This window comes from Corynebacterium kalinowskii (assembly GCF_009734385.1).
Classification (GTDB): Bacteria; Actinomycetota; Actinomycetes; order Mycobacteriales; family Mycobacteriaceae; genus Corynebacterium; species Corynebacterium kalinowskii.
In genome coordinates this window covers 1,610,030-1,666,088 of the sequence record NZ_CP046452.1, presented here as the reverse complement: position 1 = coordinate 1,666,088, position 56,059 = coordinate 1,610,030, and the positions used below count along the sequence as shown (strand labels likewise).

General features: G+C 58.3%; 60 protein-coding genes (2 of these 60 cut by a window edge). 31 read left to right on the top strand and 29 right to left on the bottom strand.

Annotated elements, in window-relative coordinates:
- Positions 1-444, bottom strand: the start of a protein-coding gene (gene coaA / locus CKALI_RS07895) for a type I pantothenate kinase (RefSeq protein ID WP_156192783.1). Its footprint begins 492 nt before the window's first position; only the first 444 of its 936 coding nucleotides appear in the window; its start codon is at positions 442-444; its stop codon lies beyond the left edge, outside the window.
- Between the two features lie 183 nt (positions 445-627).
- Between coaA and glyA the strand changes: the two genes are divergently transcribed.
- Positions 628-1,902 carry a serine hydroxymethyltransferase gene (glyA, locus tag CKALI_RS07890; RefSeq protein WP_197079798.1) on the top strand — a complete coding sequence of 425 codons (1,275 nt, stop codon included), beginning with the start codon at positions 628-630 and terminating at the stop codon, positions 1,900-1,902.
- Positions 1,903-1,997: 95 nt separating this feature from the next.
- On the opposite strand, the gene CKALI_RS07885 is transcribed toward glyA, so the two are convergent.
- Positions 1,998-2,339, bottom strand: a complete 342-nt coding sequence (locus tag CKALI_RS07885) for a DUF5997 family protein (RefSeq protein ID WP_197079797.1) — start codon at positions 2,337-2,339, stop codon at positions 1,998-2,000.
- A gap of 60 nt (positions 2,340-2,399) precedes the next feature.
- Here CKALI_RS07885 and CKALI_RS07880 point away from each other — a divergent pair, with 60 nt between their 5' ends.
- From CKALI_RS07880 to CKALI_RS07860, 5 genes are all read left to right on the top strand, one after another.
- Entirely contained in the window at positions 2,400-3,059 is a 660-nt protein-coding gene (locus CKALI_RS07880; protein WP_156192781.1) for a LysR family transcriptional regulator substrate-binding protein, read from the top strand.
- A gap of 216 nt (positions 3,060-3,275) precedes the next feature.
- Positions 3,276-4,643: a PhoH family protein gene (locus CKALI_RS07875; RefSeq protein ID WP_156192780.1), complete on the top strand. Its 1,368-nt coding sequence runs from the start codon at positions 3,276-3,278 to the stop codon at positions 4,641-4,643.
- A gap of 189 nt (positions 4,644-4,832) precedes the next feature.
- Positions 4,833-6,431, top strand: a complete 1,599-nt coding sequence (locus CKALI_RS07870; RefSeq protein WP_156192779.1) for an efflux RND transporter periplasmic adaptor subunit — start codon at positions 4,833-4,835, stop codon at positions 6,429-6,431.
- A 1-nt stretch (position 6,432) separates the two neighbouring features.
- Positions 6,433-7,122 carry an ABC transporter ATP-binding protein gene (locus CKALI_RS07865; protein WP_156192778.1) on the top strand — a complete coding sequence of 230 codons (690 nt, stop codon included), beginning with the start codon at positions 6,433-6,435 and terminating at the stop codon, positions 7,120-7,122.
- Positions 7,119-8,429, top strand: a complete 1,311-nt coding sequence (locus tag CKALI_RS07860) for an ABC transporter permease (RefSeq protein WP_156192777.1) — start codon at positions 7,119-7,121, stop codon at positions 8,427-8,429. Before CKALI_RS07865 ends, CKALI_RS07860 begins: the two co-directional genes overlap by 4 nt.
- 63 nt (positions 8,430-8,492) lie before the next feature.
- Here CKALI_RS07860 and CKALI_RS07855 read toward each other — a convergent pair whose 3' ends face one another.
- From CKALI_RS07855 to CKALI_RS07825, 7 genes are all read right to left on the bottom strand, one after another.
- Positions 8,493-10,049, bottom strand: a complete 1,557-nt coding sequence (locus CKALI_RS07855; RefSeq protein ID WP_156192776.1) for a DHA2 family efflux MFS transporter permease subunit — start codon at positions 10,047-10,049, stop codon at positions 8,493-8,495.
- Positions 10,046-11,542: an MDR family MFS transporter gene (locus tag CKALI_RS07850; RefSeq protein WP_156193712.1), complete on the bottom strand. Its 1,497-nt coding sequence runs from the start codon at positions 11,540-11,542 to the stop codon at positions 10,046-10,048. Before CKALI_RS07850 ends, CKALI_RS07855 begins: the two co-directional genes overlap by 4 nt.
- 29 nt (positions 11,543-11,571) lie before the next feature.
- Positions 11,572-12,216: a TetR/AcrR family transcriptional regulator gene (locus CKALI_RS07845; protein ID WP_156192775.1), complete on the bottom strand. Its 645-nt coding sequence runs from the start codon at positions 12,214-12,216 to the stop codon at positions 11,572-11,574.
- Positions 12,217-12,307: 91 nt separating this feature from the next.
- On the bottom strand, positions 12,308-13,189 hold the full coding sequence (locus tag CKALI_RS07840) for a 5-oxoprolinase subunit C family protein (protein WP_231580438.1): 882 nt from the start codon (positions 13,187-13,189) through the stop codon (positions 12,308-12,310).
- Entirely contained in the window at positions 13,189-13,830 is a 642-nt protein-coding gene (locus tag CKALI_RS07835) for a 5-oxoprolinase subunit B family protein (protein ID WP_156192773.1), read from the bottom strand. Before CKALI_RS07835 ends, CKALI_RS07840 begins: the two co-directional genes overlap by 1 nt.
- Positions 13,820-14,575: a LamB/YcsF family protein gene (locus CKALI_RS07830; protein WP_156192772.1), complete on the bottom strand. Its 756-nt coding sequence runs from the start codon at positions 14,573-14,575 to the stop codon at positions 13,820-13,822. Before CKALI_RS07830 ends, CKALI_RS07835 begins: the two co-directional genes overlap by 11 nt.
- 5 nt (positions 14,576-14,580) lie before the next feature.
- Positions 14,581-15,807: an NRAMP family divalent metal transporter gene (locus CKALI_RS07825; protein ID WP_197079663.1), complete on the bottom strand. Its 1,227-nt coding sequence runs from the start codon at positions 15,805-15,807 to the stop codon at positions 14,581-14,583.
- A 133-nt stretch (positions 15,808-15,940) separates the two neighbouring features.
- On the opposite strand from CKALI_RS07825, the gene CKALI_RS07820 reads away from it, so the two are divergent.
- On the top strand, positions 15,941-16,612 hold the full coding sequence (locus CKALI_RS07820; RefSeq protein WP_156192771.1) for a GntR family transcriptional regulator: 672 nt from the start codon (positions 15,941-15,943) through the stop codon (positions 16,610-16,612).
- A 69-nt stretch (positions 16,613-16,681) separates the two neighbouring features.
- On the opposite strand, the gene CKALI_RS07815 is transcribed toward CKALI_RS07820, so the two are convergent.
- Positions 16,682-18,088: a class II fumarate hydratase gene (locus CKALI_RS07815; protein ID WP_156192770.1), complete on the bottom strand. Its 1,407-nt coding sequence runs from the start codon at positions 18,086-18,088 to the stop codon at positions 16,682-16,684.
- A 97-nt stretch (positions 18,089-18,185) separates the two neighbouring features.
- On the bottom strand, positions 18,186-19,181 hold the full coding sequence (gene glpX, locus CKALI_RS07810) for a class II fructose-bisphosphatase (protein WP_156192769.1): 996 nt from the start codon (positions 19,179-19,181) through the stop codon (positions 18,186-18,188).
- Between the two features lie 221 nt (positions 19,182-19,402).
- On the opposite strand from glpX, the gene CKALI_RS07805 reads away from it, so the two are divergent.
- Complete coding sequence (locus CKALI_RS07805; protein WP_156192768.1) at positions 19,403-19,978, top strand: DUF4245 domain-containing protein; 576 nt, start codon at positions 19,403-19,405, stop codon at positions 19,976-19,978.
- Here the strand turns inward: CKALI_RS07805 and CKALI_RS07800 are convergent.
- Positions 19,975-20,223, bottom strand: a complete 249-nt coding sequence (locus CKALI_RS07800; RefSeq protein ID WP_156192767.1) for an exodeoxyribonuclease VII small subunit — start codon at positions 20,221-20,223, stop codon at positions 19,975-19,977. The genes CKALI_RS07805 and CKALI_RS07800 overlap by 4 nt on opposite strands.
- A gap of 14 nt (positions 20,224-20,237) precedes the next feature.
- Positions 20,238-21,476, bottom strand: a complete 1,239-nt coding sequence (gene xseA, locus CKALI_RS07795) for an exodeoxyribonuclease VII large subunit (protein WP_156192766.1) — start codon at positions 21,474-21,476, stop codon at positions 20,238-20,240.
- Positions 21,477-21,559: 83 nt separating this feature from the next.
- On the opposite strand from xseA, the gene CKALI_RS07790 reads away from it, so the two are divergent.
- Positions 21,560-22,522 carry a 4-hydroxy-3-methylbut-2-enyl diphosphate reductase gene (locus CKALI_RS07790; RefSeq protein WP_156192765.1) on the top strand — a complete coding sequence of 321 codons (963 nt, stop codon included), beginning with the start codon at positions 21,560-21,562 and terminating at the stop codon, positions 22,520-22,522.
- Here CKALI_RS07790 and CKALI_RS07785 read toward each other — a convergent pair.
- From CKALI_RS07785 to CKALI_RS07775, 3 genes are all read right to left on the bottom strand, one after another.
- Entirely contained in the window at positions 22,519-23,322 is an 804-nt protein-coding gene (locus CKALI_RS07785; protein ID WP_156192763.1) for a DUF6542 domain-containing protein, read from the bottom strand. The genes CKALI_RS07790 and CKALI_RS07785 overlap by 4 nt on opposite strands.
- A gap of 69 nt (positions 23,323-23,391) precedes the next feature.
- On the bottom strand, positions 23,392-24,510 hold the full coding sequence (locus CKALI_RS07780) for a DNA recombination protein RmuC (protein ID WP_156192761.1): 1,119 nt from the start codon (positions 24,508-24,510) through the stop codon (positions 23,392-23,394).
- 34 nt (positions 24,511-24,544) lie between these two features.
- Positions 24,545-25,942, bottom strand: a complete 1,398-nt coding sequence (locus CKALI_RS07775; RefSeq protein WP_156192759.1) for an AI-2E family transporter — start codon at positions 25,940-25,942, stop codon at positions 24,545-24,547.
- A gap of 104 nt (positions 25,943-26,046) precedes the next feature.
- On the opposite strand from CKALI_RS07775, the gene ychF reads away from it, so the two are divergent.
- Positions 26,047-27,132, top strand: a complete 1,086-nt coding sequence (gene ychF, locus CKALI_RS07770) for a redox-regulated ATPase YchF (protein WP_156192757.1) — start codon at positions 26,047-26,049, stop codon at positions 27,130-27,132.
- Here ychF and CKALI_RS07765 read toward each other — a convergent pair.
- From CKALI_RS07765 to CKALI_RS07755, 3 genes are all read right to left on the bottom strand, one after another.
- Positions 27,129-27,542 (bottom strand): hypothetical protein, encoded by a 414-nt coding sequence (locus tag CKALI_RS07765; protein ID WP_156192755.1) that lies wholly within the window; start codon positions 27,540-27,542, stop codon positions 27,129-27,131. The genes ychF and CKALI_RS07765 overlap by 4 nt on opposite strands.
- Before the next feature lie 196 nt (positions 27,543-27,738).
- Positions 27,739-28,299, bottom strand: coding sequence for a hypothetical protein (locus tag CKALI_RS07760; protein ID WP_156192753.1), 561 nt, complete (start codon positions 28,297-28,299; stop codon positions 27,739-27,741).
- Between the two features lie 114 nt (positions 28,300-28,413).
- A complete protein-coding gene (locus CKALI_RS07755; RefSeq protein WP_156192752.1) occupies positions 28,414-28,767 on the bottom strand; it encodes a hypothetical protein in 354 nt (117 codons plus the stop codon).
- Positions 28,768-28,866: 99 nt separating this feature from the next.
- Between CKALI_RS07755 and CKALI_RS07750 the strand changes: the two genes are divergently transcribed.
- Entirely contained in the window at positions 28,867-29,283 is a 417-nt protein-coding gene (locus tag CKALI_RS07750) for a hypothetical protein (protein ID WP_156192750.1), read from the top strand.
- Here CKALI_RS07750 and CKALI_RS07745 read toward each other — a convergent pair.
- Positions 29,280-29,420: a hypothetical protein gene (locus CKALI_RS07745; RefSeq protein ID WP_156192748.1), complete on the bottom strand. Its 141-nt coding sequence runs from the start codon at positions 29,418-29,420 to the stop codon at positions 29,280-29,282. The two genes, CKALI_RS07750 and CKALI_RS07745, sit on opposite strands and share 4 nt — an antisense overlap.
- On the opposite strand from CKALI_RS07745, the gene CKALI_RS07740 reads away from it, so the two are divergent.
- A complete protein-coding gene (locus tag CKALI_RS07740) occupies positions 29,412-30,101 on the top strand; it encodes a DUF1963 domain-containing protein (RefSeq protein ID WP_156192746.1) in 690 nt (229 codons plus the stop codon). The genes CKALI_RS07745 and CKALI_RS07740 overlap by 9 nt on opposite strands.
- Positions 30,102-30,170: 69 nt before the next feature.
- Positions 30,171-30,959 carry a zinc transporter ZupT gene (zupT, locus tag CKALI_RS07735; RefSeq protein ID WP_407643767.1) on the top strand — a complete coding sequence of 263 codons (789 nt, stop codon included), beginning with the start codon at positions 30,171-30,173 and terminating at the stop codon, positions 30,957-30,959.
- 24 nt (positions 30,960-30,983) lie between these two features.
- On the opposite strand, the gene CKALI_RS07730 is transcribed toward zupT, so the two are convergent.
- Both CKALI_RS07730 and CKALI_RS07725 read right to left on the bottom strand, forming a co-directional pair.
- The gene (locus CKALI_RS07730; RefSeq protein ID WP_156192744.1) at positions 30,984-31,898 is read right to left on the bottom strand and encodes a DUF808 domain-containing protein; all 915 of its coding nucleotides are present in this window, start codon (positions 31,896-31,898) and stop codon (positions 30,984-30,986) included.
- A 43-nt stretch (positions 31,899-31,941) separates the two neighbouring features.
- Entirely contained in the window at positions 31,942-32,841 is a 900-nt protein-coding gene (locus CKALI_RS07725) for a patatin-like phospholipase family protein (protein ID WP_156192743.1), read from the bottom strand.
- A 71-nt stretch (positions 32,842-32,912) separates the two neighbouring features.
- On the opposite strand from CKALI_RS07725, the gene CKALI_RS07720 reads away from it, so the two are divergent.
- The 9 genes from CKALI_RS07720 to CKALI_RS07680 all read left to right on the top strand — a co-directional run bounded on the left by CKALI_RS07720 (position 32,913) and on the right by CKALI_RS07680 (position 42,346).
- The gene (locus CKALI_RS07720; protein ID WP_156192742.1) at positions 32,913-33,308 is read left to right on the top strand and encodes a DUF2218 domain-containing protein; all 396 of its coding nucleotides are present in this window, start codon (positions 32,913-32,915) and stop codon (positions 33,306-33,308) included.
- A gap of 110 nt (positions 33,309-33,418) precedes the next feature.
- On the top strand, positions 33,419-34,003 hold the full coding sequence (locus tag CKALI_RS07715) for an ECF transporter S component (RefSeq protein WP_156192741.1): 585 nt from the start codon (positions 33,419-33,421) through the stop codon (positions 34,001-34,003).
- Complete coding sequence (locus tag CKALI_RS07710) at positions 34,004-35,485, top strand: ABC transporter ATP-binding protein (RefSeq protein WP_156192740.1); 1,482 nt, start codon at positions 34,004-34,006, stop codon at positions 35,483-35,485.
- A complete protein-coding gene (locus tag CKALI_RS07705; protein WP_156192739.1) occupies positions 35,482-36,237 on the top strand; it encodes an energy-coupling factor transporter transmembrane component T family protein in 756 nt (251 codons plus the stop codon). Before CKALI_RS07710 ends, CKALI_RS07705 begins: the two co-directional genes overlap by 4 nt.
- A complete protein-coding gene (locus tag CKALI_RS07700; RefSeq protein WP_156192738.1) occupies positions 36,234-36,728 on the top strand; it encodes a nucleoside/nucleotide kinase family protein in 495 nt (164 codons plus the stop codon). The genes CKALI_RS07705 and CKALI_RS07700 overlap by 4 nt, the downstream gene beginning before the upstream one ends.
- A 345-nt stretch (positions 36,729-37,073) precedes the next feature.
- Positions 37,074-38,654, top strand: coding sequence for a peptide ABC transporter substrate-binding protein (locus CKALI_RS07695; protein WP_156192737.1), 1,581 nt, complete (start codon positions 37,074-37,076; stop codon positions 38,652-38,654).
- A gap of 121 nt (positions 38,655-38,775) precedes the next feature.
- Complete coding sequence (locus CKALI_RS07690) at positions 38,776-39,702, top strand: ABC transporter permease (protein WP_156192736.1); 927 nt, start codon at positions 38,776-38,778, stop codon at positions 39,700-39,702.
- Positions 39,695-40,657 carry an ABC transporter permease gene (locus tag CKALI_RS07685; RefSeq protein ID WP_156192735.1) on the top strand — a complete coding sequence of 321 codons (963 nt, stop codon included), beginning with the start codon at positions 39,695-39,697 and terminating at the stop codon, positions 40,655-40,657. Before CKALI_RS07690 ends, CKALI_RS07685 begins: the two co-directional genes overlap by 8 nt.
- A gap of 12 nt (positions 40,658-40,669) precedes the next feature.
- Positions 40,670-42,346 carry a dipeptide ABC transporter ATP-binding protein gene (locus CKALI_RS07680; RefSeq protein WP_156192734.1) on the top strand — a complete coding sequence of 559 codons (1,677 nt, stop codon included), beginning with the start codon at positions 40,670-40,672 and terminating at the stop codon, positions 42,344-42,346.
- A 288-nt stretch (positions 42,347-42,634) separates the two neighbouring features.
- Here the strand turns inward: CKALI_RS07680 and arsC are convergent, their stop codons facing one another.
- Genes arsC through CKALI_RS07665 form a run of 3 tightly spaced genes read right to left on the bottom strand, consistent with a single transcriptional unit; the run spans position 42,635 to position 44,205 of the window.
- Positions 42,635-42,979: an arsenate reductase (glutaredoxin) gene (arsC, locus tag CKALI_RS07675; RefSeq protein WP_156192733.1), complete on the bottom strand. Its 345-nt coding sequence runs from the start codon at positions 42,977-42,979 to the stop codon at positions 42,635-42,637.
- A gap of 11 nt (positions 42,980-42,990) precedes the next feature.
- The gene (locus tag CKALI_RS07670; RefSeq protein ID WP_156192732.1) at positions 42,991-43,524 is read right to left on the bottom strand and encodes a DUF402 domain-containing protein; all 534 of its coding nucleotides are present in this window, start codon (positions 43,522-43,524) and stop codon (positions 42,991-42,993) included.
- A gap of 15 nt (positions 43,525-43,539) precedes the next feature.
- Positions 43,540-44,205, bottom strand: a complete 666-nt coding sequence (locus CKALI_RS07665) for an Rv1157c family protein (protein WP_231580437.1) — start codon at positions 44,203-44,205, stop codon at positions 43,540-43,542.
- A 291-nt stretch (positions 44,206-44,496) separates the two neighbouring features.
- Here CKALI_RS07665 and typA point away from each other — a divergent pair, with 291 nt between their 5' ends.
- From typA to CKALI_RS07620, 9 genes are all read left to right on the top strand, one after another.
- Positions 44,497-46,407, top strand: coding sequence for a translational GTPase TypA (gene typA, locus CKALI_RS07660; protein WP_156192731.1), 1,911 nt, complete (start codon positions 44,497-44,499; stop codon positions 46,405-46,407).
- Between the two features lie 63 nt (positions 46,408-46,470).
- Positions 46,471-47,622 (top strand): MFS transporter, encoded by a 1,152-nt coding sequence (locus CKALI_RS07655; RefSeq protein ID WP_231580436.1) that lies wholly within the window; start codon positions 46,471-46,473, stop codon positions 47,620-47,622.
- Between the two features lie 39 nt (positions 47,623-47,661).
- Entirely contained in the window at positions 47,662-49,251 is a 1,590-nt protein-coding gene (locus CKALI_RS07650; protein WP_156192730.1) for an ABC transporter family substrate-binding protein, read from the top strand.
- Between the two features lie 3 nt (positions 49,252-49,254).
- Positions 49,255-50,148 carry an N-acetyl-1-D-myo-inositol-2-amino-2-deoxy-alpha-D-glucopyranoside deacetylase gene (gene mshB / locus CKALI_RS07645; protein WP_407643766.1) on the top strand — a complete coding sequence of 298 codons (894 nt, stop codon included), beginning with the start codon at positions 49,255-49,257 and terminating at the stop codon, positions 50,146-50,148.
- On the top strand, positions 50,142-50,552 hold the full coding sequence (locus tag CKALI_RS07640; RefSeq protein WP_156192728.1) for a hypothetical protein: 411 nt from the start codon (positions 50,142-50,144) through the stop codon (positions 50,550-50,552). Before mshB ends, CKALI_RS07640 begins: the two co-directional genes overlap by 7 nt.
- A 46-nt stretch (positions 50,553-50,598) precedes the next feature.
- Positions 50,599-50,916, top strand: a complete 318-nt coding sequence (gene fdxA / locus CKALI_RS07635; protein ID WP_156192727.1) for a ferredoxin — start codon at positions 50,599-50,601, stop codon at positions 50,914-50,916.
- Positions 50,917-50,924: 8 nt separating this feature from the next.
- Complete coding sequence (dapC, locus tag CKALI_RS07630; RefSeq protein ID WP_156192726.1) at positions 50,925-52,040, top strand: succinyldiaminopimelate transaminase; 1,116 nt, start codon at positions 50,925-50,927, stop codon at positions 52,038-52,040.
- Positions 52,033-52,893 carry a pseudouridine synthase gene (locus CKALI_RS07625; RefSeq protein ID WP_231580435.1) on the top strand — a complete coding sequence of 287 codons (861 nt, stop codon included), beginning with the start codon at positions 52,033-52,035 and terminating at the stop codon, positions 52,891-52,893. The genes dapC and CKALI_RS07625 overlap by 8 nt, the downstream gene beginning before the upstream one ends.
- 64 nt (positions 52,894-52,957) lie before the next feature.
- The gene (locus CKALI_RS07620) at positions 52,958-53,488 is read left to right on the top strand and encodes a GtrA family protein (protein ID WP_156192725.1); all 531 of its coding nucleotides are present in this window, start codon (positions 52,958-52,960) and stop codon (positions 53,486-53,488) included.
- Here CKALI_RS07620 and CKALI_RS07615 read toward each other — a convergent pair.
- From CKALI_RS07615 to CKALI_RS07600, 4 genes are all read right to left on the bottom strand, one after another.
- Positions 53,485-53,970 carry a hypothetical protein gene (locus tag CKALI_RS07615; RefSeq protein ID WP_156192724.1) on the bottom strand — a complete coding sequence of 162 codons (486 nt, stop codon included), beginning with the start codon at positions 53,968-53,970 and terminating at the stop codon, positions 53,485-53,487. The genes CKALI_RS07620 and CKALI_RS07615 overlap by 4 nt on opposite strands.
- 4 nt (positions 53,971-53,974) lie before the next feature.
- Positions 53,975-54,193: a helix-turn-helix transcriptional regulator gene (locus CKALI_RS07610; protein ID WP_156192723.1), complete on the bottom strand. Its 219-nt coding sequence runs from the start codon at positions 54,191-54,193 to the stop codon at positions 53,975-53,977.
- 142 nt (positions 54,194-54,335) lie between these two features.
- Entirely contained in the window at positions 54,336-55,718 is a 1,383-nt protein-coding gene (locus CKALI_RS07605; protein ID WP_156192722.1) for an amino acid permease, read from the bottom strand.
- 112 nt (positions 55,719-55,830) lie between these two features.
- A protein-coding gene (locus CKALI_RS07600) for an amino acid permease (protein WP_156192721.1) crosses the window boundary here: on the bottom strand, positions 55,831-56,059 show its end. It continues 1,133 nt past the right edge of the window; 229 of the gene's 1,362 nt are visible here — the last part of the coding sequence; the start codon falls outside the window, past its right edge — the gene reads right to left on this strand; the stop codon is at positions 55,831-55,833.

Sequence of the window (56,059 nt, the reverse complement as noted above, 5' to 3'; positions counted from 1 at the left end):
GAAGCCTTTCCGGTTCATAATGCGGCGGCGATTGAGCTCTTGGCTTGGGAACAGGAAACCGTCGGTGGTTACTAGGTCCACCCGTGGGCTGGATTCCCAGCGTTGGAGGAGTACCTGGAGCAGGCGGGCGGTTGTTGATTTGCCCACGGCCACGGATCCGGCGATGCCGATGATGAACGGGACGTTCTCCGCTGGGGACTTAAGGAAGGTTTCGGTGGCCGCCATCAGGCCTTTGCGGGCTTTGACCTGCAGGTAGATCAGGCGGGAGAGAGGGAGATAAACTTCCTCAACCTCTTTCAGGTCAACACTTTCGCCCAGACCGCGGAGCTTGACCACTTCCTCGGCTGTGAGGACCTGGGGCATGTTGTTGCGCAAGTTGCGCCACTCGGTTCGGTCAAACTCGAGATAGGGGCTAACTTCCAACGTTGCCTGTGACCTAGACATACATTCCATTGTGCACCTTGAGCGGGCGCGTTGTGAAATCGAACACGCTCAAAGTACTGAGTGGGGGAGAGAGCATTTTCGGGTGTGGGGAATGTGACGTAAACTTGGGGCCGAAACCCGAAACTTACCCCCAGCGTGGAAAGGCTCATTGGCGCCGCTATGACCTCTGTTTCTGACAATGTGATGTCCCAGCCTCTTGACCAACTCGATCCCGAGGTCGCTGCAGCGATCTCGGCTGAGCTTGGCCGTCAGCGTGGCACCCTCGAGATGATCGCCTCCGAGAACTTTGTTCCTCGCGCAGTGCTGCAGGCTCAGGGCTCGGTGCTGACCAATAAGTACGCCGAGGGCTACCCTGGTCGCCGTTACTACGGTGGCTGCGAGCACGTGGACATCATTGAGGACCTGGCGCGTAACCGCGCCAAGGAAGTATTTGGCGCTGAGTTTGCCAATGTCCAGCCACACGCTGGTGCCCAGGCGAACGCTGCTGTGCTGATGTCGCTGGCCAACCCTGGTGAGAAGATCATGGGTCTGTCCCTGGCTCACGGCGGTCACCTCACCCACGGCATGAAGCTGAACTTCTCCGGCAAGCTCTACGAAGTTGCTGCATACGGTGTTGAAGACGACACGATGCGCATTGATATGGATCGCGTTCGCGAAATGGCGCTGGCAGAAAAGCCTCAGGTCATCATCGCCGGTTGGTCTGCCTACCCACGCCACCTCGACTTCGCTGCGTTCCGCTCAATTGCCGATGAAGTTGGCGCGAAGCTGTGGGTCGACATGGCTCACTTCGCAGGCCTCGTTGCTGCTGGCCTGCACCCATCCCCAGTGCCACACGCGGACGTCGTGTCCACCACCGTGCACAAGACTCTCGGCGGCCCACGTTCTGGCATGATCCTGGCCAAGGAGGAGTTCGGTAAGAAGATCAACTCGTCCGTATTCCCTGGTCAGCAGGGTGGCCCGCTCATGCATGCCATCGCAGCCAAGGCCATTGCTATGAAGATCGCCGGCTCCGAGCTGTTCAAGGAGCGCCAGCAGCGCACCCTGGAAGGCGCTTCCATCCTGGCCGAGCGCCTGATGGCCGCGGACTGCAAGGCAGCAGGCGTTGACGTTCTCACCGGCGGCACCGACGTTCACCTGGTCCTCGCCGACCTACGCAATTCTCAAATGGACGGACAGCAGGCGGAAGACCTCCTGCACGAGGTCGGAATCACCGTCAACCGCAATGCGGTTCCTAACGACCCACGCCCACCAATGGTCACCTCCGGCCTGCGCATCGGCACTCCTGCCCTCGCAACTCGCGGTTTTGATACTGCTGCGTTCACTGAAGTTGCAGACATCATCGGCACAGCACTCGCTGCGGGCTCGTCCGCTGACGTCGCAGCGTTGCGCGCACGCGTGGAGAAGCTCGCCGAGCAGTACCCACTGTACGAAGGTCTTGAGGACTGGAAGCTGGTCTAAGCCTCTAGGCTAGAAAAACCACCCTTGCTCGTCACCGGAAACAGCGATTCTGGTGCCAAGCAAGGGTGGTTTTGTTTATCCGAGGACGAAAAAGGCTAAGCGTCTTCCGGTTCAGCTTGGCCCTCTTTGCGCTGGTCAGCTAGGGCAGTACGAGCGAGGCGAAGCCACTCAGGCTGATCGGCTAGCAAAGCTTTGATATCCGCAGTGGTCAGCGGCTTGTCCATGTCATTCTTTTTCAGCGCCGTGATGGTGATGCCGAGCTTGCGGGCCACCTCAGGGCGCGGATGCGGGCCATTCCGGCGCAGCTCTTGCAGCCACTCAGGGGGATTGTCCTGAAGTTCCACGAATTCCGCGTGAGTCAGCGCGTTGTTTTGAAAAGACTCCGGAGTTGCAGGCAAGTAGATATTCAGCTTTTTGGCTGCGGTAGCGGGCTTCATTGCGGTGGCGGAAGGTTCGCGGTTCATGTCGTTCACACTGTTCACGCTATCATCTAGCCCATGAGCAATGCACAGCCGCTGTCGATCGCCTTCATCAAGGGCACCGCGCCGAGCAAGTGGTTTGAGCGTTTCAATGAGCGCACTGACTACCCGAATCTGGTCGCGATGGAGTCTGATGACGCTTTTGGGGCGCTTCTCGACGGCCGCGCCACCGCAGCTCTCATCCGCCTGCCGGAGCTTCGGCTGACTGCGGATTTCCACAAAGTGGACCTGTATGAGGAGCTGCCGGGCATTACGGTTCCCAAAGACAGCGAGTTAACCCTCTTGGAGAAGATTTCCCGGCGCGATATCGAAGGCGAAATCATCAATTACGAGCCTGGTGAATCCGTGGATATTCAGGCGGTACGTGACGCTGTACAAGTAGTGGCAGCGAACGTAGGTGTGGTGATCGCGCCGCGCCCTTTGCTCAGAAGCATCAGCTCTAAGCAGACGGAGCATCGGCCGTTCGTGGGGGGAACTCCAACGCAGATTTCGCTGGTGTGGCATAAGGACCACGATGGCGACATGATTCAGGATTTCGTCGGCATCACTAAGGGGCGCACGGCAAATACCTCTCGCCAGGCACAACCGGTGAAAAAGAAGGCCAAGGAGAAAGCGAAGGAACGCGCTCAACGCCGCAATACTGGCTTGAAGAAAGCGACCAAGCGGGGACGTCGTTAAGCATGTGGCTCGAGTGGTGAACGTTTACCGAGCATTCATCTCACAACCATGTAACTTAAACCTTCGGACGTTAGCCTGAGGGGGACCGGTCAGTGGGGAAGCTGACTGGCCACCACCTTCCGGTAGCTGGTACCGGCGTTCCGGCAGGGGTGCCAAAAGTACGCATGTCACAGCCCGATCGGGTACCCGGCGGGAGGTGAAGGGAGCCCTCAAGCTATGCGGGAAAATGTCGCACTTACGACCATCGATCCAGCTCGCGATGGACACCAGCCCACCCCAACACGGACGTATGTAATTGATACGTCCGTTTTGCTTTCTGACCCATGGGCATTGCGAAAGTTCGCCGAACACCACGTGGTGCTGCCACTGGTCGTCGTGAGCGAATTGGAAGGCAAGCGTTTTCATCCAGAACTAGGGTGGTTTGCGCGTGAAGCGCTGCGCTACCTGGAAGACCTCCGTCAGACCTACGGCCGCCTGGACAAGCCAGTGCCCGTCAACACCGACGGTGGCACGGTGCAGATCGAGCTTAATCATTCGGACATGACCATCTTGCCGGTCGCCTTCCAGGACTCGCTCAGTGATCACCGAATTCTGGCCTGCGCACTGAACTTCCAGAAGGAAGGCCGCGAGTGCGTGCTGGTGACCAAGGACATTCCACTGCGTGTGAAGGCTGGCTCAGTTGGCCTGCCTGCAGATGAGTACCACGCACAGGATGTAGTTCTTACTGGCTACACCGGCATGGAGCAGGTGGATATCGATTCCACGACGATCGATGAGCTGTACCGCGAGGGCGAAGCAGACCTTGCTGGAGAATTGACCCGCCGTGGCACGGCAATAGAAGATCTCCCGATCCACTGTGGCCTCACCTTGACCTCGCCGTCCAAGTCGGCGCTCGCTCGCGTGCGTGGCGACGGCGTAGTAACCCTCATTCGCGGTGACCGTCAGGCATTCGGGGTCCAGGGTCGCTCTGCTGAGCAGCGCATTGCCCTGGACCTGCTCCTTGACTCCGAGGTAGGCATCGTGTCCGTGGGTGGACGTGCAGGCACCGGTAAGTCTGCCCTCGCCCTGTGCGCCGGGCTGGAGGCCGTTCTCGAGCGCGGTGAGCACAAGCGCATCGTCGTATTCCGCCCGCTCTACGCCGTTGGTGGCCAGGATCTCGGCTACCTCCCTGGTTCGGAATCTGAGAAGATGAACCCGTGGGCTCAGGCAGTGTTCGACACCCTCGAGGGTCTGGTCAGCGATAATGTCATGGATGAGATCATGGCGCGTGACCTTATCGAGGTCCTGCCACTGACGCATATCCGTGGCCGTTCCCTCCATGATTCCTTTGTCATTGTCGACGAAGCACAGTCGCTCGAGCGCAACGTGTTGCTCACCGTCCTGTCCCGCTTAGGCAAGAACTCTCGCGTTATCCTCACCCATGACGTCGCCCAGCGCGACAACCTGCGCGTGGGACGCCACGACGGTGTTCAAGCAGTGATTGAAAAGCTCAAGGGCAATGAGTTGTTTGCGCACATCACGCTGCAGCGCTCCGAACGCTCCCGCATCGCAGAGTTGGTCACGAGCTTGTTGGAAGCAAACTAGTTTCGTTGACAGCTAGCCCTCGATGCGGACGTTCACGTCACAAAAGGTATCGAGGGCTAAATGCGAGCGTCAGTTTCAGGGTTCACCCTGACCCCGGTTGGGGTCGAAACCCTTAATGGGACTTACATTCGTTTTTAGGGATTGTGTAAGTTTCATGACAGGAGCTTATAAAACGACGGGATTGTTAATATGACTGGCTTTGCTCGCCCCAGGAAAAAAACTTTAGCTATTGCGGCTGCCGCTGTAGTGGGTCTCTCCCTGGCAGGAGGCGGGGCCTACGCTGCTTTCTCGCCTCGAAACACCGATGATGTTGTGGTTGCCTCTGACGTGATCGATATTGCGAAGGGGGATGTGGAGGAGAAGGTCCTTGCTGACGGTGAAGTAGCAGCCAACAAGTACACTTCGCTGACTACCTCTCTCCTAGGTCCGGTTAAGGACCTGAAGGTGCAGCTAGGAGACCATGTCAATGGCGAGCAGTTGCTTGCGGTCATGGATACCGTGGCCATTGAACGTCAAATCGAGCTAGAACAAGCCAGTAAGGCAGCAGCTGCGACAGCGAACCAGAACCAGCTTGAGTCCGCGCAACAGCAGTACAGCCAGTTGCGGGAGCAGTATCAGCAAGGGGCAACCCCGGAGATTAATGCGGCGGTCGCGGCAGAACGCCAGGCAGCCTCAAGTCTCGAATCTGCCGAGACTGCGTTCCAACATCGACAAACAGATACCGTCGCAGGTACGGACCCGGCGTTGCGCGAGCAACACCTTACGTTGCAGGCAGCGCGTGACGAGCAGCGCGATGCCGCGCTCAATCTCGTTCGGGTCAATGCTGACACCATTTATGGCGTGGTCATGACCGAGGCCGGACAGCCGGGCATGCTTGCCGACGCCGTCGCCACGCAAGACCGCGTGAACCGTGCTGATCGGGATCTAGCGGAAAAACAAAAAGCCTACGAACAACGCCTGCTCGAGGTCGATCGTGAACTCGCCGAGCTGCAGACAAAGGTGAGGGATGCGAGTGCTGCGCACTCAGAAGCCGTCGTCGCAGTGGAAAGCGCTCGCCTCGCCGCCCTTCATGCCATTGACACACAGCGACTGGCCGTGGAGCAGGCCCAGGAAACGGCGGCTACCGGCACTTTGGCATCAGATGTAACCACCAAGCACCTGTCCTTGGATATCGCCCAGGCGGAAGTGCGCAGCCCACACGGCGGCATCATCACGGAACTCGCAGCCACAGTCGGGGCCCCAGTGGAAGGCGTCCTCATGACGGTCGCCGACGATTCCACGCTGAAGGTCACCACGACCGTCAAAGAATCAGAGGTTGGAAAGATCAAGCCTGGCGCCGAAGTCACCTTCACCACGCCTGCTGCGAAGGACAAGACGTACCAAGGCACCGTGACACACGTGGCTCCGGTGGCCCAGAAAAACGAGACGCCGGCCGAGTCCGGCAAGGCCAAGCGTGAATTTCCCGTCGAGATTAAGGTCACTGGGGAAAAAGAAGGTTTGCACCTCGGTGCGAGCACCAAGATCAATATCGTGACCAAGAAAGAAATCGGAGCTTTGACTGTGCCTCGCGAGGCCGTGCTCAAATCCCCGGAAGGACACCACGTGATCATCCTGGTGCCCGAAGGTGAAAAGCATCGGGTGAAGAAAATTCCGGTGGGTGTTGGTGTCCAAACCGAATTTGATGTGGCCATCACTTCCTTGGACCTCAAGGCGGGGGACAAGGTGGTGAGCGATCCGGGTAAGTATGCCGAGGACGTCGATAAGCTCGTGCGTATCCGGGAGCAGTGAGATGCCCGGACTCATTGAACTCGGTGGCATCGTGCGCACCTTCAACAGCGGCTTACCGAGCGAGTTGACCGTGCTCAAGGGCATCGACATGCGGATCGACCGGGGCGAATTCATTTCCGTCATCGGTGCGTCCGGCTCAGGTAAATCCACCCTGATGAACATCATTGGTCTGCTTGATCGCCCTACCAAGGGCACGTATCTTCTCGACGGCATCGATGTGCTCGCTAGCTCGGACGACGATCTCGCCCAGCTGCGCAGCAAACGCATCGGCTTCGTATTCCAGAACTTCAACTTGATCGCCCGCATTGACGCCCTGCGAAACGTGGAAATGCCCATGATGTACGCCGGCGTCTCGCCACGCGAGCGGCGCGAGCGAGCTGCAGAGCTGCTGAATTTGGTCGGGATGGGGGATCGTCTCCACCACCAACCCAATGAGCTTTCCGGCGGCCAAAAACAGCGCGTGGCCATCGCCCGAGCCCTGGCCAACGAGCCTGACCTGCTGCTCGCCGACGAACCCACCGGCGCACTGGATACCGAAACTGGTCGCATGGTGATGGACCTATTCCACGACCTCAACCGGGAGCACGGCGCCACGATCGCCCTCATCACGCACAACCCTGAGCTTGCTGCAGAAACCGATCGGATTGTGACCATGCGGGACGGCCTGATTACGGAGGGAGGACAGCTATGAACCTGGCAGAGGCAATGAAGCTGGCGCTGAGCAGCATGAAGACTGGAAAAATGCGTTCGATGCTCACCCTCCTCGGCATCATCATCGGCATCGCCTCCGTGATCACGATTCTCACGCTCGGGCACGCGCTGAAAACCCAGACCATGGGCAGCCTAGATTCGATGGGCATCAATAACCTCAACGTGCAGGTCCAAGACCGAAAAACCGCTGAAGAATCCAAATCGGATTACATGTATTCCAGCCCGACGATCACCGACGACTCCGCCCTGATCACTACCAACCAGCTGGAACAGCTGAAACAGCGCTACGCCGACAGCGTCGAGGCCATCAGCTACTCTGGCACGGCTGGCGGCCAGGGCGACGTCACAGTGGTGGGCCAAACCTATGGCACCCTCGCTAGCCACGAGACCAAAAGTGGTATTTCACCCGTCAATGCTGATTTCATGACTGTCAACGGCGTGGATATCGAGGCCGGGCGTGCGCTGTTACCGCAAGACATAACCGATGCACGACACGTCGCGGTCATCTCTCCAGAGCTGGTCAAAGAGCTTTTCGACGACGATCCCGCGCGCGCACTCGAGTCCGAAATTCAATTCAGTAGTGATGCTGGCACCGCCTCATTCATGGTGGTGGGAGTTTTCAGCCCGCCGAAAGGCAGTCTGCTGGTGGGTACCATGTCCCAGCCTGAAATGTATGTTCCTTATCCGCTTCAGGATCTGTTCTCCACGGAGTATGACAAGAACAAGCACTCCGATGCCTTTTCCGAGGTCAGTGTGAAGATCGCTCAGGGCGTAGACAAAACCAAGTTCAAGGACGAGCTACAGCGGTTTTTCGATGCCACTTACCAGGGCAGCGATTCCTACCTGGTCAAAGTTAGCGACAACAGCGAAGCGCTGGATCAGATCAATACGATCCTTGGTTCGATCAGCGCCGTTGTTGCCGCGATCGGTGGGATTTCGCTGCTGGTGGGCGGCATCGGGGTCATGAACGTCATGCTCATTACTGTCACTGAGCGCACCCGAGAAATTGGCGTCCGCAAAGCACTTGGTGCACGCAGCCGGGATATCAAGTTGCAGTTTGTCATCGAGGCGATGATCGTCTGCCTCATTGGTGGACTCATCGGAGTAGGCCTTGGGTCCGCCTTCGGCATGATCGGTTCATCCCTGCTCGGTACCTTCGTCGTGCCGCCACTGTCCGCGATCCTCGTCTCGCTGCTGTTCTCCATGGGAATCGGGCTCTTCTTTGGCTACTATCCTGCGGCGAAAGCGGCGAAGATGAATCCGATCGAGGCTCTTCGTTACGAGTAGTCGGTAAAAGGAAAATGGCCTGTCACCTGTAATTTTTACGGGTGGCAGGCCAGATTCGGTTAGTTAGCCTTCTACTTCTACGGTCGTTCTGAGTGGCTCATGCTTGACGAAGAGCAGGAGGAAGAACGAAAACACGATAAGTGGCAGGACATAGAGGAAGACTGGAGTCAGAGCGTCGTTGTAGGCGCCCATGAAGGCTTCACGGAGCGGGGCAGGGAGCTGATGGATGAGCGCCGGGGTGATGGAATTGGAATCCATCTGGGCACCAGCCGCAGCCTCTGGTGGCAGCGATGCCATTGCTGGCGGAATACGCTCAGCCATCAGGTCTTCGAGATTGCCAACGAACAAGCCACCGACCAGCGCGGAGCCGAGAGAGGCGCCGATCTGACGGAAGTAGTTATTGACGGCGGTGGCGGAGCCGACTACAGCCAGTGGAAGAGTGTTTTGCACGATCAGGATCAGTACCTGCATGGCAAGGCCGAGACCTGAGCCGAGCAGGAAGAGGAACAGACCGATCTCCCAGAGAGTGGTGTCAACGGACAGGCTGTGGAACAAGATCAGTGCGACCACGGTGACAACCATGCCGACCAGTGGGTACATCCGGTAAGTGCCGGTAGAGGAGATCCGGTTACCGGACCAGATGGAAAAGCCCATCATGCCGACCATCATCGGGATCATCATGTAGCCGGCTTCGGTGGCATTAATCTCGTGGACCATTTGGAGATAGGTAGGGAGGTAACCCAGGACGCCGAACATTGTCACGCCGAGAACCATGCCGACGGCCGTCGTCAAGGCAAAGTTGCGGTTGGCGAAGAAGCCCATCGGGATCAGCGGATCTTCTGCGCGGAGCTCAACAAATACCAGCAGCACACCGGCTACAACGAAGGCGGCGATGAGACCCAGGATAATTGGGTCGGACCATTCGTAGCGGGAACCGCCCCAGGTAGTAAAGAGCACGAGCGCGGTGGTAGCGATGATGGCCAGGAACGTACCAGCATAGTCCCACTTGAATGGAACACGCTTGGCCGGAATGCGCAGCATCCACAAGGTGATGCCAATGGCGATGGCGCCCAACGGCAGGTTCATCCAGAATGCCCAGCGCCAGCCAGGACCCTCAGTAAACCAACCGCCGAGCAGTGGGCCGAGCACGGCGGACAGGCCGAACACGCCACCCATGACACCCATGTAGCGACCACGTTCGCGCGCCGGGATGACGTCGGCGATGATCGCCTGGGAAAGGATCATCAGGCCACCGCCGCCAATACCTTGGACTGCGCGGCCGATGATCAGCAGCAACATCGAGTTGGCTAGACCACCGAGCACTGAGCCGACCAGGAAGATAGCGAGGGCGCCGATCATGAGGCCTTTGCGGCCGATGAGGTCGCCGAGCTTGCCGTAGATCGGCAGCATGATGGTTTCAGCGAGCAGGTAGGCAGTGATAACCCACATCATGTGGTCGACGCCGCCGAGCTCGCCGACGATGGTCGGCAGAGCGGTGGAGAAGATCATTTGATCCAGCGATGCCAGCAGCATCGAGACCATCAGGGCTGTCATGACCCACCGGGCAGTCTTTTGCTGCTCCGGGGTCATCGTAGAGGGGATTTTTTCGCGCTTTTTCATGAGATGGTTTCTTTCAGCTTCTCTTCGCGGACGGCCATGACAATGAGTGCGGAGAAGACCGCCAACGGCATGAGCAGGAAGAAGATTGGGGTGAGGGCGTCGTTGTAGGCGACTTGGATAGCAGTTTTGAGCGCCTCGGGCAGGTGAGTGACGGCAGCCGGAGTCAAGTCTTGACTACCACTTCCACCAGAGAATTGCTCGGCATAAGGCGCGGCAGCGGAGCCCATGGAGCGTAGCGCCTCGGGGATGGCGGTGTGCAGGCTGTCGCTAAGCTTGCCCACAAACAAACCACCCACGAGCGCGGCACCCAGAGAACCACCGATTTGACGGAAGAAGTTGGTAGCGCCGGTGGCGGTGCCAACGAGGGAGACTGGGAAGGAGTTTTGGACGATCAACACGAGGATTTGCATTGCTGCACCGAGCCCCACGCCGAATACGAAGAAGTAGCCGCCGACGGTGACCAATGAGGAATCGGCATGCAGGGTGGACAGCAAGTACAGGCCGAGCGCCACTATGAATAGACCGACTACCGGGTACATCTTGTACTTACCGGTGCGAGAGACCCAATTGCCGACGGTGATGGAGGTACCCATGAGGCCGACCATCATCGGGATCATCATTAGGCCTGCGTTGGTTGGGGTGAGCTCGTGGACCATTTGCAGGTAGGTCGGAAGGTATCCCAGCGCACCGAACATGAACACGCCCACTGCGAGGCCTGCCACGGTAGTGAGCACAAAGTTGCGACTGCGGAACAGTGACATGGGCACGATTGGCTCTGCCACCTTGAGTTCAGTCCAGACAAAAAGAGCGCCGAAGATGAAGGTGCCTGCGATGAGCGACAGAATCATCGGGGAGTCCCACTCGTATTCGTTGCCACCCCACGTGACAAAGAGAATCAAGCAGGTAGTGGCGATAATCATAACGATTGAGCCGATGATATCGAAGCGGCCGGAGCGTGCTCGCTTTGGCAAGTGCAAGTAGAAAAGAGCGCCAAAGAGCGCAAACAGGCCGAGCGGGATGTTCAGCCAAAGGCCCCAACGCCAGCCCGGGCCGTCAGTGAACCAGCCGCCGAGTACAGGGCCGAGTACGGAAGACACGCCGAACACCGAGCCCATCAGGCCCATGTACTTGCCGCGTTCACGGGCGCTGACGATCTCCGCGGTGATTGCCTGAGTCAGGATCATCAGGCCACCACCGGCGATGCCCTGCAGGGCACGAGCGAAAATGAGGATGCCCATGGAGGTGGCCAGGCCACCAATGAGCGAGCCGACCATGAACAGCACCACGACGAACAGGTAGAGGCCCTTGCGTCCGATCTGATCGCCGAGTTTGCCGAAGATCGGCAGAGCAACGGTTTGCCCCAGCAGGAAGGCGGTGATGACCCAGGACATGTGATTGACGCCGCCGAGGTCGCCGACGATAGTCGGCAAGGCAGTGGCGAAGATCATTTGCCCTAGCGAGCTCATGAGCATGGACACCATGAGGGCGCCCATGATCAAGCCGACTCTTGGCTTAGTTTCGTTCACTTCTTTTCTCCAGTCGATCGGGCGAGCGATCTAAAATTTTCTAGTGCGGTTATGCAGTTTTCGTGTAGGTTGGATATCCGCGCCGTTGGATCTGACATCCATTGTTTGACACCAATTTGAATGACGGCATGCACGGTGCTGACGTGGATGCGCGCTTCGTCGATGGGCGCGAGGTGGGGAAGCCGCCGCGCTTCTTCGTGCTGTTCCAGGTAGCAGGCTGCGATGCGGACGAGGCCGTCGTGGATGAGCGTGAAAGCAGCCATCCGGCTTGCGGAAAATTCCGGGTGAGAGCGCATGATTGCTTTGCGACGCCGCAGAATGGTCGCCGATTCGTCGCTGCGCGCCATCCGGCCGAGGAAGGTGTGGTAGCTGAGTTCGAGGAGTTCCGCCGTCAAGTCGTCATAAGTGTGCTCGAGGAAGGCTGCTGCTGCGGCGTCGTCCAGGACAGGAAAACTGCCAAAGACTGCTTCTTCTTTCGACTCGATGTAGTTGAAGAATGTCCGACGCGAGATGTTCGCGGCGGCGCAGATATCTTCCACTGTGACATGTTGGTAGCCGCGCTCGGCGACCAACTTGGTGGCGTGCTCTTCGATAGCGGCGAGCGTTGCCCGTCGCTTTTGTTCTCGAAGATTAGGTGTCATGGCTACAACCTACTCCCATGAATGCACTGAGTGCACATTTGCATTCAGTGAAATTTGGAGCGATCTGGAATGGTTGTAGCGCGAGTCACATTTAGTGTGCTCGGACGAAGCGCACCTTGTCTCCCGGAGCACACTGAGCCGAATAATCAGAGGAGCGTCGGGTAAGCACGCCGATAACCGGATAACCGCCGGTCACGGGATAATCTGGGCCGAAAACTACGGGCATGCCGTTCGGCGGAATCTGAATAGATCCGCGGACCATGCCCTCACTCGGCAGTTCGTTTTCGACAGCACGCTCCAGTGCAATTTCTGCAGTGAGACGAAGCCCAATTCGGTTCGACCTGTCGCTAACTTCATAGGTCTGCCCGAAAAACGCCTCCAACGAATCTTCGGCAAACCAGTCCGCACGTGGACCGAGTACCACTGCCAGCGTGCGGACGCCCTCTCGGGGCCACAGCGCCGGAAGCTCGCGCAGTCGCGGCCACCAGGCAGGTTCGGCGATCTCATCGCCAATGTTCAAGAGATCGCCAGTGATGATCGGGGCCGGGCCGATTCCCGACATGACATCGGTCGAACTTGATCCGAGCACATGTGCAGGCCGGAAACCTCCTCGAACCGCCAGATAGCCCCGCATCCCATCCTGGGCCAATGCGATCCGAACGCGATCACCTGGGCCGAGGTCGATGATGACGTTTGAGTAAGTGGCAGTCACCCCGCCACCCGCATGCACCAGTTCAATCTGGCAACGCATACCGGTTAGAACCAATTGAGTGGCGGTGAGCGCCTCCAGCTCCACCCCGCCCAGCAGAATTTCTACTACCGGAGCGGTCGGGGCATTGCCCATCGCGTGATTCGCGCGTGCCGCACTCATCCGGTCGAACGTTCCAGAAGGCGCGACTCCGCTGCCCGCCATGCCAAACCGTCCGAGATCCTGAAACAGCATCTGCGGACCCGACTGAACCACCTTGAGCATCAGTACACCGCCTTGAATCGCACACGGTCACCAGGCTTGATCAGCGCCGGGCGTTCCGATCTTTCGGGCGCCCACATCTGGGCAGTTGTTGACCCAATCAGCTGCCAACCACCCGGTGAGCTCTGCGGGTACACACCGGAAAACTCGCCAGCAAGCCCCACGGAGCCAGCAGGAATGGATGGGCGAGGAGAGCCCAACCGTGGAATTGGGGGTAGCGGATCCTCCGCCACCAAATAAGTGAAACCTGGGGCAAAACCGCCGAACGCAGCCTGCCAGTGGGTAGAGCAATGCCGTCGCACGAGCTCTTCAGGCGACCAGTCGAGCGCAGCGGCTAGCGAAGTAAGGTCAGGGCCGTCGTAAAGCACCGGCACCTCCACCAGTGTCGCGTTGTCATCGGTGTCCGCTGGGGCATCGCGAAGGTCGCAAGAATTCAAGCGCTTTGCGACGTCCATAGGCGTCACACGCGCGGTATCCAACATGATCAGCAGTGTGGTTGACGCCGGGACTAGATCCACAATCCCATCCACATCCCAAGATTCCACCAAGCGTCGCAGCTGCGAGACGGTACGAAGTGGAAACTCCGCATCAACCTCGGTGACATCCACGATGATTGCTTGTTCGCCACATGGCCTAACGATCATGACCGACCCCCACGCCAGCATCGCTGAGCTTCTGACGAATGTGTTCGATCAAGACCAGCGCTGCCGGGTTGTCACCGTGGACGCACAGCGATTCCGCTCGTACGTGCACTTTGCTGCCATCGATCGCCGTGATCGGCTCACCGAGTGCAAAGGCGAGTGCCTGGGCAGCGGCTACAACTGGATCGTGGAGCACCGCGCCAGGTTGTGATCGCGGTACGAGTTTTCCCTCGGGGGTATAAGCACGGTCTGCGAAGGCCTCTGAAATTGTGCCGAGTCCCGCATCAGCTGCCCATTGCAAAACCGGAGAACCGGCAAGCCCCATGAGTTTCAGGCTGGGATCGGCGGCTTTGATGCCGGCAATGACTGGCTCGGCTTGGTTCGGGTCAAATGCAATGCGGTTGTACAGCGCGCCGTGGGGTTTTACGTAAGCCACCTCCGCGCCCAGACTGCGGGCGATGGCCTGGAGCGCACCGATTTGGTAGATCGTTTCAGCCTCGAGCAGCTTTGGGTCATATTCCATGTCGCGACGGCCGAATCCAGCGATGTCCTGGTAACCGATGTGAGCGCCGATCCGAACCCCGTGCGCTATCGCAGTCTGCACAGTGCTCACCATCACCAGGGGATCGCCGGCGTGGAAGCCCGTGGCAATGTTGGCGCTCGAGACTAGTTTGAGTACCGCGCCGTCATTGCCGATTGAGAAGGCGCCAAAGCTCTCGCCCATGTCACTATTGAGATCAAACATCATCTTTCCTACTTGATCAGGGCGAAAACGCCGCCGAAGGATACCCAGGCCAGCCACCAAGCGACCACCACGCCGACGATGCCCATGGCGATCATCCAGCGAGGGTAGCGATAACCGTGAAGTAAGTCATGCTGGCGGAACGCTGCAACGAAGATGATCATGGTGAAGCCGATCGGCAGGACCAGACCGTTGAAAGCGCCAGCGAAAATCATCAGGGTTGCCGGTGCCGTGCCCATAGCGATGAACAGGCCACTGCTGATGAGAATGAAAATGACAGTGATCCAGTTCTGGATGCGCTTGGATTCCGGCTTGTTTGGCACCAGGAAGGTAGCCGATGTGTACGACGCGCCGATAATCGACGACAGCGCCGCGGCCCACAGCACCATGCCAAATATTCGCAAACCAATTTCTCCTGCGGCGGACTCGAAAGCCATAGCTGCCGGATTCTTGGCTCCCACAACGTCGACGCCGGTAGCAACTACGCCGAGGACCGCGAGGAAGAGTAGCACCCGCATTACGCCGGTCAGCAGGATGCCCGTGACTGAAGACTTGGACACCTGGGCGACGTCATCGGGGCCGTTGACGCCAGAGTCGAGCATCCGGTGCGCGCCGGCGTAGGTGATGTAACCGCCGACCGTGCCACCAACAAGCGTGGTGATGGTGACGAAGTCGACGCGATCGGGTAGCACAGAGTTTTTCAGCGCGAGGCCAACCGGCGGATTGGAAACAATCGCCACGTACAGCGTCAACACAAGCATAATGATGCCGAGCAAAGCGAGGAACCTGTCTAATGCTCCGCCGAGGCGCTGGAAAAGAAAGATGGCGATGGCAAGTACCGCAGTTACCGCGCCACCGACTTTGACATCGACCCCTAAGAGCGCGTCGAGGCCAAGGCCCGCACCGGCGATATTTCCAATGTTGAATACCACACCACCAATGGCGATCAGCGCTGCCAACAGCCAACCCAGGCCTGGAATGACTTTGTTGCCGAGTTCTTGAGCGCGCAGTCCGCTGACCCCGATCACGCGCCAGACATTCATTTGGACGGCGATGTCGATCAGAATCGAGGCGACAATGGCGAAAGCGAAGGCTGCGCCGAGTTGGCCGGTAAATTTCGCAGTCTGAGTGAGGAAGCCAGGGCCGATAGCGCTGGTAGCCATGAGGAAGATTGCGCCGACGATAGCGCTGCGCTGGGTGGCGCTGGCGGCAGCTGAACGAAGCGGAGGTGATGTCATAGGCCAGTCCCGTCACTTATGCTTGTTGAACAATATTTCTGCGATGATAGCAATAAGTGGCCTGGGGCACAATGGGTGGCGAAGGTGACGATTTATCGTGAAAAATGTGACCGAGTTCGCAAAACTCGATAACATGGCTATTATGACCGCGACTCCGATCCAGTTGGCACAGCGCATCACCGACAAAATTCTCACCGGTGAGTTCGAACCCGGCGGAAAAATCCTCGAGATTCCGTTGGCTGCTGACCTCGGCGTGTCTCGAAATACTTTGCGGGAGGCCTTCCGGCTACTTGCGCGCGATGGTCTTATCGAACAAATTCCGCACCGAGGCGTCTTCGTCCGCGCACTCGAGCCCAAGGACATCATTGAGTTGTACGCTTATCGACGATTCATAGAACTCGGCGCACTACAGTACTTCGGTCTCGATGTGCCCCGTACTGAGGCTGCGCTTCGCGGAATGAACAGAGCTATTACGGCGGCGGAGGAGGCTGCTCGGCAGCAGCAATGGGCCGAGGTTGGCACGCATAACAATGCGTTCCATGACCACTTGGTTTCCCTTGCCGGCATTCCACGTCTCAATGAAAACCTGACTTTGGTCATGGCTCATGCACGACTGGCATTCATGGCAGTGACCAGCGTTGAGGAAATGCATCGCCCGTTCATTCAGCGCAATCGTGACATTCTCACTGCGCTGATCAAGGGGGACGTAGACAAAGCCACCACGGTGTTGACTAGGTATCTCAAGGAGTCCGAGGCGAAGATTCTGGCTGAGATGACTTTCGGAGTTTCTGCCGACAAGAGATAACGCGCGAAAAGCCCCTGAGCAGGACTCTTCCACAAGGAAAAATCCGGCTCAGGGGCCTAATTTGATCGCTTAGAAGTTATCGCGGTCGGTGTTAGCCATTGCGAGGACGTCCAGACGCTTGTCCAGCTCTTCCTCGGTCAGCTTCTCGCCGTCGACAAAGCCGAGGTCGATGACGGTCTGGCGGATGGTCTTGCCTTCCTTCAGGGCCGTCTTGGCAACCTTGGCGGCAGCCTCGTAACCGATAGCAGAGTTCAGCGGGGTCACGATGGACGGGGAGGACTCAGCCAGCGTGCGCATGCGCTCGATGTTTGGCTCGATGCCGTCGACAAGGCGCTCTGCAAACACGCGGGAGGTGTTGGCCAGCAGACGTGCGGACTCGAGGACGTTGCGAGCCATCACTGGGATGAACACGTTGAGCTCGAAAGCACCCTGGGAGCCACCGAAGACCACGGCTGCGTCGTTGCCGATGACCTGAGCTGCAACCTGAGTTGCGGTCTCACAGAGCACTGGGTTGACCTTGCCCGGCATGATCGAAGAACCTGGCTGCAGGTCTGGGAGGTGGATCTCGCCCAGGCCGGTCAGCGGGCCGGAACCCATCCAACGAATGTCGTTGGCGATCTTGTTCAAAGACACGGCGATGGTGCGCATCGCGCCGGAGAACTCGACCAATGCGTCGCGGTTAGCCTGTGCCTCGAAGTGGTTCTTGGCCTCGCGCAGCTCAGCAACGCCGGTGAGCTTCTTCAGCTCTTCAGTGACCAGGCCACCGAAGTCGGCTGGGGTATTCAGACCGGTGCCGACGGCGGTGCCGCCGATTGGCAGTTCGCCGAGGCGAGGCAAAGTTGCCTCAACGCGCTCGATGCCTGCTTCGATCTGACGTGCGTAGCCGGCGAACTCCTGGCCGAGGGTCACAGGAACGGCATCCATGAGGTGGGTGCGACCGGACTTCACGACGTCCTTCCACTCCGATGCCTTCTTAGCGAGGGAAGCGTGGAGGACCTTCAGACCTGGGATGAGGTCGTTGACAGCAGCTTCGGTGGCAGCAACGTGGGTTGCGGTTGGGAAGGTGTCGTTGGAGGACTGGCCCATGTTGACGTGGTCATTTGGGTGAATCTCTACGCCGTTGTTCTTCGCGATGGAAGCGATGACCTCGTTGGTGTTCATGTTAGAGGAGGTGCCGGAGCCAGTCTGGAAGACATCGATAGGGAACTCAGCGTCGTGCTTGCCTTCGGCGATCTCCTTACCGGCGGCGATAATGGCTTCCGCGAACTCAGGAGCAAGGAGACCCTTGTCCTTGTTGACCTGTGCACAGGCTGCCTTAAGCAGGCCCATCGCGCGGATCTGCTGTGCCTCCAGGCCGCGGCCCGAGATTGGGAAGTTTTCGACAGCGCGCTGGGTCTGTGCACGCCACAGAGCGTTGACAGGTACCTTGACCTCGCCCATGGTGTCGTGTTCGATGCGGAATTCCTGCTCAGTCATATATTTTCCTTTGGTAGATACAGGGAGAATTTGGCCCCTGAAACGGATATTTCGATCACCTAATATCCTAATCGAGGGCCAAATTCGGCGGTTGGTTTTAGTGGGTGTAATCAACCACGGAGTATTCCTGCAGCTTCTGCAGCTGGTGGACAGACTCGATGAAACGGATGGTGCCCGACTTCGAACGCATAACCAGGGAACGGGTCGTTGCGCCATTTGCACGGTAAGACACGCCACGGAGCATGTCGCCGTTGGTCACGCCAGTTGCCACGAAGTAGCAGTTATCGGACGCGACCAGGTCGTTGGTGAACAGGACACGGTCCAGATCGTGGCCTGCAGCGATGGCCTTCTCACGCTCTGCGTCGTCCTTTGGCGCCAGCATGCCCTGAATTTCGCCACCCATGCACTTCATAGCGCAGGCGGTGATGATGCCCTCTGGAGTGCCGCCGGTGCCCATCATGATGTCCACGGAGTTGGTAGCTTGTGCTGCTGCAACTGCGCCAGCGACGTCGCCGTCGGAAATCAGACGAACCTTTGCGCCAGCCTCGCGAATTTCCTTGATGAGGTCAATGTGGCGCGGACGGTCCAGGACAACGACGGTAACGTCAGAGGCCGCGATGTTCTTCGCCTTGGCAACAGCCTGGATATTGTGCGCAGCTGGTGCTTGGATATCGATCTTGCCGGCAGCCTCTGGGCCCACGGCGATCTTGTTCATGTAGAAGACCGCGGAAGGATCGTACATGGAGCCACGCTCGGAGGCTGCGAGAACAGAAATGGCGTTCGGGCGACCTTCTGCCATGAGGGTGGTGCCATCCACTGGGTCGACGGCGATGTCGACCTCGGCACCAAAGCCGGTGCCGACCTCTTCACCGTTGTACAGCATCGGGGCTTCGTCTTTTTCGCCCTCACCGATAACAACGACGCCCTTCATGTTTACGGAGTTGATGAGCTGACGCATGGCATCGACTGCAGCTCCATCGCCTTCATTTTTCATACCGCGACCGACCCAGCGGCCGGATGCTAGTGCCGCGGCTTCGGTGACGCGGACAAGCTCCATGGCTAGGTTACGGTCCGGTGTTTCCTGATTCTTCATTGTTTGAGAGCCTCCAGGTGGCGATGTAGATAGATGTTTCCAAGTCTTTTGCTAAGCACCAGTTGCACCAGTTGTCATAACAAAGGGCCTGTTTCCCATTCTTCCAAATTTTGTGTGGTTTGTGTTTGCTTTTCACCACCTAAAGAGGGGAGTCAAGGATCACGTGCGTTGGGGTAGACATAGTGCGCGTCTGCGGTTAGGGATCTGACATACTGTGTTGCGTGGCTGACAAGAAACCTCGTATTTTTCAGGACTCGCGTGACATCATATTGTCCCTGCTCCTCGTAGTGGGGTTGATGATCCCTACGGTGGCATTCACCGGCATGTGTAGTTTTAACCCCGGAGCTCCAGAAAATGGACCGGTCAAGGAAGTCGATGCGCAGCAGATCCTGAGCATGGAGGCTAAGGCCATGAACTTCCCGGTGCGACTACCTGCGAACCCCGAGGGTTGGGTCACCAACTCTGCGCGCCGGACCACGGTGAATCGTCAGCCAGCTACAGTGCTGGGTTGGGTGACTAAAGAAGGCGCATATGTGCAGCTCACCCAAACTGATCAGCCACTGGACAAAGCAGTGCAGGACGTCGATGAGCACGGGCGCACCCAACAGCAGCCTGTGGAGGTAGACGGCCAGCAATTTGAGGTCTACACCTCCGCAGACAACAACGTGCGTGATGTCTGGGCGACGGATCTCGGCGATGTTCGCCTGGTATTCTCCGGCACTGCAGGGGCTGCCGAATTTGAGCAGATTGCCCGAAACACCCTGCAAGCGACACCGCTTCCGGGCAAGTCGAACTAGGCGTCGGCGCGCCCAAGGGCATCTTCGACGCGCTGCGCAGCTCCTGCAAGGTGCTGTTCGCAGCGTTTTGCTAGAGCTTCGCCCCGCTCCCAGTATTTGAGGGACTCGTCTAGTCCCATCTGCCCCAGTTCGAGGATCTTCACAATCTCCACGAGTTCATCGCGGGCCGTTTCGTAGCTGAGGGCGTCTACCGGTGGGAAAGCGTTGTCGCCGGCCTGGCCGGAGCCAATGATGTCTGAGTTCACTTCAAAGTCCTTTACTAGTTTAATTTCTGGTTGCCCATGGCAGCTGCGGTGATTGAGCCGTCGCCGACGCGGATCCTTAGCTGGCTACCAGGAGGCGATTGCTCCACGGTGGTCACAACTGCCGGTGCTGAGCCATCGCGTGGTACCACCTGGACCACTGCGTATCCCCGAGCGAGAGTTGCCGCAGGCCCTAGCGTGCTGATTTGTGCGCGTAACGCCATCGATTCTGCTTTCGCTGCGCTCAGCAGCATTTGGATCTCTCGGCGCATGTATTTGAGCGCTCGCTGCAACTCCTCGGATCGTTGCTGAATTGGCGAGTATGGATTGGCGAGCACCGGTCGGCTGCGCAATTGGGCAAGCCCACGCTGTTCCCGCTCTACCCAGCCTCGTAGTGCAGCGCGAGAGCGACTGCGCAGTTCCGAAATGAGTGCTCGTTCCGCGGCGACATCAGGCACGACCCGCTTGGCGGCGTCCGTAGGGGTCGCTGCGCGGAGATCCGCCACGTTGTCCAGCACAGGATTATCGGGCTCGTGGCCGATGGCAGAAACCACAGGGGTGCTCGCTGCTGCGACGGCGCGCTGCAGTGCCTCTTCGGAGAACGGCAACAAGTCCTCTACCGAACCACCACCACGGGCGATGATAATGACGTCAACCTCAGGGTTTGCATCGAGCTGTTCCAGAGCAGCGATGATCTCGGTAACTGCACTCGCTCCTTGCACCGCCGTGTTGATGACCTCGAACCGCACCTCCGGCCATCGGCCCTCAGCAACCGCCAGCACGTCGCGTTCCGCGGCCGACCCTCGGCCGGTGATGAGGCCAATCTTGTTAGGAAGGAAGGGGAGAGGTTTCTTGCGAGAGACATCGAAAAGCCCTTCTGATGCCAGCTGGGCGCGCAGGCGTTCGATGCGGGCCAGGAGCTCGCCCACACCCACAGCGCGGATATCCGTCACCCACAACGAGAAGGAGCCTCGGCCCGCGTAGAACGCGGGTTTGCCATAAACCACCACTCGGTCACCGTCTTTGAGCTGAGTGGGGAAGGCCTGGATGAGCGAGGTCGGGCAAGTGATCTGGACGCTGGCTTCAGCCTCCGGGTCACGCAAAGTCAGGTACGACAACTTCCACGTCGGCTTGACATTAACCTGGGTGAGCTGGCCCTCGACCCAAATGTGCCCGAGCTTTTCGATCCACGACTTAACTTTCGCGTTCACTTCGCGTACTGGCCATGGATTGTCGGGCGTCGTTGCCGCGCTCATGAGCCCCCTTCACATGTGGTCGCCGGATCAATACAAACTGCAATCTTAGGCGTTTGTGAGACTGTCTGGGTACGCTAGGCACCATGACGCAAACCCTGACGAAGAAAGTATTACTTGCAGCCCCTCGTGGCTACTGCGCCGGCGTGGACCGCGCAGTAGAAACTGTCGAGCGTGCGCTGGATAAATACGGAGCCCCTGTTTACGTCCGCAAGGAGATTGTGCACAATCGCTATGTTGTGGATACTTTGGCGGAACGCGGTGCAATTTTCGTAGATGAAACCACCGAAGTTCCAGAAGGCGCACACCTGGTGTTCTCCGCCCACGGCGTGAGCCCAGCTGTGCATGAGGAGGCTCGTCAGCTGAACCTCAACACGCTGGATGCCACCTGTCCGCTGGTGACTAAGGTGCATAACGAGGTCAAGCGATTTGCCCGCGATGGCTTCCAGATTCTGCTCATTGGGCACGAAGGCCACGAAGAGGTCGAAGGTACCGCGGGCGAGGCGCCGGACGTAGTGCACCTCGTTGACGGTGTTGCTGGCGTCGAGAAGCTCGAGTTTGGTTTGGACGAGAAGCTGGTGTGGCTGTCCCAGACCACGTTGTCGGTGGACGAGACCATGGAAATCGTGACGCTGCTGAAGGCCAAGTTCCCGAACCTCATCGACCCACCAAGTGACGATATTTGCTACGCCACCCAAAACCGCCAGGTGGCCGTGAAGGCCATCGCGCCACAGTGCGACCTGGTTATTGTGGTCGGTTCGCAGAACTCCTCGAACTCCAAGCGTCTTGTCGAGGTCGCGCTGCAAAACGGTGCGCAGGCATCCTACCTTGTTGATTTCGCATCTCAGGTGGAGGATGAATGGCTGGAGGGCGTTTCCACGATCGGTATCACCTCGGGCGCTTCCGTGCCGGAAATCCTCGTGCGTGATGTGCTCGAGAAGCTCGAAGGCTTTGGCTTTACCGATGTGGAAGAAGTGGTTACCGCTGCCGAAAAGATCGTGTTCTCGTTGCCGCGTGATCTGCGTCCAGGCAACCGGGCACAGCGCTAGCTGTAGAGGTCGTCACTGAGCGAACGGCGAGCCGGCTTCTGCTCGGGTTTTACTGCCCGGGAGGGAGCCGGCTTTTCGACGCCCGGACGTCGGGCACTGCGGTCTCGGTCGGCCCCCGGTGTGCGTGGGGTCATGCGCTGGGTTGGTCGCTGTTGTCCTCGTTCTGCCCGGCGCTGGTCAGCGCGCGAGTTGACGTCCTTGATCAGCTCGGTGAACGGAATACGCTCACCTTCGGAATCCTCGCGTCGACGGGGGCGACGAGAAATCTGGCGTACCCGCGTGGCCGTTTGTCGATTTTGACGCTCGCTCCGGGCCTCGCTCTTGCGTTGACGCTCAAGGAGCTGCAGGTCATTGAGATAGCGCTTTTTCGCACCCCGCCAGCGCCACACAGCGATCGCGATTGCCACGGCAGTAATCGCGGCGAGAGCCGGGAAGAACTGCGCGAGTGGGTACAGCGCAGAAAGGATCATGGTTTTTGACCACTGATCAGCGCCACCGGAAAGATTTGAACGGGCAATGAACCACGCCGTGATTGGGACAAATAGCCCGAAAAGAAATGGTTGAGATGCCACAGTGATGAACAGGCCACTCAATCGCACAGTGAGGGTGGTGATGAGGGCTGCCAAGCCAAAGCACAACGCAAAAATCCAGTTAATTTCACCGAAGCTGATGCTGAGGAGAAGGCCAGTGATGAGCGCCGCGACATTGATGGAAAAAGCCGTCCACAATGACAACCCTCGGGAACTTGCGTTGTGAGCAGCTCTGCGGGGGCGGTTCGTCGTCGTGGTTGGCTTCGGCACGATGAATCATGTTACCGATATCCGGGCCAGAAGTGCGAACACAACACCGGTCAGTTGCTGCCGTTCATGTCACTCTTGGTTGGGAAACAATCGCGGCTGGCGAGTCCGGGTGTCTATAACGGGTAGTTCGGTCGGGCTGTCCGAGTGTCCTGGGAGGGCATCCAGCTCGTGGAGTTTCCGGGCAGTGACGAACACGCGGGACTCCAAAGAAGCCATCGTCGAATTGAAACTCAGCACGGCTTTGTCCAGGGAGGCGCCTAGTCTGCCAAGGTGGTCGCTCATCGTGCCGAGACGCTGATAGAGCTCGCTACCGAGCTGTTGAATTTCGGTGGCTTTTTCGCTCAATGATGAGTGTTGCCACCCTAAGCCCACAGTGCGCAGTAAGGCCATCAAGGTGGTAGGAGTGGCCAGCACGACGTTTTTAGAAAAGGCGTATTCGAGGAGCTCGCTATCGGTGCCCAATGCTGCATCAAGGAAAGGGTCAGCCGGGACGAATAAAACGATGAACTCCGGTGTCGGCTGGAAGTGACGAAGATAGTCTTTCGCTGACAATTGATTAACGTGGGTGCGCAGGTGGTTAGCATGGCGGCGCAGATGCGCCTGGTGTTCCTCTGGGTCCGTGGTTTCCAAAGCATCGAGGTAGGCGAGAAACGGGGCTTTTGCGTCCACCACAATGTTGCGTCCGTCGGTTAATCGGATGATCATGTCCGGTCGCAGCGAACCTGCAGTGACCTGGGTTTCAAAATCACAATGTTTGACCATGCCGGATAGTTCGACTACTCGCTCGAGTTGCATTTCGCCCCATCTGCCGCGCACTTGGGGCGCGCGGAGAGCAGTGACGAGCTTGTCGGTGCGATCCGAAAGCATCATTGAGGTCCGGCTCATCGCTTGTACCTGAGCCGAGAGCTGTGCGAAGGTTTCCGCTCGCTCAAGTTCCATGTCCCGCACATGGCCACTGAGCTGGCCCACGGCGCGCTCTAGAGGGGTGAGGGTTTCGGAAACTTGGTTGCGCACCAATTCACTGGACCGAAGGGCTTGTTCGGCGTTCTCCTGCCGGAGGGTGGCAGTGAGTAGCTCGCGTTGTGCGGGTGAATCGCCGTTAGTTGAGCCACGTCGTGACCAGCCAAGCGCGTAGCCCAGTGCTAACCCGCAGGCAAGAAAGAGGAAAAGTGTGAGCGGTTGTGCCATGCATCCACCATGGCACATGGGAAGGACAGCTCAGCTATTTTCCACCCAATTTGGGGAACGTTTGTGCTAATTTCTTCAGTGGTGTCGCGGCCTTGTTCAGTAGTGATTCCGTGTCGCGCTCGGCGGTTTCCTCCACCAGTTCATCCTTGACTGGCCGCGCATCAGCTTTGGATTCGGACTGTCGCTGAGGCAGCATGCGCTGCAGTCCGGAATCTCGGAACAGTCGACCGAACTCTTCCGTCCACTTGACCTGCATTTCCTGGTCTTGTGTGGCGAATTCGATCTCGTCCGTAGTCTTCTCCCCGGCCCGTAGTGCGATGATGTCATTGAGGTATCGGAAGAAGACTGCGATCATTGCTGCGACTGGAACCGCCAAGAAAGCGCCCATGATTCCGAAGAGACTGCCGCCAATGGTGACAGAAACAAGCACGATCACGGGATGTAGGTTCATTGCCTTGGACTGCAACATTGGTGACAAGACGTTGCCTTCCAATTGCTGCACAGCTACTACGAGCACAAGCACGATGAGTGCCTTGGTTACGCCCAGGGAGACCAAGGCGATGAGCACGGCGAGTGCGCCAGCAACAAAGGCTCCGACGATAGGGATGAAGCCGGCAAAGAAGGTGAGGGTCGCAAGGGCGAGCGCCATCGGGACGCCAATAATGAGCAACCCAGTTCCGATGAAGACGGCGTCGACAAGCGACACCGCCGCCTGGGCGCGAATGAAGCCCGACAACGTTTGCCACATCCGCGAGAGCAGCTCGGTGAGGTGCAAGCCCGCGCGCTCGCCGGTGATTCCGCGAAGCCACGGTAGGAAACGGTCACCGTCCTTGAGGAAGAAAAAGGTGAGCACTAACACCACACCCAGCGTGACGACGACCACAGACATGGTTCCCAGTCCCGAAAACACCTCGGTCGCAATCTTGCCCGACTGGTCTTGCAACCAGGTCACAGCATTGGAGAACAAGTCATTGAGGTCCTCGTAGTCCAAGTTAAAGGGCGGGCCTTGCAAAGTCAGCTGTGCTTGCAGCAACATTTCGTAGGTCTGAAGGTACAGAGTCTGAGACTGTCGACCGATGCTCGGTGCCATCGCTGCGATGATGGCGCCGAAAACCGCAAGTGTGGAAAGAACGGTTACTAGCGCTGCGATTCCAGGTGGCAGGCCCATTCGGCGAAGCTGCTTAGTGGGCGCCCACAATACGGAGGAGACGATGATGGCAAGCGCCACTGGGAGCAGACCTTGCCATACCTGCTTGCCGATGAACCAGACGACATAGGTGGCTGCAGCGATGATCAATAAGCGAAGACACCAGCTGGCAAACTCCCGGAGGCCCTCCGCGATCACAAGGGAGCGATCGATGTGAGACTCGGCCGCGAGCTCCTCAAAAGTCCACGTCGAATCCTCAGTGGGGCTGAGCTGCGATTCGCTCACCTGAGACTCCTTTGTTCGCGTGGGACGGCTTCACACGAAACTCTAGCGGATTTGCACACGGCTGTAGCTCCCGGCTACCTCGTCAGTTGATAGGATTGACACCCGTGAGCCTTACTCTTGGAATCGTCGGTCTGCCCAATGTTGGCAAGTCCACCCTTTTTAACGCCCTTACCCGCAACGATGTGCTAGCTGCGAACTACCCGTTCGCCACGATCGAGCCAAACGTTGGCCTGGTTGAACTGCCGGATCCACGCCTGCAGCGTCTGGCCGAGATTTTCGGTTCTGAGCGCATCTTGCCGGCCACGGTGTCTTTCGTGGATATCGCCGGCATCGTGAAGGGCGCTTCGAAGGGCGAGGGTATGGGTAATGCCTTCCTTGCAAATATTCGCGAGGCGGACGCCATCTGCCAGGTCGTACGCGCATTTGCTGATGATGACGTGATTCACGTCGATGGCCGAGTCGACCCTTCTGAAGACATTTCCGTGATCAACACCGAGTTGATCCTCGCTGACCTTCAGACCATCGAAAAAGCACTGCCTCGCCTGGAGAAGGAAGCCAAGAAGGACAAGTCGCTGGCTGACAATGTTGCAGCTACCAAAAAGGCACAAGAAATCCTCGAAGACGACCGCACCTTGTTCTCTGCAGCTAAGAACGGGGAGCTTGATCTCGCCCTGGTTCGTGACCTGCACTTGATGACCGCGAAGCCGTTCTTGTACGTATTCAACTCCGACGAGGCTGTTCTCACCGACGATGCCCGTAAGGACGAGCTCCGCGCTTTGGTGGCCCCGGCTGACTGCGTGTTCCTGGATGCCAAGACCGAAACTGAGTTGCTCGAGCTTGACGAGGAAGAAGCTGCCGAGCTGTTGGAGTCCGTCGGCCAGCATGAGCCTGGTTTGCACTCCCTAGCCAAGGCCGGCTTTGCCACCCTCGGCCTGCAAACCTACCTCACGGCAGGACCGAAGGAATCTCGAGCTTGGACCATCAAGAAGGGTTCGCTTGCTCCGCAGGCAGCGGGTGTCATCCACACCGACTTTGAAAAGAAGTTCATTAAGGCGGAAATCGTCTCCTTCGATGATCTCGATGCCGTTGGATCTATGGCTGAAGCAAAAGCACAGGGCAAGATGCGCATGGAGGGCAAGGACTACGTCATGAAAGATGGCGACGTCTGCGACTTCAAGATCGGTGGCTAGGTCTTCGATCCCTGGCCATCAGCAAATGTGGCGAGATAATTCACCTTTCCGTCCACACATTTTAGCTTCATATCCTTGAAGAGCCTGCCTTCTGGGTGCGTAGCAATCTGGGAAAAAGCCTGATTTGCGAGCTCGATGGACTCCGGCGGTACTTGCGTATCGACGCCATTGACTGTCAGTTTCTCTACCGACGCGATCCGCATCGAATCGTCGAAAATCAGCTTCATGTCCACGGTTTCAGTTCCGTCGATCATGACAGCCATTAGTAACTCGCTGCCGCCGTCTTCGAATAATGGCTCAAGCGCGGGCGGTATTCCGGCGGTGACCTCTTGGGTTGTTGTTGGCGGTGAAAGTGAAGGAGAAACCTTCGTCGGGCGGGCTGTCGGGGTCGCCACCTGCGTTGAACTCATGCCGATTGAAAAGTTGACATCACATGCGCTGAGACACAACACGCTTGCTAGGGCAAGCGCAGTGGCTCGAGGCCGGGGAAACACACTATCTCCTAGGGTTGGGTTGTTCTTAATACCCAGTGTATCCAGGAAAGATTCTTGGTGTTCTTAATTGTTGCGGGGGTTAGCTCAACAAAGATTAGCCAACCCCCGAGCACTAACGGTTCGGGTACAGCGCTGTGGCTTCAATTCGCTCGTTGGCGAAATTGAACTCGAGTTCCGTGAATTGCTTTTCCTTAGGAGTCCCAGCAAGCTTCTCGAATACCTTCTCCGACTCGGCCTTTGCCGCAGCATCTACGGTGATGGCCTTTCCATTGAGCTTGAACAGGGTGAAGGATGTTGGCTTCATCTCCCTGTCGAAGCGGATCTTTCCGGACATTGTGTCTGCCACTGGATCAGTGACGTGAGCCAAAACGAGTGGTTCCAGTGCATCCATGATGATGTCTCGCTGCTCTGGAGGAATGGAGCCGGTGATTTCCTTCTCACTGGTCCGGGTGGTGGAGCTCTTGGTGGAAGAAGTCCTTGAAGTGGAAGACTTCGTAGATGAGCTCTTCGTGGACGTGCTCTTTGAGGAAGAACTTGTGGTTGGAGGAGCAGCCTCGGAGCTGGTCGTCGTCTCGTCCTTCTTGGCTACTGCGTCGACAACTGATGACAGAGCGCAACCGCTCAAAGTCAAAATAGCGACAGTGCTCATCGCTGCTAGGGCAATACGGCGCATTGTTCCTCCAAAATATGACTAGGCAGTTAGTTACCTTGAAACTACCTATCAATCAAACGATTAGCAGGACGAAGTCTGAGGCTTCGCCAGATCTGCAATAGAACTGTTATCGGATTAGTCCGGGTAGTTGAGGTTCATTTCCACGGCGCCGGCGTTGAAGGAAAAGTCGATGCCATTGAATCGCTGCTGCTCAGGGAGCTGAGCCAGTGGAGCCAGGTGTTCGTTAGCCTCCTGGATGGCACTCGGTTCGACAGCAGCCGGAGCGTCGTTGCGGACGAGGCGGTCAACACCGGTAATACGCATCGCCTCATCAAGGCGAATGAGGCCGGTAACGGTGTCAGAATCCTCGTTGTCAACAACGTTTCCGAGAACGGACAAGAGAGCTGGGTGTACATGCTCCTGCATCATTGCCATCGGATCGATTACTGCTTCGACCGGTGCCTTTTTGCCAAAACCGAGTTTATCCAAGAAACCCATAGCTTCAATCCCATCATTGTTTAGTTGGCGTGTGGAGCTAGCCTATAACGGGGGAGGTTAGTTCGCTCGCCGAAGCGTAGGATAGATGTCATGAAAACCTTGGTGCGCTGGGGATTCGGCGCTATCTTCGCCGCCGGCGTAGCAATCCACCTGTACTACGGGCAGACCCAGCCGGAGGGCTATGCAGCTTTCGGTGAAACTGCAGTTCCACCCGTCGATCAGCTATGGCGGTCCTTCGTGATGCCACACATCCGAGTACTGACGGTCGCCATGGCAGCTATCGAAGCGTTCATTGCCATCGGCTTGCTCTGGCAAGAGAAGCTGCGCAAACCCGCGGTTATTACCAGCTTGGCATTCTTTGGATGCCTCATCCCCTTGGGATTCGGCTGGCCAACAGCAACACTTACGGAAGACTTCCTCAAGAATCGGCTCGGAAGTGTGTTGATGATTCTTGCGATGGCGCCACTATTGTCAGCGTCCGGAATGGGCGGGCGTGCGACGGGTTAGCCTTCGAGGCTGCGACCCAAAACAGAGTAGACGGCATCCCGGGCGCCCTGATGCTGGTTGTATTGAGTCTTTAGGGCAGGATCTGTTTCCCACGGCAGCGACACCGGATCGTCGATAAGCTTGGTGGTATGCAGCACTACGCAATTGAGGCCCTTCGGTCGGCCCTTGGTGATGACATCGCGGAGTTCGCACTCCGCAACGAACTCCCGCTGGTGAGCATGTGGGAAGACGCTTCTCCGCTTGGCACTTCGCGGCTCGGCGGTGCGCCAGATTTGGCCGCAGGTGAGCAGTGGCCGAGCTTTGGCGAACGAGCCGTCTTTCTCGGCCAAATCGATTTCTCGGAACTCCCGGTGGAAATCCACGAGCGCCACGCGATGCCGCGCGCCGGGGTACTCCGACTTTTCACTCCGACGGAATCGGATCAAGAAACGGGGCAGTACCCGTTAGTTGCCACCCTATTTACCACCGCAGACACCATCGAAGGTGATCTGAGTGGTTCGATCCCAGTGCGGTTCGAGTACGGGATGGATCTGCCGGAAGACTCAGCGCAATGCGAGGATTGGCCGTGGGCTGAGGCATCGGAAGAGGAAGACACCTACAGCGAGATCTGCGAAAACCAGCATTCTTACCAATACCTGTTTGGCTATCCATGGCCCGCTGGCGAGCCGAATCCAGCAGGTACCGTACCCCTGCTGACGCTGTTTAGCGAGGAAGCGTACTGGCTGGAGGGCGAAGTACTGCAGCTGTTCATCACACCGGAAGATCTCGCAGCGGGCAACTTTAGCAACCTGCGCGCGGAGATTCGGCAACCGTACTAGACCGGAAGCCCCGGTTTCTGTGTCGTGTGATTTGCCCTCACTAATCGCGATCTGGTTTCATTAACTCTCATCATGACCAGCCAATTGATCCTCGCATTCGCGTTGACACTTGCCGCAGGCTTATCGACGGCCATCGGCGGTCTTGTTGTGTTGAAAAAGAAGCAACCATCGGACTTGTTTCTTGCCACAGCGCTGGGGTTTTCCGCTGGTGTGATGTTGTGGGTGTCCTTCTTGGAAATCCTTCCGTTGGCGCAGGACAATCTCGTCGAGAAGTATGGGGACCGGCTGGGGCAAGCGGGCGGGGTCACTGCGTTCTTCCTAGGTGTGCTGATCATTGGGATCATTGACCGTTTGGTGCCAGAAGCAGTGAACCCGCATGAAACTCACGACGAGGATTCCGTGCAGACTGCGAAGCTGCGCAAAATGGGTGTGTTGATGGCGCTGGCCATTGGTATTCACAACTTTCCCGAGGGCTTTGCAACGTTCCTGTCGGGGATGGAATCTTTGGAGATCGCGCTTCCGGTAGCCATTGCCATCGCGATCCACAACATCCCTGAAGGCATTTCCGTGGCCATCCCTATCTGGCAGGCCACTGGTTCTCGCAAAAAGGGATTTATGTGGGCCGCGCTGACGGGATTAGCTGAACCGCTTGGCGCGCTCGTTGGTTTTCTCGTACTGCTGCCGTTCCTTGGGCCTGTGACTCTCGGTATCGCGTTCGGAGCGGTAGCAGGCATCATGGTGTTCATCTCACTCGATGAGCTTTTACCCACGGCGGTGGCCACGGGGAAGCACCACGCCGCCATTTATGGGCTGCTCATTGGCATGGCTGTGATGGCGCTGTCTTTGGAAATCGCCTAAGCGATGCGGGGGAGCCCCGCAGGCCTAGTGGGAGCGCTTCAGTGGCGTGAAGTGGATAATTCCAGCGATAATGCCGCCCCACACTGCGCCGAGGATCAGTGAAAAGAAAGTGTTGACGCACCAGGCGAGGAAGCCCGCAGGAACCATGGTTTCGAGGTGGTGGACAAAGTCGTAGATAACCGGCCAGCCGATCTCAGCGAGGCCGACCATGACGATGTGTCCACCAACCCAGAGCATGGCGAAGGTACCGACCACAGCGATAACCGCCAACACCTTCGGCATCGCGTCGACGAGGGCTCGGCCGGTCCTCTGAGAAGCAGGATTGTTCTTACTTGCCATGTGCAGGCCAATGTCATCCATCTTCACCAGCAAACCAACGGCGCCATACACCAGCAACGTGATGCCGATGGCGACAACGATGAGGACGGCGGTGCGCATCGGGAAGCTGAGATGAGTCACCGCGTTGAGGGAAATCACCATGATCTCCGCAGACAGGATGAGGTCAGTGGTAATCGCACTGCGGACCAGCTTGTTCTCGTCCTGAGGCTCTTTGTCCACGATTTCTTCGGGAGTTTGCTCCTCGCCCGAAAACTTCTCGATGACCTTCTCCATGCCCTCAAAACAGAGGAACGAGCCGCCGAGCATCAGAATCGGTGTGAGCGCCCACGGCGCCCACACACTTAATGCCAGGGCCACCGGAAGAATAAACACCAGCTTATTGATGAGCGAGCCCTTGGCGATCCGCCAGATAATTGGAATCTCGCGAGCTGGGGTCACTCCACCGACGTACTGTGGGGTCACCGCAGCATCGTCGACCACCACGCCCGCAGCCTTCGCGCTGGTCTTTGCGGCTGCCGCCGCGACATCGTCAGCGTTGGCTGCGGCTACCTTGGCAATGGCAGCAACATCGTCGAGTAGAGCAGCAAGTCCGCCGGCCATGTAAAAGCCCTTTCGGTTCAGGGAAAGTTAACAAGCCCACAGCTTACCCCGGCAAAGTGGTGTTCGTCGCCTCCAAAAAGCCCATAATGTTTGGCCAATCTCCTTCCATTTGAGCCTGGCCAGCGGCAAAAGATGCCTGCAACCGGGCCAGATTGCGTTCCCGATTACCCACCGTAAGGTTTTCTGGGAAAAAGACATAGGCGCTGCCCGATTTTTCCAGCGTGAGCAGCTCTTCGCGTGTTCGGTTATATCGGTCCGGCCTTCGGATCACTGCCTCCGCTACAGCCGGATACTGGCGGAAAAGCTGCCGCACTACTGCAGGTCGGCTCGTCGGGGGTTTCGTGTATTCCCGTGGGCGGGACAGCAACACCAAGAAAGTAGTGAAGCCGTCCTTTTTTGCTGCGTCGATCGGGATACCGCCGGTGGGCCCCAGGGCTCCGTCGACGTAGCGTACGCCGTCGATAAGCGGCATCGGCATGATGAGCGGCATGGTGGAGGATGCGCGCACACGCCGGGTGAAGTCAGCCAAGTCGGTTAAATCTTCGCGTCCCCAGTAGACCATCTCGCCGGTGTCCGCCCGGACGGCGCCAATTCGAAACGGTGTGGGATTGGCGACGATAGCGTCGAAGTCGACGGCAAAGGGCTGGCCTACTGCGGTCGACGTTTCATAAATGTACTCGGCGTTAAAGTACCCCCGTCCACGAAGGAAGGAGCCCCAGCCACCGGCTTCTCGCGCGGCAGGCACCTCGACGAATGCTTCCCGGACGCTCTTGCGGGACCCCGATAGGAAATTCACGGTGTGGGAACTACCGGCGGAAATACCACCTACCCAGCCGAAACTAATTCCTTCGGCTAAGAACTTGTCTAGAACTGCGGCAGTGTACGAATTGCGGGTGCCTCCGCCTTCAATGACAAGGGCGACATGGGGAAAATGTTGTGCCATGGCTTCCACGATACAAAGTGCTACACACCCTGTTGCTATGTGAGTGAGCTAGGCCACTAGACTGTGTGGGCATGACAGGTGAAGCATTCGGAAACTCCACGGCGCGAGTAGCAACTGAGCGTCCAGCGCGATACGCGAAACAGCTGGTTTCACACTTCGGTGCCCACACAGAGGGGCATTGGAGCGCCGACGAAGGGCGTGGCGCCTTTAGTTTCATTGGTGAAGGAGCCGGGGCAGAAAACCCGAAGCGCGCTTTTGACGGCCGCGTCAATGTCAGCCTGGTAACCGCGGAAGCGATGCTCTTGATTCACGTGGAGGGGCCCGAAGCCCTTATACCGCGATTCGAGCAGGTTGTCGGATCACATTTGGTTCGCTTTGGTGCCAAAGATGGACTGACAGTTTCATGGCGACGCGGCAATGGCGAAGAGGGCAGCACCCAAACCGCTCAAGAAGAGTTGCTAGGATAAGACCTCGTACACCGCGGGTGCTTGGCTTTGACAATTGGCCAGGCTGAGATGCGCCTTGGGCGCGAACCGTAGCACCTGATCCGGGTAATGCCGGCGAGAGGGAGAAAAACATGATGAAGTCATGGCGCGTAGTCGACATTCTTGTTGCAGTAGTTCTTGGTGTGGCCTGTGGCCTCATCTTCTTTGTGTGGAACTCAGTTGGTTACGCCTGGTATGAGGCGATGAATGCGCTCACCCCAGGTTTCGGTGGCGTTGCCACCGGGGTGTGGCTGCTGGGCGGTGTCCTGGGTGGCTTGATCATCCGCAAGCCTGGTGCAGCGCTGTTCGTCGAGGTCCTTGCAGCGATCGTCTCTGCATTGATGGGTAACCAGTGGGGCATTGAGACCCTGTATTCGGGTGTTGCGCAAGGCCTTGGCGCAGAGCTCATCTTCGCGATTTTCGCTTACAAACACTACGGGTTGATCAACTCCATTTCTGCAGGCATCGGCGCCGCTTGGGGAGCTTTCATCATTGAGCTGATCGCCTTCGGCAACCTAGCCAAGGGAGCCACTTTCAACTTGATCTATTTAGGCGCTCTCACTATCTCCGGCGCAATCCTGGCTGGCGTGGTCGGCTTCGTCTTGACGCGTGCACTAGCTGCCACCGGTGCGCTCGATCGTTTCGCCGCCGGCCGGCAGCAACGCAACTTGGTATAAATGACCGGCGCTATCGTCGAAGCGCGCGGGTTTGGCTGGGGGCACGCCAGTCGGGTGAAGCCTGCGTTGCATGACATCACCTTCCGGATTGAGGCAGGAGAGAAGATCCTCCTGCTCGGTGAATCGGGGGCTGGCAAATCTACGTTGCTGAGCGGAATCGCGGGGGTTCTCGGCGGGGAAGACGAGGGCGATTTTCAAGGCACGCTAACTGTCGACGGCAAGGACGTACGTGACCTTGCAACCTTTCGTGGTTTGGTCGGCATGGTGCTGCAAGACCCAGATTCACAGGTCATTGCCTCCAAAGTCGGCGACGATGTGGCGTTTGGCTGCGAAAACTTAGGTTTGAGTCGCGAGGAGATTTGGCGGCGGGTCCCCGAGGCTTTGGACATGGTCGGCTTGGATCTGCCGTTGGATCACCCCACTGAACGGCTGTCCGGAGGGCAGAAACAGCGCCTGGCACTGGCAGGGATCATTGCGATGGGCGCTCGCGTGATCGTGCTCGATGAGCCCACTGCCAACCTTGACCCAGTCGGCGTTCAGGAGGTCACTGCTGCCATTGACCAGGTAGTCACTCGTACCGGAGCGACACTCATCGTGGTCGAGCATCGCGTGGACACGTGGGTGGACCTCGTCGACCGCGGCCTCGTGCTTTCCTCCTCCGGCGAGCTGCTTCACGACGCCCCCATCTCCGATCTCCTCATCCGCCACGGCGCCGCGTTGGCCCAGCGTGGCATTTGGATCCCCGAGGCAATGCTTCCTGAAGACATGAGGATCACGCCCGAAAAGCGCACACATTCTCTCACCGATCCAGCGCTGCTTACCAAAGAGTTGGTCAGCGGATGGTCCACACCCATCGGGTCGCCACGAAACGTCCAACTGCCACAGGGAGCAGGAACTGTCATCACGGGGCAAAATGGCGCAGGTAAAACAACCCTGGCATTGACCATGGCGGGCCTCCTCAAGCCACTGTCTGGGCAGGTCATCGTCCCGCGACACCCAGGTCATCCGCACGCCTGGAAATCCGCGGATCTGGCGCGCAGGATCGGTTTCGTCTTTCAAGACCCCGAGCATCAATTCCTGTCTTCTACCGTCGTGGATGAAATGCTGATGGCCCCCAGAGTCTTCGCAGCTGGAGGTCGGCGCCGGTGGCCGTGGTCGACGTTGCCGGAGGCGGGGGACGTCGATAAGCAGCGGGCGATGGAGTTGCTGGAACGGCTCGGCCTCGCGCACCTGGCTGCGGCGAATCCATTCACGTTGTCGGGCGGGCAAAAGCGACGACTGTCGGTGGCTACAGCGCTGAGCACGACGCCCGATGTGCTCATTCTGGATGAGCCGACCTTTGGGCAAGATCGACGCACTTTCCTCGATCTCACGCAGCTGCTCCGTGAGTTGTGTACGCAGGGGACTGCGGTAGCCGCGATCACCCATGACGAACTGTTCGGCGCCCTACTCGGCGACCATTCGATCGAGGTGTTGCCGTGAACGTGCTGCAGGGCATTAATCCGGTGACGCGCATCGTGGCGCTCATCGCCTTCACGACGCCGCTCCTGCTCAGCGTCGATTGGGTGTCCGCGACCGTGGCGTTGGTGCTGATCCTCATCTTCTCCCCGCTGTGTGGGCTTCGTTGGAGTCAGTTGATTCGGCGCTCTATTCCGATTCTCATGGTCACTCCCGTGGCCGGGGCATCGATGGCCTTGTACGGCAGGTCTGAAGGACGCGAATACTTTAGCTTTGCCTTCGCCCATGTAACCGACAATTCCTTGGCCTTGGCGCTCGCGATTATGCTGCGCATTCTGGCAGTGGCCCTTCCAGTGATCGTTTTGACCCGCGGCATAGACCCAACTGAAATGGGTGATGGGCTGGCGCAGGTGGCCAAGTTCCCAGAACGCTTCGTGATCGGCAGCGTCGCCGGGGTGCGGCTCATGACGTTGTTTCAACGCGACTGGGCAGCACTTGCCCGAGCGCGCCGGGCGCGTGGCGTGGCTGACGAGGGGCGGATTCGTAGTGCGCTAGGGATGGCTTTTTCGCTGCTGGTGCTCGCGATCAGGCGCGGGACCAAACTCGCCACAGCGATGGAAGCGCGAGGCTTCGGTGGCGATCGTCCTCGAACCTGGGCCCGGCCGTCTACGGTGACGTGGCGCGACGGCGTCGTTGTCCTCGTAGCTATCGCGTGCGGTGTCCTGGCGATCGCAATAGCGGTATGGGCGGGTGAGTTCAGATTCCTCGGCGCATGATCGACATTCCGCCCGGCACCCGCACCATTTTGATTGACGGGCGATCTGGTTCTGGGAAAACAACCCTGGCTAACAATCTAGGGGCCGAATTGGGCTGGCGCGTGGTTCATCTGGATGACTTCTATCCCGGTTGGTTCGGGCTCGTCGCAGGCGCCCGCATGGTGGCAAGGGATGTGTTGCATCCGACATCGCCAGGGTTTTGGCGTTGGGATTGGCGAGCCGATCAGCCAGGGGAGTGGGTGCCCTTGGATCCAGCTGCACCCCTCATCGTGGAAGGCGTCGGGGCTTACACACTGGAATCTTGGAATGCTGCTTCTCGACGCGGTGGTGTATTTACTATCCGCCTGGAATGTCCACTGAACGTGCGTAAAGAGCGCGCCTTGAGCCGGGATCCTGAATTCGCCGCCTGGTGGGATGTGTGGGCGCAACAGGAGTTGACGTTGTTGGATAAGGAACTTCCTGCAGACCTGACTCTTCACTGTGATTGTTGAACATAATTCAAGTGACTTGGTGCATAGTTTTCAAATTCAGTTTTGACCAGCAAACTGTGCGGAATATAGCTTTAAGCTTGCAAAAGGCTAAAAGGCTCTGGCGGTGTCGGGCGGCTGCTGTCCCTAACTGGTTGATAGTTTGCGACGATGTGAATTTATCAATGTTGCATAGCAAATGAGGCCTATGGCAAAGTTCTGTAAAGAAGTTGTGTTGCGTAGGTTAATTCGGTAAACAGATATGAACTACATCACAGTCGATGGTGTGGGAATCTGGTTTCCGGCTAACGGGTCGGCCAACTCTGATTGGCTCCACACGGAGTCGCTTTCATCCTGGAGGAGAAGTTCATGATTATGAAGAAGTCTCTGGCTGTCGTTTCTGCGGCCGCCGTAGCTTTTGGCCTTGCCGCTTGCGGTTCCGGTTCTGATTCCGCTGGTTCTGGTGACGGCATTATCCTGACCAACGGCACCGAGCCACAAAACCCACTGCTGCCTGCAAACACTAACGAAGTCGGTGGCGGCCGAGTAGTCGACATGATCTACGCAGGCCTCGTCTACTACGACACTGAGGGCAAGGTCCACAATGAGATGGCGGAGAAGATCGAAAAGGTCGACGCCTCCAACTACAAAATCACCCTCAAGGCTGACCAGAAGTTCTCCGACGGCACACCAGTAAAGGCCGAGAACTTTGTCAAGGCGTGGAACTACGCCATGGAAAACAGCCAGCAGAGCGCCTCCTTCTTCGAGCCAATCAAGGGCTACCAGGAAGGCGCGAAGGAGATGGAAGGCCTGAAGGTCGTAGATGACAAGACCTTCACCATCGAGCTCGCATATCCAATCTCTGACTTCGAGCTGCGCCTCGGTTACTCCGCTTTCTTCCCACTGCCAGACTCCGCATTCGCTGACATGTCTAACCAGGGCGAAAAGCCAGTGTCCAACGGCCCTTACAAGCTGGAGACCTGGGAGCACAACGGTTCCATCACCATCGTTCCGAACGAGAACTACGCGGGCGACCGCGAAGCAAAGAACGACGGCGTTAAGTTCACCTTCTACCCGAAGCTTGACGCTGGCTACGCCGACCTGCTCGCCGACAACCTCGACGTATTGGATGCCATCCCAGATGCAGCGTTCGCTCAGTACCAGAGCGAGCTCCAGGGCCGCTTCGTGAACGAGCCAACCGCAGTCTTCCAGTCCTTCACCATCCCAGAAAAGCTGGAGCACTTCTCGGGTGAAGAAGGCAAGTTGCGTCGTCAAGCTATCTCCCACGCTATCAACCGCGAGGAGATCACTGACAAGATCTTCCAGGGCACCCGCACCCCGGCTACCGACTTCACCTCCCCAGTTATTGACGGGCACTCTGAGGCCGTCCCAGGCAACGAGGTGTTGAAGTACGACCCGGCTAAGGCCAAGGATCTGTGGGCCAAGGCTGACGCTATTTCCCCATGGACCGGCGAATTTGCCATTGCCTACAACTCTGATGGTGGCCACCAGGCATGGGTTGACGCAACTGCAAACTCCATCAAGAACACTCTGGGCATCAACGCTGTCGGCGCACCTTACCCAGATTTCAAGTCCATGCGCGATGACGTCAAGACCCGCACCATCGCCACGGCGTTCCGTACCGGCTGGCAGGCCGACTACCCAGGTCTGGATAACTTCCTCACCCCGCTGTACACCACCAAGGCATCTGCTAACGATGGTGACTACTCCAACCCAGAGGTTGATCGTCTGCTGAAGGAAGCACAGGCTGCTGGTTCCGTCGATGAAGCTAACGCCAAGTACAACCAGGTACAGGAGATCCTGTTCAAGGACATGCCTTCCGTGCCACTGTGGTACGCCAACGTCACCGCTGGTTACGGCACCAAGGTGGACAACGTGAAGTTCACCTGGAAAGAAGTTCCTGCCTACTACGCCATCACTAAGAAGTAAGATCTACCTCTTGAGATGACTTCCGCGAGCCTCAAGCGATGCGTCTGACGCGTGGCTTGAGGCTCGTAGTGGTTAAGCAATACTCACCTCAACCCCGCCCCTTACCCAAGGAATCACAACTATGTTGCGTTACGTCGGGCGACGGCTGCTCCAGATGATCCCGGTCTTCTTCGGAGCCACCTTCCTCATCTACGCCCTCGTCTTTTTGATGCCTGGTGACCCCGTCCAGGCCCTCGGCGGTGACCGAGGCCTTACCGAGGCCGCAGCCGCCAAGATCCGTGCAGAATACAACCTCGACAAGCCCTTCCTGATCCAGTACCTGCTCTACATCAAGGGCATTTTCATGCTGGACTTTGGCACGACCTTCTCTGGCCGCCCCGTTGCCGAAGCGATGGCTCACGCCTTCCCGGTGACCATCAAACTTGCCGTGATGGCGCTGATCTTTGAGGCAGTTCTCGGTATTGGCTTCGGCGTGATCGCCGGTATGCGCCGAGGCGGAATCTTCGATTCCACGGTTCTGGTTCTCTCTCTGCTGGTCATCGCGGTCCCATCCTTCGTCATTGGTTTCGTATTCCAATATCTGGTGGGCGTGAAGTGGCAGCTGCTGCCGCCGACCGTGGGGTCAAATGAAACCTTCACATCGCTCCTCATGCCGGCCATGGTGTTGGGCGCGGTGTCTTTTGCGTATGTGTTGCGTCTGACGCGTCAGTCCGTCTCGGAGAACCTCAATGCCGACTACGTTCGCACTGCTCGAGCAAAGGGACTGCGCAGTGGCGATGTCACCCGCCGTCACGTGCTTCGCAACTCCCTGATTCCAGTCGCGACCTTCCTGGGCGCTGACCTTGGCTCCCTGATGGGCGGGGCAATTATTACCGAGGGCATCTTTGGCATCAACGGTGTTGGTGGCACGATTTATCAGGCGATCGTCAAGGGCGAGCCTGCCACGGTCGTGTCCTTCACCACGGTGTTGGTGATCGTCTACATCGTCGCCAACCTCATCGTTGACCTCATTTACGCCGTTCTTGACCCAAGGATCCGCTATGCCTAACGCCGATGCACACAAGATTATTCGACCAGGTCAAGAGCACTTCGTTGCGGAAACGGACGAGACTGGTCTCGGCGCCGTCGATGCCGTCGCCGATGAGTCCGCTCCTTCCACGGTGTGGGGCGAAGCGTGGCGCCAGCTGCGTCGCCGTCCGCTGTTCTGGATCTCGGCAGCTCTCATCTTTGTCGCCGTAGCTCTCGCGCTTGTCCCGCAGCTCTTTACGACGACCGATCCCGCGATGTGCGAGCTCGGAAACTCTCTCGGCTCCCCGCAGCCCGGCCACCCGTTTGGCTTCGACCGTCAGGGATGTGACATTTACTCCCGTATGATTTACGGCGCCCGGGCGTCGGTAAGCGTGGGTGTGCTCACAACCCTGCTTGTCGTCCTCATCGGCACCATCATCGGCGCCCTCGCTGGATTCTTCGGTGGATTCTTGGACTCGCTGCTCTCCCGCGTGACCGACATTTTCTATGCGATTCCACTGGTGCTGGCTGCCATCGTGGTCATGCAGATGTTTAAGGAACACCGCACAGTCATCACTGTGGTGTTAGTGCTGGCTCTGTTCGGCTGGACCAACATCGCCCGCATCACTCGCGGTGCAGTGATGAGTGTGAAGAATGAGGAGTTCGTCACCGCCGCCCGCGCTGTGGGCGCCTCGAAATGGAAGATCCTCACCAGCCACGTCCTGCCGAACGCCGCAGCCCCGATCATCGTGTACGCAACGGTAGCGCTGGGCACCTTCATCGTGACGGAGGCAACCCTGTCCTTCCTCGGTATTGGCCTGCCACCGTCCATCGTTTCCTGGGGTGGCGACATTTCTAAGGCGCAGACCTCGCTACGGACCGAGCCGATGGTGCTGTTCTGGCCGGCCTCAGCTTTGGCGCTGACGGTGCTCAGCTTCATCATGATGGGCGACGTCGTGCGCGATGCCCTCGATCCGAAGAACCGCAAGAAGTAGGGGAGCAGAACAATGAATCAAGAAACCCCATTGCTCGAGCTGAAGGACCTCCAGATCTCCTTCACCTCTTCCACCGGCGTGGTGGATGCGGTCCGAGGCGTCAACCTCAGCATCTACCCAGGGCAGTCCGTCGCGATCGTAGGCGAGTCCGGCTCCGGCAAGTCCACGACTGCAATGTCCATCATCGGGCTGCTCCCAGGCTCCGGTCGCGTCACAGGTGGCGAGATTCTCTGGGAAGGCGAGGACATTTCGACGCTGTCGTCCAAGCAGATGGAGAAGTACCGCGGTTCTGAGATTGGTCTGGTGCCACAGGACCCGATGTCGAACCTGAATCCAGTGTGGAAGATCGGCACGCAAGTCAAGGAAGCTCTTAAGGCAAACAACGTAGTTCCGGGCTCTGAGATGGACGAGCGCGTCACCCAGTTGCTCGAGGAAGCAGGGCTTCCCGACGCCGAGCGCCGCGCAAAGCAATACCCCCACGAATTCTCCGGTGGTATGCGCCAACGTGCGCTTATCGCAATCGGTATGGCAGCGCGTCCGAAGCTGCTCATTGCGGACGAACCAACGTCTGCGTTGGACGTGACGGTGCAAAAGCGCATCCTCGACCACCTGGACAGCCTGACTAAGGAACACGGCACCGCCGTACTGTTCATCACCCACGATCTCGGGCTTGCTGCCGAGCGCGCTGAGCACCTCGTGGTGATGCACCGCGGCCGCATCGTCGAGTCGGGTCCATCGCTGCAAATCCTCCGAGACCCGCAGCACCCTTACACCAAGCGTCTGGTGAAGGCTGCTCCATCTCTTGCGTCCGCGCGAATTCGTGCGGCCCAGGAACAAGGGCTGGAATCTGCTGAGTTGCTGGCTCCAAAGGCATCCACGGATGAAGTTGTGATTCGCGTAGAGAATTTGACTCGCGAATTCGACGTACGCGGCGCCAAGGGCGATAAGAAGGAGCTGCTTGCGGTTGATGACGTTACGTTCGACCTGCGCAAGGGCACCACCCTGGCGCTGGTGGGCGAATCAGGATCCGGTAAGTCCACGGTGGCCAACATGATCCTCAACCTCATCGACCCGACCTCTGGCAAGGTGTATTACAAGGGGACCGACCTATCGACGCTGCGAGGTCGGGAGTTGTTCGACATGCGTCGCAAGCTGCAGGTCGTGTTCCAGAATCCGTATGGCTCCTTGGACCCGATGTATTCCATCTACCGTTGCATCGAGGAACCTCTACTGGTGCACAAGGTGGGCAGCCGCAAGGAACGAGAGCAGCGGGTTGCGGAGCTTCTGGACATGGTGTCCATGCCACGTTCCACTATGCGTCGCTACCCGAACGAGCTGTCCGGTGGTCAGCGCCAACGCATCGCCGTTGCCCGTGCTCTGGCGCTGAACCCCGAGGTTATCGTCTTGGATGAGGCGGTGTCTGCACTCGACGTGTTGGTACAGAATCAGATCCTCAAGCTGTTGTCGGGTCTGCAAGAGGATTTGGGACTGAGCTATCTGTTCATTACCCATGACCTCGCAGTGGTGCGACAGACTGCCGATGATGTCGCCGTCATGCGCCAAGGCAAACTGGTGGAATTCGGTACCGCAGACGAAATCTTTGCCAACCCGCGCGAAGATTACACGCGCAACCTCATCGACTCCGTGCCTGGTCTTGGCGTCGAGCTGGGAGTTGGCACGACTTTGTAGTTCTGGGTGCGATTGATCCCCTGTGGCATTGCCGCAGGGGATCTTTTGCTCGAACGGAGGAGCCGGCTGGCCGGTGACTCAAAGTGGGGAAAGGGCTGACGAGTTGGGTGGGTAAACCTCTTTCAGATGCGCAGGTTTACCCACTATTTGGTTGGTTGGCTGCTCGGATTGATGGGTAAATTTACTCTGGCCGCGCAGGTTTACCCACTAGTTGGTTGCGTCTCACGATTCGATCGTTGTATCAATCTCATGGGGAGCACTTTCCCCGAATTAACTCCAAACCGCAGCCTACAAAATGCGGTCAATCAACTCAGTGGGGCGAGCGATGACTACGCCCTTGTCAGTGACCACGATGGGCCGCTGGATCAGTCGTGGGTGAGCGACCATGGCAGCGAGCAATTCTTCTGCGGGGGTGTCAGGGGAGAGCCCTAACTCGGAATATTCGGCTTCGTTTGTACGAATCGCCTCATGCGGGGTGACACCTGCCGTGCTCAGCAGCTCGCGCAGTTCGGTAACGCTGGGCGGATTCTCTAGGTACTTAATAACCTGAGCTTCGACGCCCTTTTCAGCAAGATAGGAACACGCTTGGCGGGACTTAGAGCAGCGGGCGTTGTGATAAATGACGGCTTTCATGTCCGTCGATGTTAGCCGACCGGGGTGAGTTCGATCTCGTCTGACCAGGTGAGAGGCATTCCCTTAGCGTTAAGCCATGCCATGGCATCGTCGCCGTTGCGGGTTATCCCGTCTACCGCCACCAAGGTGGTTTCGATGGCCTTTTCAGCTTCCTCGGCGGTGATAATGCCAGCCGAGGTTGCGGCGGCGAGCTCGTCAATATCAACCACTTCTACTGGCTCGCCAGTGACTGAAATGAGGTCTACATAGAAGTCGCGGGTGGTCCAGACTCCCTCGTCCTCGGTGATGGCGGCGACGTCAAAGTAGTAATCCTGATCGCGTTCAAAACCGTCACGGTAATGGAAGCGGTTGACGCGGAGGCTCAGCGTCGGAAGCAGCCAGCTCTCCAAATATCCGAACTCAGGGTGATTAGCGCCACGTGCCATGTACAGGCCAAAGTCAGTGGTGTGAAAGGTGTCGACTTCGCGGAGGAAACCCTTCGGATCCGTGTTCTTCAAAGCGGACACGTCGAAGGTTTCCTTCTTCACTGGGTGTAGGTCAGTCATGTCGCAGTCCTTTGGCTAGTTCACGAAAAATGAGGTGGCGGTCGGGGCGAAGTTGCAGGTATTGGTTGGGGCGCCGGTGGCGTCGGCAAGCGTGACACCGCCGTCGAGCCAGGCCAGCACCTGGCCATGGCCGGTGTCGGCGGTTCCGGAGAGGGTGGCTGGCCCCTGTGGGTTGATGCTGCCCTTGGTCAGCTGAGTCACGCCCACGCGACCATTACTGATGTTGAGCCAGTGGACGAACATGCCACGCTGCTGATCTGCAGCCGTGGAGGTTCCCAGCGCGGTGAAGACGAAAGACGTCTGGCCGGCAGGAGTGCCGGGGAGTGGCAGGCTCGCAGGCCCGGGGATGGCGATGGCGGTACCGGTGGCGGACAAGTTGCCGTTGATGCAGCTGGCGGAGACGGTTGGCCAGATGAATTGATTGATGATCGGCGCGTTCTCCGGGAGTGGTACGCCGCCTTCTCCTTCGCCTCGATAAAAGGCGACAGCAGCGAGCACTACGTTGCGGAGGTCTTCAGGAACGAATGGCTTGGCGGCAAAGTCTTCCATTTGCTGCAGAATGTGAGGCGCTGGCCGACCGAGGTAGTCGATGGAGCTTTGAGCGTGCGCAGGGGAGACAGCGGCGACGCTCAGGGCTACGGTGAGTAGCGCTGGGGCCAGTCTGCGAAGGTGTATGCGCACGAAAATAACTCTTTCCAGGTTGCGGGTGATTGATGTGACCACTCGTCCCGGCAGTCACACAAAGCACTCTAGCAACATATGTAAAGTTTTGTCACTCTAATCACAAATGTCACATTTTGATTACTTGTCCATCCACTCTTTTCTTCGTGAGACACCCTCGAGGCGTTACAATCGGCCCGGCGTGAAACAAAAGGTGCGTTAAGTGCCCGCGGAGGAGTACTCTGGAGAGCCGTCATGTGTGCACTTTAACTTCAAGCGCACGCGCCAAAGATTTGCAGGAGATTTCCCCCAGTGACCCATACTGAATTCCGTAACGTAGCCATCGTCGCTCACGTTGACCACGGCAAGACCACACTCGTCAACGCTCTGCTGGAACAATCCGGCGTTTTCGGTGACCACGGCGAAGTTACGGACCGCGTCATGGACTCCGGCGATCTCGAGCGTGAAAAGGGCATCACCATCCTGGCCAAGAACACCGCAATTCGCCGTAAGGGCGCGGGTAAGGATGGCCAGGACCTCATCATCAACGTCATCGACACGCCAGGCCACGCCGATTTCGGTGGTGAAGTCGAGCGCGCACTGTCCATGGTCGACGGCGTTGTTTTGCTTGTCGACGCCTCCGAAGGTCCCCTCCCACAGACCCGCTTCGTACTGGGCAAGGCACTTGCTGCCAAGATGCCCGTCATCATCTGTGTGAACAAGACTGACCGCCCTGACGCTCGTATTGACGAGGTAGTGGAAGAATCTCAGGACCTGCTCCTGGAACTGGCATCCACCCTGGAAGACGAAGAAGCTGCAGCAGCTGCCGAGCAGCTCCTGGATCTGCCAGTGCTCTACACTTCCGGCCGTGAGGGCAAGGCTTCGACCGAAAACCCAGGTAATGGCGTTGCGCCGGATGCAGAGAACATGGACGCACTCGTCGACGTTATCTACAACGTCCTGCCAGAGCCTTCCGCAGAACTGGATGCGCCACTGCAGGCGCACGTCACCAACTTGGACTCCTCGTCCTTCTTGGGTCGTATTGGCCTGATCCGAATCTTCAAGGGCAAGATGCGCAAGGGCCAGCAGGTGGCGTGGATTCACTACGATTCCGACGGCAACCAGCACGTCAAGACCGCAAAGATCGCTGAACTCATGCGCACCGTTGGTGTGACTCGTGTTCCTGCAGACGAGGTCATCGCAGGTGACATCGCCGCAATCTCCGGTATTGATGAAATCATGATTGGCGACACTCTGGCTGATCCAGAGCACCCAGAGGCGCTGCCTCGCATCACCGTCGATGAGCCTGCTATTTCCATGACCATCGGTGTCAATACCTCGCCAATGGCTGGCCGTGGCGGCGGAGACAAGCTGACCGCGCGTGTGGTGAAGGCCCGGCTGGATCAGGAACTCATCGGTAACGTTTCCCTGCGCGTTCTTCCTACTGAGCGTCCGGATGCCTGGGAAGTGCAGGGTCGTGGCGAAATGGCACTGTCCATTCTGGTTGAGCAGATGCGACGCGAGGGCTTCGAGCTCACCGTCGGTAAGCCACAGGTCGTGCCAAAGGTTATCGACGGCAAGACCTACGAGCCATACGAGCACATGGTCATCGACACCCCATCCGAGTACCAGGGCGCAATCACCCAGCTCATGGCAGCTCGCAAGGGCCAGATGCTGACCCTGGACAACACCAGCAGCGACTGGGTACGTATGGAGTACAAGGTTCCGGCACGTGGCTTGATCGGCTTCCGCACGACCTTCATGACGGAGACTCGCGGCACAGGTATCGCTAACCACTACTCCGAGGGCTACGAACCATGGGCGGGCGAAATCAAGGGCCGTGCAACCGGATCCCTCGTGGCTGACCGCACGGGCCAGATCACCGCATACGCACTGACCCAGCTCGCAGATCGTGGCCAGTTCTTCGTCGAACCTGGCACCGAGGCTTACGAAGGCATGGTCGTGGGCGCCAACAACCGCGATGAAGACATGGACATCAACATCACGCGTGAAAAGAAGCTCACCAACATGCGCTCTGCGAACGCAGATGCCACGGTGACCCTTGCCAAGGCTCGCAACCTGTCTCTCGAAGAAGCCATGGAATTCTGTGGTGGCGATGAGTGCGTCGAGGTTACTCCGGAGATCATCCGCGTACGCAAGGTCATCTTGAACGCTACCGAGCGCAACCGCGCACGTTCCCGCTCGAAGCAGCTGAACAAGTAGTTTTCACACGAAATCCCCGTCACTTTCTATTGTGTGGCGGGGATTTCGCCTACTCTAGGTGCAGTGAAGCGATCCCACCTTGCCCCGATCATCGGCACCGGACTGCTCTTTGCCAGTAATGGTGCGATGTTCGCTAGCCTGTTGCCGTGGTACCCGACTCTGATGCGCGAATGGGGACTTACTGAATCGGTCTTCGGTTTCATTGTTGCTTGTTTCGCTCTTGGATCGATCCTGTCCTCAGCAGCCCCAGCTCCCATCGTCCGCCACTTTGGGCCTCTCAAGACCGTGGCCATCGGCACGATATTGATGGCGGTGGTGCTGAGCCTCGGCGGAGCCACCCTCACTGGTGGGCTCACGTTGGCCCTCCTCTTGTTTGTGATCGGGTTTGTGGATCCCATCGTGGATGTCGCCCAAAATGTGGTGGCAGTGCGCGTGCAGGACAATGTTGGTTTTTCCATCATGTCGAGCGTGCATGCTTCCTGGAGCCTCGGCGCCGCGGCCGGAGGCGCGGTGGCGACACTCGCCGTCGGACACCTAGATATGGCGTGGTACCTGCTCATCGCCAGTGTCGTGGCCACGATTGTCGCAGGCATCGGATGCATACTCGTCGGGGAAGTACCAGATCAGAAGACTCAGGAAGAATCCGAGTCTCGTGGCAACTGGGCAATCTTGTGGCTGGTGTTGCCCATCGTCGTAGTTGCTATCAGCGGCACAGCCGTGGAGGAAGTCGCCAACAACTGGGCGGCGCTCATGGCAGCCCAAATCGCCGGAGTGCCGGTGGCGGAGTCGGGTGTGGCTTTGACCCTCATGTTGGCGGCACAGTGCGTCGGTCGTTTCCTCGGGGACCCAATGATCAACCGGTGGGGGCGAGACACCGTCGCACGTTTCGGTGGCGTTCTCATCGCTGGCGGAACAGTAGCGGCCATGCTCAGTACTGGCGAGTTGGGATTATTTGCAGGGCTTGCGGCGGCGGGCTTTGGCTGCGCGACGATTGTGCCGAGTGCCTTTACCGCGGCCAGCAAGCTCCCTGGGATTTCCGAAGGAGCGGGTCTTACCGTGGTGTCCTGGCTCATGCGTATTGGTTTCCTGGCCACGAGTCCCATCATCGGGCTGCTGGCTACGGCCACCTCCCTCCGTCTCGCCCTCGGCATTCTAGTGGTCGCCGGGCTGACTATCGTATTGCTGGGCGGACGACTCGACGCGAGCCGGGACTAACCTGAAGCGGTCGGCAGTGGTAAACATAGACGGGTGAAGATGCAACGGTTTCGAGTGGTTTCTGGGGCAGTTCTGGTGGCAGCAACTCTCGGTGGCTGCATGGCGCAACCAGGGCCAGCTCCGGTAGAACCGTCGGCGGGGGCGGGGCAGACCACAGTGGTGCCCGAGGTACCCGTGGACAAAAAGAACCGGAACGAAATCACTGTCGGCATCGATCCGATCCGCACCGGATTCAACCCGCACCGCGTCTCCGATGACACTGCATTCGTCCAATCTCTAGCGCGGTTAGTGCTGCCGAGCTCCTTTGTAGATGGCCACATGAACAAAGATCTCCTGGTTTCTGCTGCGGAAATAGCTCCGACCGATGGCGCCGCCCAGGTGGTGCAATACCGGATTAACTCCGCGGCACAGTGGTCGGATGGCTCTCCCATTACCGGCGCAGATTTTCGCTACCTGTGGGAACAATTGAGCTCACAGCCGGGTGTTATCAACTCGGCGGGTTATCAGTCGATCTCAGATGTTCGGACATCTGAGGGCGGCAAGTTAGTCACGGTGGTATTCCATCGCAAGGTGGCTGATTGGCACGAGCTTTTCAACAACTTGTTGCCCAGCCACTTGTTGTCCGTGGGGGCAGAGGACTTCTCACAAGCTCTGGGCACCCAAGTGCCGGCTTCGGCTGGGCGGTACATGGTGCGGGGCATCGATCGAAAGCGTGGAGTGGTTGAGCTGGCGCGCAATGATCGATTTTGGGGAGCTGACCCAGCAGATGTGGAACTCCTCACTTTCCAGGAAGTAGCGACAGTCTCGCGGTCGATCGAGATGCTGCGCAGTGGCCAACTCAGCTTTGCACACGTCACTCCGTCGGAGACCAGCCGTGATGCATTGGTGCTCGCGGAGGGATTACAGCATCGATTTGTAGACCGAAATGTGCAGCTTACGGCCACGTTTAACACTCAAACCGTGTCGGATGCGGGCACGAGGGCAGCAATCGCTTCGGCTCTGGACATTCCGCTGCTAGCGCGACTAGCTAGTGGCCGTTCGGCAGATCTTGCCATTGCGGAGGTGCCGGGGCGCACGGTGGTAGACGAGGGAGTGCGTCGAGAAGCGGCACACTCGCTGTCGAGCCCGCTGAAGGTCGCGGCTGACCCTGCCGATGAAACGGCACGGGCCGCAGCGATGGCCATCGTTGACATGCTGCACAAAGCAGGGTTTTCGGCGCAGATCGTGCAAAGCGACCTTGCAGACATTACAGGCAAGCGAATGGCCGCTGGCGAGGTTGACATGGTGGTTACGTGGCAGCGAAGCGCCGAAGATACGTTGACCGCGGCGAGTAGGTATTCTTGCCCGCCTGATCAAACGAAGAAGCCGGCTAACCTAGCGGGCTGGTGCGATACTGACGCAACAGACTTTTTGGCCGCTGCGTTGGCAGGGCACCACGAGGAAACTGCGGCGGTGGACCTTGTGCGCACCATCGAGGCGAAGCAGACACTGAGTGTTCCGATCATGACCGATCGACGAATCGATATCTTGGGCGCAGGTATTGTGACAGGGGAGTCCTCCTTGGAAAAGTGGCCGGTTGTGGCCGACGCATCAGTCCTGGCCACGGCATACGAATGGAAAGATGAATAAATGCTGCGAGATCTAGTGGGGCTGCGAGTTGTAGCTGTCCACGCACACCCCGACGATGAGACAATCTGGACCGGTGGTGCGCTTGCGGATTTCAGCCAGCGCGGTGCGGACGTCACAGTTATCACCTGCACCCTCGGTGAACAGGGTGAAGTGATTGGGGAGCCGTTTGCTCAGTTGGTGGCCGACGGGGCTGACCAGCTGGGAGGTTTCCGGATCGGTGAACTTGCTGCGTCCCTCGCTGCCCTTGGTGTGCGCGGGGAGTTTCTCGGCGGCGCAGGCCAGTGGCGCGATTCCGGCATGATCGGGGACGCGGCCAATGACAACCCGCGCTCCTTCATCCACTCAGGGCCCGCAGCTGAAGCCCAGCTCACTGAGGTGTTCAACCGGTTGCAGCCGCACCTCGTGATCACTTATGGCCCCGATGGTGGCTACGGGCACCCTGACCACATCCGCGCCCACGAGATCACGCACCGCGCTGCATCTCAGGCGCAGCAGCCACCACAGCGCATCCTGTGGGCGGTCACCTCGGCGCCAGCACTGGCCGAAGGGCTCGCGGACATCGCCACCATTCCGCATGCTTGGCGACGCCCACAGGAAGGCGAACTCGCTGCCGTCGACAAGCATGATGCCACGCTGCACCTGAGCGACGCTGCGGCTGCCGCCAAACTCCGGGCGATGAAAGCGCACCCTACGCAGTTGTGGATCGCTGATGGTGATGTGAACGCGGTGAATCCGGAGGCTGCGCTAGCAACACTGAGCTCGACTGAGGTAGCTTTCGCTGTCTTTGCGCTGAGCAATCTGATCGCTCAGCCACTGCTGCGCACGGAGCACTATCAGCTCGGTGCGGGAACTGCGATTGCCGATGTGAACTCTTTGACGGCGGGTTTGTCGTGGTAGAAGAGCAAAGAGGCTTCGTTTACACCGATCACAGCGTTGGCGAAATCGCTTTCGGTTTTCTGTGGCTCGGCCTCGGCGCATTGATGAGCGTGTTGCTGGAGGTCGTGTATCTAGGCACGTGGATCACGTTGCCCGGCGGCGGACGCGTGGCTTTTCCGTACCCGATCCTGATCGCATTACTGTTCAACATGGTGCTCACTAAGACGGCGCGACTCTGGACCGACCGGGTGGGAGTAGTACTCATCCCGCTTGCGGTGTGGCTCCTGGGCTTTTGCGCGTTGACTTTTTGGGTGGGCTTTACTGGGGATATCCTGGTTGGGTCCAATCCGCGCAGCCTTGTGCTGCTCGCCGCTGGGCTTGCCGGGGGTCTGTGGCCCTTGACAAAGCCGAAAGTGGCACAATAGAACACATTGATTTCTAGAACTTTGTCGAAAGACTAAAAGGAACCCGATGACTTACACCATTGCGCAACCTTGCGTCGACGTTATGGACAGGGCCTGCGTCGAAGAATGCCCTGTTGACTGCATTTACGAAGGCAAGCGTTCCCTGTACATTCACCCAGACGAGTGCGTGGACTGCGGTGCCTGCGAGCCAGTCTGCCCTGTCGAGGCCATCTTCTACGAAGATGATGTCCCAGACGAGTGGATTGACTACAACGATGCCAACGCCGCCTTCTTCGACAACCTCGGCTCCCCGGGTGGTGCCGCCAAGCTCGGCCCACAGGATTTCGATGCCGAGCTCGTCGCTAAGCTGCCTCCCCAGGCTTAAGTGACCTCATGCCTGCTCGCCTACGTAACGTCCTCGGCAGCCGTCTGCCTGAATTCCCGTGGGATACGCTGGCTGGCGCCAAAGAGCGCGCTGCTCAGCATCCTGACGGTGTGGTCGATTTGTCCATCGGAACTCCGATTGATGAGGTAGCACCGGGAATTCAACTGGCGCTCGCCAGCAATTCCGCTTTTCCGGGTTACCCGCCGACCGAGGGGGTTGCGGGGCTTCGGGAAGACATCGTTTCGTGGCTGGAGCGCAGGTATGGGGTCACTGGTTTCGAGCCGGATTACGTTCAACCCGTGGTCGGCACGAAAGAGGCCGTATCCCTGGCGCCGCTGATGCTGGGTGTGGGCGAAGGCCACACCGTGGTCATCCCCGAGGTGGCGTACCCGACCTATGAGGTGGCAGCTCTAACGTCGGGTGCGCGTGTGCTCCGCGCCGACTCGCTCACCCAGCTTGGGCCGCTGACCCCCACTTTGATGTTCATCAACACCCCAGCTAACCCAACGGGCAAGGTCCTGGGGCTTGAGCACTTGAAAAAGGTAGTGTCCTGGGCACAGCAACGTGGTGTGATCGTCATTTCCGACGAGTGCTACATCGGCCTCGGCTGGTCGGATGCCAACCCACCGGTGTCCATCCTGGATCCGCGAGTCAACGGCGGGGACCTCACGGGCCTGCTGGCTTTGCACTCATTGTCTAAATCCTCCAATCTGGCCTCCTATCGGTTCGGCTTCTTTGCTGGGGATCCGGCGCTGATCGCGGAGCTGCGCCTCGCGCGCAAGCACCTGGGCCTTATGGTGCCGTATGCGGTGCAGCACGCTGCCCGCGCAGCGCTCAATGATGACGATCAAGAAGCGATGCAAAAGCTGCGCTACGCCACTCGACGCGCACGACTGATGCGCGCGCTGGTCGATGCCGGGTTCACCATCGAGGATTCCGAAGCGGGCTTGTACTTGTGGGCCACGCGAGGGGAAGCGGGTCGTGCGACCGTTGATTGGTTCGCCGAACGAGGCATTCTGGTGGCACCGGGTGAGTTCTATGGCCCCAAGGGCGCCAACTTTGTGCGGATCGCGCTGACCGGATCCGACGAGGCTATCGCCGCCGCCTGCGCTCGCCTTGGCTAAAGCGCCCATCCCAGCCCGCGAAGGGATTTCCCCAACGCGGGTTGTTTTGCGTGGCACCGTCCCCGGTGATCGCAGCTATTATGCGGGATCAGCGGGGGATTCCAGCTTCGAGTTCGGTCAGATAATCCCGGCAGGAACGCAGTTAGCCCGACCCACTCCGGCTTGGTTTCATGACGACCCGCCCGCAGAACCGCACATCCCCTTTGAACCGAGTCCGGTGTACGAAGGCCACGGCCTGCTGGTAGTGGACAAGCCACCGTTTCTGCCCAGCACTCCAAACGGCCGACTTGTTCGTAACACTGTTCAAACCCGCATCCGGGTGCAACGAGGAAATGATGACATCGTGGCAGCCCACCGCCTCGACAGGCTGACTTCAGGACTCCTGGCGCTGTCGACTTTGCCTGAATCCCGCGGCTTCTACCAGCAACAATTCGCGCAACGCCACGTCCGCAAACGCTATCGCGCGCAGGTGAGCGCCCCTCTCGATCTGTCCGAGAAGTGGCGCACCATCGTGCTCCCCATGCTCAAAGTGAAAGGGGAGCGGCAGGTGCGCGTCGATAAGCGTGGCAAGCCCACCGTGACCAGGGCGCGCCTTATCGACGAGCGCCTGCTCGAACTCGAACCCCACACGGGGCACACTCACCAATTGCGCGTGTTGTGCGCTCATTTGGGTGCTCCCATCGTTGGAGATGATACCTATCCGGTGGATGTTGGGCTGCAACTTGATAACTATTCGACGGAGCTGAAACTCTGTGCCACCGAGCTTGAGCTGCGGTTATGGCGTTCAGGAGAGTTGGCAATGTGGAGTTCGCCACGTCTGGCGGAAGCTGGCTTTTGGGGCAGTGCAGAGTAGGATAGTTCGAATATCATCTGTTATCCCGCTGATCTGTAAAGAGTGACCTTTGTACGAACGCTTCATGACGAACACCCGACAATTCATCAAATTCGGAATTGTTGGTGGATCTGGTGTCCCCGTGAACCTGTTGGTGGCTTTTCTGTCCCTCAAAATCTCGTTGGCACTCGGCGGGCCAGACTATGACCATGCACTCTTCGGTCTGCCAGGGACCCCGTTCAATATTCGGGGATACCACTTGTTTCAGGCGATCGCCTTCTTCGTAGCGAATATCTGGAACTATCAACTGAATCGAATGTGGACCTTCGGAAACCTGGAAAAGCGCAGTTGGCTCCGTGGCTTCTTCCCGTTTCTCACCACCGGCCTGCTCGCGCTCGTGGTGCAAATGGTGGTGTCTACGCTGCTCATCAACCCGACCTCGCCAGTCGCCTTGCCGGCCATTTTGGATGACTCTTCCGGTCTGAAGAACCGCTTCTACTGGGGTCAGGCTATTTCGATTCTCGTGGCGATGCCCGTGAACTTCATCATCAACAAGCTGTGGGCGTTCCGAACTCGGAAGCCCACGCGCGTTGTTATCGATGAGATGCCTGTTTAGTCCTCAGCTTCAGCGTTAAGACGCTTGAGGTCACGCCTGCGCTGCCAGCCACTCACCAATGGGATGGCGATAATCGCGGCCGTAGCGCCCACGAGTGCGCCGATCATAGCGCCAGCGTTGTAGCTCCAGTTATCGCCACCCTCTGCCCGGAAGAGTCCAGCGAGCCAGGCGACGATGATGGCCACCATCAATGCCCACTCCCAGCCCCACAGGTAGCGCAAGCCGTGAATCTTGGGCCTAGCTACCGACTTCTTGAGCCAGCTGTTTCCCGCAATCAGTCCGATTATTGGGCCGATCAGCACTAGGTAGGACACGTAGCTGTATTCGCGGGGTAGGAGCCACGCCAGGACTGGTGCCAGCGCGAGATTGACGTAGTTGAACCAGTACTGGGTTACTACTGCTGACCGATTCGCCTGGGCTTTCTCAAACTCGTCCGCATAAAAGTTCTCGGTGCGCTCGATGATGCGATCGTTGATGCTCATTGTTCTAGTTTCCTTCCTGTTCGCGGCCGAACACGCGCTCGACCGATTCATTGAGTACGTGGCAAATTTCCAACGCCAGGTGCACGGACGGGGAGTAGTTCCCCTTTTCGATGTTGGCAATTGTTTGGCGGGACACGCCCACCCTCTCGGCAAGCTCGGCTTGGGACAACTCGTTCCAGCGGCGGAGCTTGCGCACCATGTTGGAGTTGATTTCGGTTTCCATTCTGTTTCCTTTCCTACTTCTAGTGTAAAGAATCCTGTACAAAAAGGCAAGGAGGTTTGAAAGTGACGGGATTGACGTGAAAACACAAAACGGCCCTCCCCGGATCTGTGGGAAGGGCCGTTGTGAAGGCGGTGAGCTTGTCCTATGGGGTAGGAATCGCCTTCTTCACCCACGGTGAAACGCCCTGTGTCCGGGCATTGACTAACGACGCAACAAAGAGAGCGCTGAACATGATTCCGGCGGAAGCGAGCTGGACGCGGGCGGTGGCGTCGCTAAGCATGAGAGCAGCGAGCGAGGCAAGCGCAAGGAGCGTGAGCCACGTGAGCCACGGATATGCCCACATCCGTACCTTCAGCTCGTGGGTGCGCTCGAGCTCGGGGCGAAGGCGCAGCTGGGATACGGCGATGAACGCCCACACAATCAGCAGGGAAGCGCCCGCAGAATTGAGCATGAAGCCGAGCAACCAACCGGTGTCCAGCATGTTGAGGATAACCATCACAACACTGAGCACAATCGCCACGATAATCGCAGGGAGCGGGACATCTGACTGTGAGGTGCGCGCGAAAATAGCCGGCGCCTCGCCACGATGGGCCAGGGAGTACAACATGCGGGAGCTGGCGAAAATCTGAGCATTAAACGCCGAGAGCAGTGCCAGCACGATAACGATCTCTATCGCCATGGCCACACCCGGGATGCCAGCCAGCTCCAGCACGTGCGTGAACGGGCTGTCCGCCGCGCTTTGGGCCGCGCCTAACGACGACCATGGCAGCAAGAACGTAATGACCAGAACCGACCCCAAGTAAAACACCGAGATGCGGGTGATGGTGGACTTCACGGCGTTAATCAGCGAGTGTTCTGGATCCTCTGACTCAGCAGCGGCGATCGCCACGACCTCAATGCCACCGAAGGCAAAAGCAACCGCGAGGATTGCCGTGGCCACGCCGCCCAGACCGTTAGGCATGAAACCGTCGGCCAAGAAGACTTCGGTGCCTACGAAGGAATGGCCGGGTAGCAGGCCAAAGATGAGCAACGCGCCAACGACCAGGAAAAAGACGAGCACGGCGACTTTGACAAAGGCGAACCAGAACTCGAATTCGCCAAAGGTACGTACGCGGAGCAGATTCACCGCAGCAAAGAATGCTACGAAAATAGCTGCTGGGATCCAGGTTTCGACACCAAACCACGAGCCCACGAACGCTGACGCTCCGGTGAGCTCGGCGCCGAGCACGGCGATAGTGGCTAGCCAATAGATCCAACCTTGGACGAATCCAGCCCAGCGGCCGATACCCATCTCGGCATATTCAGAGAAGCTGCCAGAGGCTGGAACGACGGAACCGATTTCGCCTAGCATGCGCATGATCAGCACTGCCAGGGTGCCGGCGACCACGTAGGCGAGGAGCACAGCGGGGCCTGCAGCGTTGATACCGACGCCGGTACCAAGGAAAAGACCAGCGCCGATCGTGGATCCGAGACCCATCATGGTGAGATGGCGGACTTTGAGGCCGTTGCCAAGGGTGTCTGGCATAGTGGCTGTTCTCGCTTTCTTAGGGGTGTCTGCAAATGGTGTGAAAACGCGAAAAAGCAGACTATAGAATTCCTGGGAAAACTATAGTCTGCTTGAGTTGATCAGACGTTCACTACCTCTTGCGAGTGACAAAGCTCAGAGCGACGAGAGCAAGGGTGACCACGGTGACGGAGGTGATCTGGCCGCGGGCGGATTCGTCGAAAAGCATGAGGACGGTCAGGCCCAGGAGTGCAGCCACGGTGATCCATGGCAGTACTGGGAAGCCCCACATACGCACGGTCAGTTCGCCGTTTGCCTCCATCTCGCGGTGCAGACGCAGGTGGCTGAAGCAAATCATCAGC

Bases quoted from the DNA above. Each gene is read 5' to 3' on its own strand.
- glyA (WP_197079798.1), top strand. From the start codon at position 628: ATGTCCCAGCCTCTTGACCAACTCGATCCCGAGGTCGCTGCAGCGATC.
- CKALI_RS07885 (WP_197079797.1), bottom strand. From the start codon at position 2,339: ATGAAGCCCGCTACCGCAGCCAAAAAGCTGAATATCTACTTGCCTGCA.
- CKALI_RS07880 (WP_156192781.1), top strand. From the start codon at position 2,400: ATGAGCAATGCACAGCCGCTGTCGATCGCCTTCATCAAGGGCACCGCG.
- CKALI_RS07875 (WP_156192780.1), top strand. From the start codon at position 3,276: ATGCGGGAAAATGTCGCACTTACGACCATCGATCCAGCTCGCGATGGA.
- CKALI_RS07870 (WP_156192779.1), top strand. From the start codon at position 4,833: ATGACTGGCTTTGCTCGCCCCAGGAAAAAAACTTTAGCTATTGCGGCT.
- CKALI_RS07865 (WP_156192778.1), top strand. From the start codon at position 6,433: ATGCCCGGACTCATTGAACTCGGTGGCATCGTGCGCACCTTCAACAGC.
- CKALI_RS07860 (WP_156192777.1), top strand. From the start codon at position 7,119: ATGAACCTGGCAGAGGCAATGAAGCTGGCGCTGAGCAGCATGAAGACT.
- CKALI_RS07855 (WP_156192776.1), bottom strand. From the start codon at position 10,049: ATGAAAAAGCGCGAAAAAATCCCCTCTACGATGACCCCGGAGCAGCAA.
- CKALI_RS07850 (WP_156193712.1), bottom strand. From the start codon at position 11,542: ATGGGCGCCCTCATGGTGTCCATGCTCATGAGCTCGCTAGGGCAAATG.
- CKALI_RS07845 (WP_156192775.1), bottom strand. From the start codon at position 12,216: ATGACACCTAATCTTCGAGAACAAAAGCGACGGGCAACGCTCGCCGCT.
- CKALI_RS07840 (WP_231580438.1), bottom strand. From the start codon at position 13,189: ATGCTCAAGGTGGTTCAGTCGGGTCCGCAGATGCTGTTTCAGGATCTC.
- CKALI_RS07835 (WP_156192773.1), bottom strand. From the start codon at position 13,830: ATGATCGTTAGGCCATGTGGCGAACAAGCAATCATCGTGGATGTCACC.
- CKALI_RS07830 (WP_156192772.1), bottom strand. From the start codon at position 14,575: ATGATGTTTGATCTCAATAGTGACATGGGCGAGAGCTTTGGCGCCTTC.
- CKALI_RS07825 (WP_197079663.1), bottom strand. From the start codon at position 15,807: ATGACATCACCTCCGCTTCGTTCAGCTGCCGCCAGCGCCACCCAGCGC.
- CKALI_RS07820 (WP_156192771.1), top strand. From the start codon at position 15,941: ATGGCTATTATGACCGCGACTCCGATCCAGTTGGCACAGCGCATCACC.
- CKALI_RS07815 (WP_156192770.1), bottom strand. From the start codon at position 18,088: ATGACTGAGCAGGAATTCCGCATCGAACACGACACCATGGGCGAGGTC.
- glpX (WP_156192769.1), bottom strand. From the start codon at position 19,181: ATGAAGAATCAGGAAACACCGGACCGTAACCTAGCCATGGAGCTTGTC.
- xseA (WP_156192766.1), bottom strand. From the start codon at position 21,476: ATGAGCGCGGCAACGACGCCCGACAATCCATGGCCAGTACGCGAAGTG.
- CKALI_RS07790 (WP_156192765.1), top strand. From the start codon at position 21,560: ATGACGCAAACCCTGACGAAGAAAGTATTACTTGCAGCCCCTCGTGGC.
- CKALI_RS07780 (WP_156192761.1), bottom strand. From the start codon at position 24,510: ATGGCACAACCGCTCACACTTTTCCTCTTTCTTGCCTGCGGGTTAGCA.
- CKALI_RS07765 (WP_156192755.1), bottom strand. From the start codon at position 27,542: ATGAGTTCAACGCAGGTGGCGACCCCGACAGCCCGCCCGACGAAGGTT.
- CKALI_RS07760 (WP_156192753.1), bottom strand. From the start codon at position 28,299: ATGCGCCGTATTGCCCTAGCAGCGATGAGCACTGTCGCTATTTTGACT.
- CKALI_RS07750 (WP_156192750.1), top strand. From the start codon at position 28,867: ATGAAAACCTTGGTGCGCTGGGGATTCGGCGCTATCTTCGCCGCCGGC.
- CKALI_RS07740 (WP_156192746.1), top strand. From the start codon at position 29,412: ATGCAGCACTACGCAATTGAGGCCCTTCGGTCGGCCCTTGGTGATGAC.
- CKALI_RS07730 (WP_156192744.1), bottom strand. From the start codon at position 31,898: ATGGCCGGCGGACTTGCTGCTCTACTCGACGATGTTGCTGCCATTGCC.
- CKALI_RS07725 (WP_156192743.1), bottom strand. From the start codon at position 32,841: ATGGCACAACATTTTCCCCATGTCGCCCTTGTCATTGAAGGCGGAGGC.
- CKALI_RS07720 (WP_156192742.1), top strand. From the start codon at position 32,913: ATGACAGGTGAAGCATTCGGAAACTCCACGGCGCGAGTAGCAACTGAG.
- CKALI_RS07715 (WP_156192741.1), top strand. From the start codon at position 33,419: ATGATGAAGTCATGGCGCGTAGTCGACATTCTTGTTGCAGTAGTTCTT.
- CKALI_RS07710 (WP_156192740.1), top strand. From the start codon at position 34,004: ATGACCGGCGCTATCGTCGAAGCGCGCGGGTTTGGCTGGGGGCACGCC.
- CKALI_RS07700 (WP_156192738.1), top strand. From the start codon at position 36,234: ATGATCGACATTCCGCCCGGCACCCGCACCATTTTGATTGACGGGCGA.
- CKALI_RS07695 (WP_156192737.1), top strand. From the start codon at position 37,074: ATGATTATGAAGAAGTCTCTGGCTGTCGTTTCTGCGGCCGCCGTAGCT.
- CKALI_RS07690 (WP_156192736.1), top strand. From the start codon at position 38,776: ATGTTGCGTTACGTCGGGCGACGGCTGCTCCAGATGATCCCGGTCTTC.
- CKALI_RS07685 (WP_156192735.1), top strand. From the start codon at position 39,695: ATGCCTAACGCCGATGCACACAAGATTATTCGACCAGGTCAAGAGCAC.
- CKALI_RS07680 (WP_156192734.1), top strand. From the start codon at position 40,670: ATGAATCAAGAAACCCCATTGCTCGAGCTGAAGGACCTCCAGATCTCC.
- arsC (WP_156192733.1), bottom strand. From the start codon at position 42,979: ATGAAAGCCGTCATTTATCACAACGCCCGCTGCTCTAAGTCCCGCCAA.
- CKALI_RS07670 (WP_156192732.1), bottom strand. From the start codon at position 43,524: ATGACTGACCTACACCCAGTGAAGAAGGAAACCTTCGACGTGTCCGCT.
- CKALI_RS07650 (WP_156192730.1), top strand. From the start codon at position 47,662: ATGCAACGGTTTCGAGTGGTTTCTGGGGCAGTTCTGGTGGCAGCAACT.
- fdxA (WP_156192727.1), top strand. From the start codon at position 50,599: ATGACTTACACCATTGCGCAACCTTGCGTCGACGTTATGGACAGGGCC.
- dapC (WP_156192726.1), top strand. From the start codon at position 50,925: ATGCCTGCTCGCCTACGTAACGTCCTCGGCAGCCGTCTGCCTGAATTC.
- CKALI_RS07620 (WP_156192725.1), top strand. From the start codon at position 52,958: ATGACGAACACCCGACAATTCATCAAATTCGGAATTGTTGGTGGATCT.
- CKALI_RS07615 (WP_156192724.1), bottom strand. From the start codon at position 53,970: ATGAGCATCAACGATCGCATCATCGAGCGCACCGAGAACTTTTATGCG.
- CKALI_RS07610 (WP_156192723.1), bottom strand. From the start codon at position 54,193: ATGGAAACCGAAATCAACTCCAACATGGTGCGCAAGCTCCGCCGCTGG.
- CKALI_RS07605 (WP_156192722.1), bottom strand. From the start codon at position 55,718: ATGCCAGACACCCTTGGCAACGGCCTCAAAGTCCGCCATCTCACCATG.